Annotated in this window: 56 protein-coding genes (2 of these 56 running past the window's edge); 27 read left to right on the top strand and 29 right to left on the bottom strand. The window is 68.2% G+C overall.

The genetic code is table 11. From position 1 onward, the window contains the following. On the top strand, window positions 1–517 hold the 3' portion of the coding sequence (locus G154_RS17895; protein WP_019510874.1) for an acyl-CoA dehydrogenase family protein. 626 nt of this gene lie to the left of the window's left edge; only the last 517 of its 1,143 coding nucleotides appear in the window; the start codon falls outside the window, past its left edge; the stop codon is at window positions 515–517. Between the two features lie 171 nt (window positions 518–688). On the opposite strand, the gene G154_RS17890 is transcribed toward G154_RS17895, so the two are convergent. After that, window positions 689–1,447 carry a fasciclin domain-containing protein gene (locus G154_RS17890; protein WP_019510873.1) on the bottom strand — a complete coding sequence of 253 codons (759 nt, stop codon included), beginning with the start codon at window positions 1,445–1,447 and terminating at the stop codon, window positions 689–691. Between the two features lie 181 nt (window positions 1,448–1,628). Then, window positions 1,629–2,876: an MFS transporter gene (locus G154_RS17885; RefSeq protein WP_023986149.1), complete on the bottom strand. Its 1,248-nt coding sequence runs from the start codon at window positions 2,874–2,876 to the stop codon at window positions 1,629–1,631. Between the two features lie 82 nt (window positions 2,877–2,958). Between G154_RS17885 and G154_RS17880 the strand changes: the two genes are divergently transcribed. From G154_RS17880 to G154_RS17865, 4 genes are read left to right on the top strand one after another with little or no spacing between them, the layout of a single operon-like run. Continuing rightward, window positions 2,959–3,948 (top strand): GlxA family transcriptional regulator, encoded by a 990-nt coding sequence (locus G154_RS17880; RefSeq protein WP_019510871.1) that lies wholly within the window; start codon window positions 2,959–2,961, stop codon window positions 3,946–3,948. Further along, the gene (locus G154_RS17875) at window positions 3,941–4,453 is read left to right on the top strand and encodes a gamma carbonic anhydrase family protein (RefSeq protein WP_023986148.1); all 513 of its coding nucleotides are present in this window, start codon (window positions 3,941–3,943) and stop codon (window positions 4,451–4,453) included. The genes G154_RS17880 and G154_RS17875 overlap by 8 nt, the downstream gene beginning before the upstream one ends. 40 nt (window positions 4,454–4,493) lie before the next feature. Then, entirely contained in the window at window positions 4,494–5,621 is a 1,128-nt protein-coding gene (locus G154_RS17870; protein ID WP_019510869.1) for an NAD(P)H-binding protein, read from the top strand. A 7-nt stretch (window positions 5,622–5,628) separates the two neighbouring features. Next, window positions 5,629–6,339: a CPBP family intramembrane glutamic endopeptidase gene (locus G154_RS17865; protein ID WP_023986147.1), complete on the top strand. Its 711-nt coding sequence runs from the start codon at window positions 5,629–5,631 to the stop codon at window positions 6,337–6,339. 2 nt (window positions 6,340–6,341) lie between these two features. Here the strand turns inward: G154_RS17865 and tet(V) are convergent, their stop codons facing one another. Next, window positions 6,342–7,604: a tetracycline efflux MFS transporter Tet(V) gene (gene tet(V) / locus G154_RS17860; RefSeq protein ID WP_031601647.1), complete on the bottom strand. Its 1,263-nt coding sequence runs from the start codon at window positions 7,602–7,604 to the stop codon at window positions 6,342–6,344. Window positions 7,605–7,645: 41 nt separating this feature from the next. Next, a complete protein-coding gene (locus G154_RS17855) occupies window positions 7,646–8,440 on the bottom strand; it encodes an enoyl-CoA hydratase (RefSeq protein WP_019510866.1) in 795 nt (264 codons plus the stop codon). 114 nt (window positions 8,441–8,554) lie between these two features. Between G154_RS17855 and G154_RS17850 the strand changes: the two genes are divergently transcribed. The 3 genes from G154_RS17850 to G154_RS17840 are packed head-to-tail and all read left to right on the top strand — an operon-like array spanning window position 8,555 to window position 11,454. Then, the gene (locus tag G154_RS17850; protein ID WP_019510865.1) at window positions 8,555–9,637 is read left to right on the top strand and encodes a CaiB/BaiF CoA-transferase family protein; all 1,083 of its coding nucleotides are present in this window, start codon (window positions 8,555–8,557) and stop codon (window positions 9,635–9,637) included. Window positions 9,638–9,695: 58 nt separating this feature from the next. Further along, complete coding sequence (locus tag G154_RS17845) at window positions 9,696–10,451, top strand: 3-hydroxyacyl-CoA dehydrogenase (RefSeq protein WP_019510864.1); 756 nt, start codon at window positions 9,696–9,698, stop codon at window positions 10,449–10,451. Window positions 10,452–10,464: 13 nt separating this feature from the next. Next, window positions 10,465–11,454: a nitronate monooxygenase family protein gene (locus tag G154_RS17840; RefSeq protein WP_019510863.1), complete on the top strand. Its 990-nt coding sequence runs from the start codon at window positions 10,465–10,467 to the stop codon at window positions 11,452–11,454. A 256-nt stretch (window positions 11,455–11,710) separates the two neighbouring features. Here G154_RS17840 and G154_RS27315 read toward each other — a convergent pair whose 3' ends face one another. Further along, window positions 11,711–11,833, bottom strand: coding sequence for a hypothetical protein (locus G154_RS27315; RefSeq protein ID WP_019510862.1), 123 nt, complete (start codon window positions 11,831–11,833; stop codon window positions 11,711–11,713). A 421-nt stretch (window positions 11,834–12,254) separates the two neighbouring features. On the opposite strand from G154_RS27315, the gene G154_RS17835 reads away from it, so the two are divergent. The 3 genes from G154_RS17835 to G154_RS17825 are packed head-to-tail and all read left to right on the top strand — an operon-like array spanning window position 12,255 to window position 15,815. Then, window positions 12,255–14,507, top strand: coding sequence for an MMPL family transporter (locus tag G154_RS17835; RefSeq protein WP_019510861.1), 2,253 nt, complete (start codon window positions 12,255–12,257; stop codon window positions 14,505–14,507). A 1-nt stretch (window position 14,508) separates the two neighbouring features. After that, the gene (locus G154_RS17830) at window positions 14,509–15,189 is read left to right on the top strand and encodes a TetR/AcrR family transcriptional regulator (protein WP_019510860.1); all 681 of its coding nucleotides are present in this window, start codon (window positions 14,509–14,511) and stop codon (window positions 15,187–15,189) included. After that, entirely contained in the window at window positions 15,186–15,815 is a 630-nt protein-coding gene (locus G154_RS17825) for a bifunctional 2-polyprenyl-6-hydroxyphenol methylase/3-demethylubiquinol 3-O-methyltransferase UbiG (protein ID WP_019510859.1), read from the top strand. Before G154_RS17830 ends, G154_RS17825 begins: the two co-directional genes overlap by 4 nt. A gap of 8 nt (window positions 15,816–15,823) precedes the next feature. Here G154_RS17825 and G154_RS17820 read toward each other — a convergent pair whose 3' ends face one another. Beyond that, the gene (locus tag G154_RS17820) at window positions 15,824–16,534 is read right to left on the bottom strand and encodes an NAD-dependent deacylase (protein ID WP_023986145.1); all 711 of its coding nucleotides are present in this window, start codon (window positions 16,532–16,534) and stop codon (window positions 15,824–15,826) included. Between the two features lie 36 nt (window positions 16,535–16,570). Between G154_RS17820 and G154_RS17815 the strand changes: the two genes are divergently transcribed. Then, window positions 16,571–16,936 carry a GntR family transcriptional regulator gene (locus tag G154_RS17815; RefSeq protein ID WP_019510857.1) on the top strand — a complete coding sequence of 122 codons (366 nt, stop codon included), beginning with the start codon at window positions 16,571–16,573 and terminating at the stop codon, window positions 16,934–16,936. Here the strand turns inward: G154_RS17815 and G154_RS17810 are convergent. Further along, window positions 16,912–18,126 (bottom strand): CdaR family transcriptional regulator, encoded by a 1,215-nt coding sequence (locus G154_RS17810; protein WP_023986144.1) that lies wholly within the window; start codon window positions 18,124–18,126, stop codon window positions 16,912–16,914. The genes G154_RS17815 and G154_RS17810 overlap by 25 nt on opposite strands. A gap of 102 nt (window positions 18,127–18,228) precedes the next feature. Between G154_RS17810 and G154_RS17805 the strand changes: the two genes are divergently transcribed. Beyond that, window positions 18,229–19,743, top strand: a complete 1,515-nt coding sequence (locus G154_RS17805) for an NAD(P)/FAD-dependent oxidoreductase (protein ID WP_019510855.1) — start codon at window positions 18,229–18,231, stop codon at window positions 19,741–19,743. On the opposite strand, the gene G154_RS17800 is transcribed toward G154_RS17805, so the two are convergent. Beyond that, window positions 19,661–20,494, bottom strand: a complete 834-nt coding sequence (locus G154_RS17800) for a class I SAM-dependent methyltransferase (protein ID WP_019510854.1) — start codon at window positions 20,492–20,494, stop codon at window positions 19,661–19,663. The genes G154_RS17805 and G154_RS17800 overlap by 83 nt on opposite strands. Before the next feature lie 14 nt (window positions 20,495–20,508). Next, window positions 20,509–21,336: a class I SAM-dependent methyltransferase gene (locus G154_RS17795; protein ID WP_019510853.1), complete on the bottom strand. Its 828-nt coding sequence runs from the start codon at window positions 21,334–21,336 to the stop codon at window positions 20,509–20,511. A gap of 31 nt (window positions 21,337–21,367) precedes the next feature. Here G154_RS17795 and G154_RS17790 point away from each other — a divergent pair, with 31 nt between their 5' ends. Further along, entirely contained in the window at window positions 21,368–21,811 is a 444-nt protein-coding gene (locus G154_RS17790; RefSeq protein WP_019510852.1) for a PPOX class F420-dependent oxidoreductase, read from the top strand. Between the two features lie 35 nt (window positions 21,812–21,846). Further along, on the top strand, window positions 21,847–22,017 hold the full coding sequence (locus tag G154_RS26535) for a DUF5302 domain-containing protein (protein WP_019510851.1): 171 nt from the start codon (window positions 21,847–21,849) through the stop codon (window positions 22,015–22,017). Here the strand turns inward: G154_RS26535 and G154_RS17785 are convergent. The 10 genes from G154_RS17785 to G154_RS17740 form a co-directional block, all read right to left on the bottom strand. After that, window positions 22,014–23,279, bottom strand: coding sequence for an acyltransferase (locus G154_RS17785; RefSeq protein WP_019510850.1), 1,266 nt, complete (start codon window positions 23,277–23,279; stop codon window positions 22,014–22,016). The genes G154_RS26535 and G154_RS17785 overlap by 4 nt on opposite strands. Before the next feature lie 28 nt (window positions 23,280–23,307). Next, the gene (locus G154_RS17780) at window positions 23,308–24,504 is read right to left on the bottom strand and encodes an MFS transporter (RefSeq protein WP_019510849.1); all 1,197 of its coding nucleotides are present in this window, start codon (window positions 24,502–24,504) and stop codon (window positions 23,308–23,310) included. Between the two features lie 59 nt (window positions 24,505–24,563). Further along, entirely contained in the window at window positions 24,564–26,144 is a 1,581-nt protein-coding gene (locus tag G154_RS17775) for a cation acetate symporter (RefSeq protein ID WP_045546545.1), read from the bottom strand. 62 nt (window positions 26,145–26,206) lie between these two features. Further along, window positions 26,207–26,497, bottom strand: coding sequence for a DUF485 domain-containing protein (locus G154_RS17770; protein ID WP_081650051.1), 291 nt, complete (start codon window positions 26,495–26,497; stop codon window positions 26,207–26,209). Window positions 26,498–26,714: 217 nt separating this feature from the next. Next, on the bottom strand, window positions 26,715–28,445 hold the full coding sequence (locus G154_RS17765; RefSeq protein ID WP_019510846.1) for a cation acetate symporter: 1,731 nt from the start codon (window positions 28,443–28,445) through the stop codon (window positions 26,715–26,717). Beyond that, window positions 28,442–28,825: a hypothetical protein gene (locus G154_RS17760; RefSeq protein ID WP_045546536.1), complete on the bottom strand. Its 384-nt coding sequence runs from the start codon at window positions 28,823–28,825 to the stop codon at window positions 28,442–28,444. Before G154_RS17760 ends, G154_RS17765 begins: the two co-directional genes overlap by 4 nt. Further along, window positions 28,818–29,597, bottom strand: coding sequence for a LytTR family DNA-binding domain-containing protein (locus G154_RS17755; protein WP_019510844.1), 780 nt, complete (start codon window positions 29,595–29,597; stop codon window positions 28,818–28,820). Before G154_RS17755 ends, G154_RS17760 begins: the two co-directional genes overlap by 8 nt. Continuing rightward, window positions 29,594–30,808 carry a sensor histidine kinase gene (locus G154_RS17750; RefSeq protein ID WP_019510843.1) on the bottom strand — a complete coding sequence of 405 codons (1,215 nt, stop codon included), beginning with the start codon at window positions 30,806–30,808 and terminating at the stop codon, window positions 29,594–29,596. Before G154_RS17750 ends, G154_RS17755 begins: the two co-directional genes overlap by 4 nt. Window positions 30,809–30,835: 27 nt before the next feature. After that, window positions 30,836–31,150 (bottom strand): hypothetical protein, encoded by a 315-nt coding sequence (locus G154_RS17745; RefSeq protein ID WP_019510842.1) that lies wholly within the window; start codon window positions 31,148–31,150, stop codon window positions 30,836–30,838. A 109-nt stretch (window positions 31,151–31,259) separates the two neighbouring features. After that, on the bottom strand, window positions 31,260–32,498 hold the full coding sequence (locus G154_RS17740; RefSeq protein ID WP_019510841.1) for an amidohydrolase: 1,239 nt from the start codon (window positions 32,496–32,498) through the stop codon (window positions 31,260–31,262). Between the two features lie 72 nt (window positions 32,499–32,570). On the opposite strand from G154_RS17740, the gene G154_RS17735 reads away from it, so the two are divergent. Next, window positions 32,571–33,155, top strand: a complete 585-nt coding sequence (locus G154_RS17735) for an HhH-GPD-type base excision DNA repair protein (RefSeq protein ID WP_019510840.1) — start codon at window positions 32,571–32,573, stop codon at window positions 33,153–33,155. A gap of 61 nt (window positions 33,156–33,216) precedes the next feature. On the opposite strand, the gene G154_RS17730 is transcribed toward G154_RS17735, so the two are convergent. After that, window positions 33,217–33,873, bottom strand: coding sequence for a nitroreductase family protein (locus G154_RS17730; RefSeq protein ID WP_023986141.1), 657 nt, complete (start codon window positions 33,871–33,873; stop codon window positions 33,217–33,219). A gap of 35 nt (window positions 33,874–33,908) precedes the next feature. On the opposite strand from G154_RS17730, the gene G154_RS26065 reads away from it, so the two are divergent. Then, a complete protein-coding gene (locus G154_RS26065) occupies window positions 33,909–34,058 on the top strand; it encodes a hypothetical protein (protein ID WP_019510838.1) in 150 nt (49 codons plus the stop codon). A gap of 10 nt (window positions 34,059–34,068) precedes the next feature. Here G154_RS26065 and G154_RS17725 read toward each other — a convergent pair whose 3' ends face one another. Beyond that, window positions 34,069–35,040 carry a hypothetical protein gene (locus G154_RS17725; RefSeq protein ID WP_019510837.1) on the bottom strand — a complete coding sequence of 324 codons (972 nt, stop codon included), beginning with the start codon at window positions 35,038–35,040 and terminating at the stop codon, window positions 34,069–34,071. Window positions 35,041–35,084: 44 nt separating this feature from the next. Continuing rightward, the gene (locus G154_RS17720) at window positions 35,085–35,660 is read right to left on the bottom strand and encodes a hypothetical protein (protein ID WP_023986140.1); all 576 of its coding nucleotides are present in this window, start codon (window positions 35,658–35,660) and stop codon (window positions 35,085–35,087) included. 297 nt (window positions 35,661–35,957) lie between these two features. Between G154_RS17720 and G154_RS17715 the strand changes: the two genes are divergently transcribed. After that, window positions 35,958–37,133 carry a mannosyltransferase gene (locus G154_RS17715; protein WP_045546537.1) on the top strand — a complete coding sequence of 392 codons (1,176 nt, stop codon included), beginning with the start codon at window positions 35,958–35,960 and terminating at the stop codon, window positions 37,131–37,133. Here G154_RS17715 and G154_RS17710 read toward each other — a convergent pair. Continuing rightward, window positions 37,078–37,362 (bottom strand): 4a-hydroxytetrahydrobiopterin dehydratase, encoded by a 285-nt coding sequence (locus G154_RS17710; protein ID WP_023986139.1) that lies wholly within the window; start codon window positions 37,360–37,362, stop codon window positions 37,078–37,080. The genes G154_RS17715 and G154_RS17710 overlap by 56 nt on opposite strands. Window positions 37,363–37,389: 27 nt before the next feature. On the opposite strand from G154_RS17710, the gene G154_RS17705 reads away from it, so the two are divergent. Beyond that, complete coding sequence (locus G154_RS17705) at window positions 37,390–37,776, top strand: (deoxy)nucleoside triphosphate pyrophosphohydrolase (RefSeq protein ID WP_023986138.1); 387 nt, start codon at window positions 37,390–37,392, stop codon at window positions 37,774–37,776. A 22-nt stretch (window positions 37,777–37,798) separates the two neighbouring features. Here G154_RS17705 and G154_RS17700 read toward each other — a convergent pair whose 3' ends face one another. Continuing rightward, window positions 37,799–38,173, bottom strand: coding sequence for a hypothetical protein (locus G154_RS17700; protein WP_019512742.1), 375 nt, complete (start codon window positions 38,171–38,173; stop codon window positions 37,799–37,801). 542 nt (window positions 38,174–38,715) lie between these two features. Next, window positions 38,716–38,877, bottom strand: a complete 162-nt coding sequence (locus G154_RS26530) for a hypothetical protein (protein WP_019512741.1) — start codon at window positions 38,875–38,877, stop codon at window positions 38,716–38,718. Window positions 38,878–38,941: 64 nt separating this feature from the next. Here G154_RS26530 and typA point away from each other — a divergent pair, with 64 nt between their 5' ends. The 3 genes from typA to G154_RS17680 all read left to right on the top strand — a co-directional run bounded on the left by typA (window position 38,942) and on the right by G154_RS17680 (window position 45,836). Then, entirely contained in the window at window positions 38,942–40,846 is a 1,905-nt protein-coding gene (gene typA, locus G154_RS17695; RefSeq protein WP_023986137.1) for a translational GTPase TypA, read from the top strand. A gap of 258 nt (window positions 40,847–41,104) precedes the next feature. Next, a complete protein-coding gene (locus G154_RS17685; protein ID WP_019512739.1) occupies window positions 41,105–43,885 on the top strand; it encodes an Ig-like domain-containing protein in 2,781 nt (926 codons plus the stop codon). 46 nt (window positions 43,886–43,931) lie between these two features. After that, a complete protein-coding gene (locus G154_RS17680) occupies window positions 43,932–45,836 on the top strand; it encodes an ABC transporter family substrate-binding protein (protein ID WP_019512738.1) in 1,905 nt (634 codons plus the stop codon). Window positions 45,837–45,850: 14 nt separating this feature from the next. On the opposite strand, the gene G154_RS17675 is transcribed toward G154_RS17680, so the two are convergent. Further along, a complete protein-coding gene (locus G154_RS17675; protein ID WP_023986136.1) occupies window positions 45,851–47,518 on the bottom strand; it encodes a dihydroxyacetone kinase subunit DhaK in 1,668 nt (555 codons plus the stop codon). Window positions 47,519–47,563: 45 nt separating this feature from the next. Next, on the bottom strand, window positions 47,564–48,802 hold the full coding sequence (locus G154_RS17670; RefSeq protein ID WP_019510521.1) for a chloride channel protein: 1,239 nt from the start codon (window positions 48,800–48,802) through the stop codon (window positions 47,564–47,566). A 17-nt stretch (window positions 48,803–48,819) separates the two neighbouring features. Between G154_RS17670 and mshB the strand changes: the two genes are divergently transcribed. Both mshB and G154_RS17660 read left to right on the top strand, forming a co-directional pair. Next, entirely contained in the window at window positions 48,820–49,671 is an 852-nt protein-coding gene (gene mshB / locus G154_RS17665) for an N-acetyl-1-D-myo-inositol-2-amino-2-deoxy-alpha-D-glucopyranoside deacetylase (protein WP_019510520.1), read from the top strand. Window positions 49,672–49,858: 187 nt separating this feature from the next. Beyond that, entirely contained in the window at window positions 49,859–50,185 is a 327-nt protein-coding gene (locus tag G154_RS17660; RefSeq protein ID WP_019510518.1) for a hypothetical protein, read from the top strand. Window positions 50,186–50,192: 7 nt separating this feature from the next. On the opposite strand, the gene G154_RS25610 is transcribed toward G154_RS17660, so the two are convergent. Then, window positions 50,193–51,320, bottom strand: a complete 1,128-nt coding sequence (locus tag G154_RS25610; RefSeq protein WP_131701319.1) for a hypothetical protein — start codon at window positions 51,318–51,320, stop codon at window positions 50,193–50,195. Window positions 51,321–51,506: 186 nt separating this feature from the next. On the opposite strand from G154_RS25610, the gene G154_RS17650 reads away from it, so the two are divergent. After that, complete coding sequence (locus G154_RS17650) at window positions 51,507–54,077, top strand: bifunctional FO biosynthesis protein CofGH (RefSeq protein WP_019510516.1); 2,571 nt, start codon at window positions 51,507–51,509, stop codon at window positions 54,075–54,077. Between the two features lie 132 nt (window positions 54,078–54,209). Beyond that, the gene (locus G154_RS17645) at window positions 54,210–54,674 is read left to right on the top strand and encodes a DUF2231 domain-containing protein (RefSeq protein WP_019510515.1); all 465 of its coding nucleotides are present in this window, start codon (window positions 54,210–54,212) and stop codon (window positions 54,672–54,674) included. 25 nt (window positions 54,675–54,699) lie between these two features. Here the strand turns inward: G154_RS17645 and G154_RS17640 are convergent, their stop codons facing one another. Beyond that, window positions 54,700–55,611, bottom strand: coding sequence for an MBL fold metallo-hydrolase (locus G154_RS17640; protein WP_023986132.1), 912 nt, complete (start codon window positions 55,609–55,611; stop codon window positions 54,700–54,702). A gap of 117 nt (window positions 55,612–55,728) precedes the next feature. Between G154_RS17640 and G154_RS17635 the strand changes: the two genes are divergently transcribed. Then, on the top strand, window positions 55,729–56,791 hold the start of the coding sequence (locus G154_RS17635) for an AAA family ATPase (RefSeq protein WP_019510513.1). Its footprint extends 1,700 nt past the window's final position; the window shows 1,063 of its 2,763 coding nt (coding positions 1–1,063); it begins with the start codon at window positions 55,729–55,731; its stop codon lies beyond the right edge, outside the window.

The following is a 56,791-nucleotide window of genomic DNA, read 5'->3' as shown; positions in this document are numbered from 1 at the left end:
CACCTCCGAGCTGAACTTCGAGGACGTCCGCGTCCCCGCGGCGAACCTGCTCGGCAAGGAGGGCAGGGGCTTCTACCACCTGATGGAGAACCTGCCGTCCGAGCGGCTGTCGATCGCCATCGCCGGTGTCGCCGGAGCGCGCGCCACCTTCGACGAGACCCTGCAGTACGTCAAGGACCGCAAGGCCTTCGGGCAGCCGATCGGCAGCTTCCAGAACAGCCGCTTCGTGATGGCCGAGCTGGAGACCGAACTCGACATCGCCGAGCAATATGTGGATCGTTGCTTGCAGGCCGTCGTCGACGGTGAGCTGACCGCGGTCGAGGCCGCCAAGGCCAAGTGGTGGTGCACCGAGCTGGGCAAGAAGGTCGTCGACCAGTGCCTGCAGCTGCACGGTGGCTACGGTTACATGAACGAGTACCGGGTGGCCAAGGATTACGTCGATGTGCGGATCCAGACGATCTACGGTGGCACCACCGAGATCATGAAGGAGATCATCGGCCGCGACCTGGGTCTGTAAAGATCCGACAACGAGAGCGGCGCCCGACTCCCTGGGGGAGCGGGCGCCGTTTTCGTGTCTACGACCACCTGGTTTCAGCCGGCGGACCGTCCGAGCCCGTGAGACCGAGCGCACGCAGAAACGGCGCCCGACTCGTGGGAGTGGGCGCCGTTTCGACGGAAAGTGGAAGACCTATCCGGCTGCGGTTTCGGTGACGGTGACGGTCGCCGGGGTCTCGGCGGCACCGGAGGTCGGCGTCGCCGACGTGGTGGTCTCGTCTGCCGAGGTGCTCGTCGTGGCGGACGTGCTGCTCGAGGTGGTGGTGGGCGTGACGCTCGCGGGTGCGGTGTTCGGATCCAGCACGGTGTCGATGATGTAGACCCGCATGTGGTCGGCGCCGATCCCGCCGCAGGTGACCTTCGCCTGCTCGTTGACGGTCAGGTTGTTCTCGTCGCCCTTGACGGTCACCGGCTTGCCCTGCTGGGTGTAGATGATGCCCTCGATGTCGTTGGGGGTCAGGATGCCCAGCGCCATGTGGTAGTAGACGGTGGCGGTCGCGGCGACCGGGTCGGTCTTGAGCGTCTCGAGCTGCTCGGGCGTGAGCTTGGCGAAGGCCTCATTGCTGGGCGCGAACACGATGTAGGGGCCGTTGTCGAGCACGGCGGCCACGTTCACGGCCGGGTTCAACTGCCCGGACACCAGCTCGCTGAAGGTCGAGATCTCCGGGATGCTGGCCAGCGCGGCCGAGGACTGCGCCTTGGACAACACGGCCAGCGATCCGGGGCCGGATGCCACGGACTTGATGGCCTCGCAGCCCGGTCCCTTGGGCTCCGGGATCACCATGTTCGGGGTCGTGGGTTCTTCGGCCTGCGCCGTGACCGCGGTTCCCGCGAAGACGATGGCCGCCGATGCGACGGCGACGCCGAAGAGCTTTCCGGTGCGAGCGTGCACGTATTTTCCTCCGCTCAAGACAGGGTGTCTGTGTCCCTGGGTTGGTCGGCGCGCAGCAGCGGAAACTCTGAGATCTCCAGCGTTGCCCACCGTCAGCTAACTGATGTTGACGAGCCATGGCGTCCCCGCAGCGCCGGTTGAATCGTATGCGGCGGCCCCGGTGAGGCCAAATGCAGAGCCGTCAACGTGCCGGGCGGCGCACTGCCGCGCACAGCAGTGCCGCGATCAGACACAGCCCGGCGGCCAGGTAAAACGCCAGGTCATACTGGCCCTGGAGATCACGGATCCAGCCGGCACCGGCCGCGGCGGCGGCGGCCCCGAGCTGATGCGCGGCGAACACCCAGCCGAACACGATCGGCGCGCGGGAGCCGAAGAACTCCCGGCACAGCACGATCGTCGGGGGCACAGTCGCCACCCAGTCCAGCCCGTAGAAGATGACGAAAACCCATGTGCTCGGCTCGGCCTGGGGAGACAGCAGCGACGGCAGCAGCACCAGCGACAAGCCCCGACCCGCGTAATAGACACACAACAGGATGCGCGGGTCGATGCGGTCGGTCAGCCACCCCGAGAAGATGGTCCCGACCACGTCGAGCACCCCGATGGTCGCCAGCAATCCCGCGGCAAGCGTCGTCGGCATCCCGTGGTCGTGCGCGGCCGGGATGAAGTGTGTGCCGATCAGCCCGTTGGTGGTCATCCCGCAGATGGCGAAGCTGCCTGCCAGCAGCCAGAACGCCCGTGAACGCAGGCCGATGCGCAAGCCCTCGAACGCGGCGCCGAACGATCCGCCTGCCACCGCCGCGGGCTCGTCGGAGATCGCGCCGTACGCGGTCAGCCCGACGTCCTGCGGACGGTTGCGCATGAACACCGCCACCAGCGGGACCACCGCCAACGCCGCTCCCGCGACGATCAGTGCCGCCCAGCGCCAGCCGTGCGTTGTGGTCACCTGCGCCACCACCGGCAGGAAGATCAGCTGCCCGGTGGCGCTCGCGGCGGTCAGCACTCCGGTGACCAGACCGCGGCGGGCCTCGAACCACCGGGTGGCGACGGTGGCCACGAAGCCCATGGAGATGGCGCCGGTGCCGATTCCGACCAGTACGCCCCACAGCAGCACCAGTTGCCAGCCGGTGGTCATCACGACGCTCAGCGCCGATCCGGCCGCGATCAGGGCCAGCGCGCCCGCCAGCACCGGGCGGACCCCGAGACGGTCCATCAGCGCGGCGGCGAACGGCGCGGTGACGCCGAACAGCGTCATGTTGACCGACATCGCCAGCCCGATGGTGCCGTGGCTCCAGCCGAACTCCCCGTGCAGCGGCACCATGAACACCCCGGGGACCGACCGGAACGCCGCGGCGCCCAGCAGCGCGACGAAGCTGACGCCGGCGATCACCCAGGCCCAGTGGACCCGGCCCGGGGCACGCACAACTGTCATGCCATGACTGTCTCCGACGGCAGTGCCGTCCACCAGTGGCATAAATGACAGCACCCATCAAAAACGTGCCAAACTGGATCGCATGCACCGCGTCGCCGTACTGCTGTTGCCGCCGGTGGTGGGCTTCGACGCCACCATCGCCCCGACGCTGTTCGGCAGCGCCGCCGACACCACCGGCGATCCGCTGTACGAGGTGATCACCTGTGCCGTCGAGCCGGGTCCGGTGCCCTCGACCAACGGGTTCGCCCTGTTGCCGACGGCCGGACCCGACGCGCTGGCCGACGCCGACACCGTCGTGATCCCCGGAACCCGCTACGCGCCGGCCCGGCTCGACGGCACCCTGGAACCCGCGGTTCGCGCGGCCCTTGCCGGAATCCGCCCGGGCACCAGGCTGGTCTCGATCTGCACCGGTGCGTTCGTGCTGGCTGCCGCAGGCGTGCTGGATGGGCGGCCGGCCACCACGCACTGGCGGTACGCCGACGCGCTGCGTGCGCTGCACCCGGCGGTGTGTGTTGACGAGAACGTGTTGTTCGTCGACGACGGTGACGTGCTCACCTCGGCCGGGCTGGCCGCCGGAATAGACCTGTGCCTGCACATCATTCGGTCCGATCACGGTGTCCAGGTGGCCAACGATGTGGCGCGTCATTGCGTGGTGCCGCCGTGGCGCGAGGGTGGCCAGGCGCAGTTCATCGATCGGCAGGTACCGGTGCCCGATCGCGCCTCGACGGCGGCGACCCGGCAATGGGCGCTCGATCACCTGGACGAGGAGCTGACCGTGCAGCAACTGGCACGGCACGCGCATATGAGCCCGCGCACGTTCAATCGCCGCTTCCGCGCGGAAACCGGTGAGGCACCGGCGAGTTGGGTCCGCAACCGGCGCCTGGACCATGCCAGAGAACTGCTCGAATCACAGGACCTGGCCATCGACGAGGTGGCTCGCCGAGCGGGGTTGGGCACGGGCGGAAATCTGCGTCACCATCTACGCCGTGGCGTGGGGATGTCGCCGTCGAGTTACCGCAAGGTGTATCAGGGGAGCCGGTCGCGGCCCGTTTACCATGACGGCCATGGCTGAACCGCTGATCATCCCCATCCAGGGCCGCGCCCCGCAGTTGCACGCCGAATCCTGGGTGGCCCCCAATGCCACCGTGATCGGGCAGGTCACCCTGGCCGCGAAGGCCAGCGTCTGGTACTCGGCCACCCTGCGGGCCGAGTTCGAACCCATCGAGATCGGTTTCGGGTCCAACCTCCAGGACGGCGTCACCGTGCATGTCGACCCGGGCTTCCCGGTGCGGGTGGGCTCCGGGGTGAGCGTCGGCCACAACGCGGTGCTGCACGGCTGCACCGTCGAGGATGATTGCCTGATCGGGATGGGGGCGATCGTGCTGAACGGAGCCGTCATCGGCGCCGGTTCGCTCGTCGGGGCCGGTGCGGTGGTACCCCAGGGAACGGTCGTGCCACCGGGATCCTTGGTTGCCGGTGTCCCCGGCAAGGTACGCCGCGAACTCAGCGATGAGGAAAAGGCCGGTAATCAACTGAATGCGCAGGTCTATCAAGGCCTGATCGAGCTGCATCGCTAGCGGCGCTTAAGTTCGGCGCGGCCTGGGTACGTTGGGGCGTATGCGGATCTTGATGACCGGTGCGACCGGATACATCGGCTCCCGCCTGGTCGGCGAACTGCTCGACGCGGGCCATCAGGTGGTGGTGACCAGCCGGAAACCCGAACGCCTGCGCGCGTACGGCTGGTTCGACGGGGTTTCCGTCGTGCAGTTGGACGCGCGCGAGAAGGATTCGACGACAAAGGCATTCGATGATGCCGGGCAGATCGACACGGTGTTCTACCTGGTGCACGGTATCGGTGACCCCGGATTCCGGGAGGTCGACAACCGTGCCGCGGCCAACGTGGCGAAGGCGGCCAAGGCCGCCGGTGTGGGCCGCATCGTGTACCTGGGCGGGTTCGTGCCCGGTGACGAGGAGCTCTCCGACCACCTGGCCGGCCGGGCCGAGGTCGCCGAGGCGCTGACCGAACCCGGGGGAGCGGAGCTGGTGTGGCTCGGCGCGGCATTGATCTTCGGCGCCGGGTCGACCTCGTTCGAGATCCTGCGCTATGTCGGCGACCGTTTCCCGGTCCTTCCGATACCGAGCTGGATGCACAACCCGATCGATCCGATCTCCATCCGGGATGTCCTGCACTATCTGGTGGCCGCGGCCGATCCGGAGCGCGTCCCGGCCGGCTCGTATGACATCTACGGTCCCGAGCGAACGACCTATCGCGATCTGCTCGCCGGCTATGCCAGGTTGGCAGGCAACATCAGGGTCGAGATCCCGGTGGGCCCGGTGCCGACCGTGCTCGCCTCCAAGGTGTCCGCGCTGGCACTGCCGGTGCCGGGCAGCCTGACCGCGGACCTCACCGCCTCCCTCGACTATCCGATGGTGGCCACCGACGCGGGCCTGCGTGACCTGGTTGCCGACCCCGACGGTGGTCTGCTCGGCATCGATGAGTCGATCCGCCGTTCGCTGGCCAGGCACCGTCGCCGCCCGGTCAACGATCTGGCCGACCCGCATCATCTTGCCGACACCGACCCGGATTGGGCGGGCGGAGATTCCGCCCGCATCCGAGAACTGACACCGGCGATCGTGCGACCGGCGCTGGGCGTCCTGGCGCCGTTGCCCGGGCCTGCGCGGGCGACCGTCCGCGCGGGTCTGGACGTCCTCGCCGAGATCGCGGCCAAGGTGGATCCGAGGTGAGCCCGTGGTGACGAACCGGACGAAGTGGACCGGTGAGCTCCGTCGGATCGCAGGCCGCAAGGCACCGCCCTCGGACGAGCCGGCCGCGGTGGTCGGCCGCCGCAAGTTCGTGGTCGGTGCGGTGCTGCTGGTGGGAGCCGCGCTGCTCGGCTACTCGCTGAGCAGGCCTCCCGGCGACGATACGTTCATCTGGCTCACGCTCGCGCTGGCGGGCGTGTGGGCCATCGGCGCGTATCTCTCCGGACCATTGCACATGGGCCGGGTCGACTTCCGTGGGCGGATGCGCCGTCCCGTCATCACCGGGACGGCGATCGGGCTCGGGCTGGCTGCGGTGTTCGTTGTCGGTGGGTTGGTGGCGCGCGAGATCCCCGGCGTCGACGACTACATCCGCGACGTGTTGGAGTACTCGAAATCGGGGCCGCTGTACCTGATCGTGTTCATCACGGTGATCAACGGACTCGCCGAGGAGATGTTCTTCCGCGGGTCGCTGTACACGGCGCTGTTGCGGCACCGTCCCGTACTCACCTCGACGGTGCTGTACGTGATCGCCACCGCGGCCACCACCGGCAATCCGATGCTCGGTTTTGCCGCGATCATTCTGGGCACCGTCTGCGCGTTTTTGCGTCGGGCCACCGGCGGGGTGCTGGCCCCCATGCTGGTGCACTTCTTCTGGGGACTGGTGATGGTGCTGGCCCTGCCGCCGATCTTCGGGGTCTGATCTCAGCCGTCGAGCGGGTGCTCGATCTCGTCGCGCGACATCCGGGCCATCAGGTACGCCGCACCACCCAGCAGCACCGGGCCCACCCCGGCCGCCAGGAAGATGGTCTCGACGGCGATCACCTTGGACAGCGGGCCCACCAGCGCCATCGATACCGGCATGAACACCAGTGATACGAAGAAGTCCAGGCTGGATACCCTGCCCAGCATCGCCGGTGGCACCCGGCGCTGCAAGAGCGTGCCCCAAATGACCATTGCCGCACCGCTTGTCGCTCCGACGACGAAGGACGCCACCGCCATCCAGGCAAACGATGTCGTGTAACCGATGACGATGATCGGGACGTTGCCCACCGTCCATGACACCATCATCACCGTCAGGTAGCGGCGGGGCAGCATCCGCGAGGACACCGCGAGTGCACCGATTGCGCTGCCGAGTCCGAACGCGGCCAGCACGAATCCGAAGATGCGCTCGCCGTGCTCGAAACGCGCGTTGGTGATGAACGGCAGCAGGACCTCGATCGGTCCCATGATCAACAGGATGAACCCGCTGGCGAACAACAGGGTCGCCAGCAGCCACGGTGTGCGCACCATGAAGCGGAATCCCTCGCGCAGATCGGCGAGGGCGTGTGTCTTCGCCCGGGTGACCTCGCCGGGTTGCGCGACCGGACGGGTGGCGATCAGCAGGCACAGGCCGAGACCGAAGAGCACCGCGCAGACGACGGCACCGACCGTGGGGAAGGTGGCGCCGATCAGCACACCGGCGACCGCCGGGCCGATCGCCTGTTGCAGTGTCGGGCGCATGACGCCCTCGATCCCGTTGGCGGCCAGCAATTGTTCGGCAGGCAACAGCCGCGGCAGGATGGCGCTGTAGGCGGGGAAGAAGAATGCCGCCCCGATGCCGAGTGCCGCCGCCGCGACGGCCATGTGCCATAGGGCGAGCTCGCCGAGAAGACCGAGTGCGGCCACGGCCGTCACCGCGGCGGTGTTCACCGTCTCGACCGCGATGATGATGGCGCGCTGCGGGAATCGGTCGGCAGCGATACCGCCGACCAAGACAAACGCCACCAGGCCGATGGCCAGGCAGCTCGCCACCAGGGACAGCGCCGCGGGGTCGTTGCTGATCGCGATGACCTGGAGCGCCATCACGACGGTCCACATGCCGGTGGCGAAGATCGAGCATGCCACGGCGGCGATCAGCAGCCGGTAATCGCGGATCCTGAAGGGTGCGAGTACGCGCCAACCGCCGGCTTCCACATGCGCACTCACGTGGTCGATGGTCGCGCAGTGCCGACGCTCAGTCCACTGATTTAACTATCGCGGAAGGCGGGTTTCCTACCTTGCTGGAAGGCCTTGGCGCCCTCCACGAAGTCCTTGGCGGCGAGCAGGGTCAACTGACCCTCCCGCTCGCGCTCGATCGCCGCCTCCAGTTCGGTGAGCGTCGCCTCGTTGATGGCCTGCTTGGTCTTACGCAGCGCCACCGCGGGCCCGCCGGAAAGTGTTGCGATCACGGTGTTCACCGCGTCGTCGAGATCCTCGGGCGCGTGCACCGAGGTCACCAGGCCCCAGTCGTAGGCCTGTGCGGCGGTGATGCGCTCGGCGAGCAGCGCCATCCGTTGCGCACGGATCCGCCCGACGGCCGCGGCCACCAACGCCGAGGCGCCGCCGTCGGGCATCAGGCCGATCTTGGTGAAGGCCAACATGAAGAATGCCTTCTCCGAGGCTAGGACGATGTCACAGGCGATGGCCAGCGACACCCCGACGCCCGCAACGGGTCCCTGCACCACCGAGACCACCGGTTTGGGCAGTGCGACGATGGCCCGCACCGCGCGGTTGGCGCCGTCGAGGGCGCGGCGGGGACCGTCGGTGTCGGTCTCGGAGACGTCATCGGCGCCGATGCTGGCGCCCGAGCTGAAACCGCGGCCCGCGCCGGACAACTTCACGACGCGGACGTCCACGTCGGTGGCGGCCTGTTCGAGCGTGTCGGCGATGCCGTTGAGCATGTCCTCCGTCAACGAGTTCAGCGTGTCGGGGCGATTCAAGGTCACCGACAGCACGCCGTCGGCGAGCTGTACGGGGAGCTGATCGATGCTGCGGTAGGTCATCTGTTGCCTTCACGTTCGGCGGGCGGGTGGCCCGAAGCCGGTCGACTTGGTTATACAAGTAAGCTATGTCGGCGGTCAACTAATCAGGATTTGAAACTGCGGAGGACGGTAGCCATGGCAGGACCATTACAGGGTTTGCGAGTCGTCGAGCTGGCCGGTATCGGCCCAGGTCCGCACGCGGCGATGATTCTCGGCGATCTGGGCGCCGAGGTGGTCCGCGTGGACCGCCCCTCGTCGAAGAACAGTCCGGGCAAGGACGCCATGCTGCGCAACCGGCGTTCGGTCACCGCAGACCTGAAATCCGATGAGGGACGGCAATTCGTCCTCGATCTGGTCGCCAAGGCCGATGTGCTGATCGAGGGCTTCCGCCCCGGTGTCACCGAGCGCCTCGGTCTGGGTCCGCAGGACTGCGCCAAGGTCAACGAGAAGCTGGTCTACGCCCGGATGACGGGATGGGGCCAGGAGGGCCCGCGGGCACTGCAGGCCGGTCACGACATCAACTACATCTCGCTCAACGGTGTGCTGCACGCGATCGGCCGCAAGGGCGAGCGCCCGGTCCCGCCGCTGAACCTCGCCGGCGATTTCGGCGGCGGCTCGCTGTTCCTGCTGCTCGGCATCCTCTCGGCACTGTTCGAGCGCCAGACCTCGGGCAAGGGCCAGACCGTCGACGCCGCCATGATCGACGGCTCCTCGGTGCTGATCCAGATGATGTGGGCGTTCCGCGCGCAGGGCATGTGGAGCGACGAGCGCGGCACCAACATGCTCGACACCGGCGCTCCGTACTACGACACCTACGAGACCGCCGACGGCAAGTACTTCTCGATCGGTGCCATCGAACCGCAGTTCTATGCCGAACTGCTCACCGGTCTCGGCCTGGACGCCGCCGAGCTGCCGGGGCAGAACGACATGAGCCGCTGGGACGAGCTGCGCTCGGTGTTCACCGCAACGTTCAAGACCAAGACCCGCGACGAATGGGCCGCCGTCTTCGCCGGTACCGACGCCTGCGCGACCCCGGTGCTGAGCTTCGGCGAGGTCCTCGACGAGGCACACGTGACGGCTCGCTCCACCTTCTACGAAACCGCCGACGGGCTGCAGCCGATGCCGGCCCCCCGGTTCTCGCGCACGGCGCCGGATGTGCCGAGTGCGCCGCCGGTGATCGGTGCCGATAACGACACCATCCTCAAGGACTGGGCCTGACGGCTCTCTCCATCGCTGGTCATCTCGAAAATCACCATCCAGAAAGGACATTCAGCACGTGGAAATCAAGGATTCGGTAGCGGTCGTCACCGGAGGGGCCTCGGGCCTGGGACTGGCCACCACCAAGCGGCTGCTCGACGCCGGTGCTTCGGTCGTCGTCATCGATCTCAAGGGGGAGGAGGCCGTCGCCGAGCTCGGTGAGCGCGCGAAGTTCGTCGCCGCCAACGTCACCGACGAGGACGCCGTCAGCAAGGCACTCGATGTGGCCGAGTCGATGGGGCCGGTGCGCATCAACGTCAACTGCGCCGGGATCGGCAACGCCATCAAGACCCTCGGCAAGGAGGGGCCGTTCCCGCTGGACGGTTTCCGCAAGGTCGTGGAGGTCAACCTGATCGGCACGTTCAACGTGCTGCGCCTGACCGCCGAGCGGATCGCCAAGCAAGAGCCGCTCAAGAACGAGGAGCGCGGCGTCATCATCAACACCGCCTCGGTCGCCGCGTTCGACGGCCAGATCGGCCAGGCCGCCTACTCGGCCTCCAAGGGTGGCGTCGTCGGCATGACCCTGCCGATCGCACGTGATCTGTCGCGCAGCCTGATCCGCGTCAACACCATCGCGCCGGGCCTGTTCAAGACCCCGCTGCTGGGTTCGCTGCCCGAAGAGGCGCAAAAGTCGCTCGGCCAGCAGGTGCCGCACCCCGCCCGCCTCGGCGATCCCGACGAGTACGGCGCCCTCGCCGTGCACATCGTGGAAAATCCGATGCTCAACGGTGAGGTCATCCGCCTCGACGGTGCCATCCGTATGGCTCCCCGGTAAGTAAGGAACCGATATGTCTTTGGTTACCAAGTTCACCGAGGCTTTCGGTGTCGAACATCCGATCGCCCAGGGCGGTATGCAGTGGGTCGGTCGCGCGGAACTGGTTGCGGCCGTGGCCAACGCGGGCGGCCTGGGTTTCATCACCGCGCTGACCCAGCCGACTCCGGCCGATCTGGCCAATGAGATCGCCCGCACCCGGGACCTGACCGACAAGCCGTTCGGGGTGAACCTGACGATCCTGCCGTCGATCAACCCGCCGCCGTATGACGAGTACCGACAGGTGATCGTCGACTCCGGCGTCAAGATCGTCGAGACAGCGGGGTCCAATCCCGGTCCGCACCTGCCGATGTTCCATGACAACGGCATCAAGGTGCTGCACAAGTGCACCTCGGTGCGGCACGCGGTCAAGGCGCAGACCCTGGGTGTCGACGGCATCAGCATCGACGGTTTCGAATGTGCCGGCCACCCGGGTGAGGACGATGTACCGGGTCTGGTGCTGATTCCGGCCGCAGCCAAGGAGATCGAGATCCCGATGATCGCCTCGGGCGGATTCGCGGATGCGCGCGGCCTGGTGGCCGCCCTTGCGCTGGGCGCGGACGGAATCAACATGGGCACCCGCTTCATGTGCACGGTCGAGTCCTGCATCCACCAGAACGTCAAGGATGCGATCGTGGCCGGCAACGAGCGCGGCACCGAGTTGATCTTCCGCAGCCTGCACAACACCGCGCGGGTGGCGTCCAACGCGGTCTCACGCGAGGTGGTGCAGATCCTGGCCGATGGTGGTCAGTTCGAGGACGTCAAGGATCTGGTGGCCGGGGTGCGTGGCCGCAAGGTGTTCGACGACGGCGATATCGATGCCGGAATCTGGACGGTCGGCACCGTGATGGGTCTGATCGACGACATCCCGACCTGTGCGGAGCTCATCAGCCGCATCGTCGACGAGGCCGAGGACATCATCACCGGTCGGCTCGGCGATATGGTCAAGCTGGACGACCCCGCGTAGGCGTCGGCCCGCTCCAGACGAAGACCGCCCGGTCGGCACCGCAGCGTCGCGGTGATCGACCGGGCGGTCTTTCTTCGTCGACAGGTGGCACCACGCCAAGGCGTCGACTCCAGAGACAGAACACCGCCCGGCCGGACCCGCTAGGGGCCGATCGGGCGGTGCTGTGCGTCGCAGAGGCGTGAGCGCATACAGAACTGAGGAGAGCCTGACGTCTCCGGGTGGGCCGCGTCAGGGCCTCGCTGTCGAGCAGCTGGCGTCAGACAGCTTCAGCGAGATCTGGGAACTGCTCGGAGGTGTCACCCTCGACCAGGACGTCCCCGTGATAGAGGGCGTCGAAATCAACCTTGATGACATCGGCACTGGTGTCGTCGATCCACATGACACTGAGCGTATGACCGCTCATTAAGGGTTCTTTGAGGCTGCGCTCGCAATTTCGTGGCAATTCTTACCGGCGGGTAGGTTACCGCTGCTGGCGTGTTTCAAACATGCATTTTCCGCACTCCTGAAAGTATGCCTGAGCTGCTTCTTAGCGGTGTTTTGCCGGGCCAAACCCCGGATTCCGAAGTTTGCCGGGACCATCGGTTTCGAGGGGTGTCTCAGCAAATCCTTACTCACGAGTAGGGCGACGGCCCTGTGAGCGTGTGACAGAAGTGATTTTTGGGGCTGATGTGACTGAAGTGACTTGAGTGTTCCGGTAAGCCGGAGTCGGAGCGGGTCGGGTGGATGGACGCGTCGCGGGTATTGCCACACCTGACTTATCGCTGTTAACTTAACGTCGATATGTCAATTGAGGGGGGACCATGTTGAACCGAGTCGCGCAGCTCTCGATGGCCGCATCACGCCGCGTGCTGGCCCTCGCGGGACTTCTGCTGGCCGCCGCCGCCATCTTCGGCGTCCCTGTCGCATCGACACTGTCCGCAGGCGGCTTCGGTGACCCGACGTCGGAATCGTCGCAGGCGGCCGCACTGCTCGCGGACAAGTTCGATCAGAGCGATATGCAGTTGCTCGTCACCGTCGCCTCACCGCAGGGCGCACTCGCCCCGGACGCCACCGCTGCCGCCACCGAGATCACCGACCGCCTGAGCCGGTCGCCACACGTCGCACAGGTGACCTCGGCGTGGACGGCTCCGCCGGGCGCCGCCGCCGAACTCCTCAGCAAGGACGGAACCGCGGGATTGATCATCGCGGGCATCACCGGCGGTGAGAACGACGCGCAAAAGTACGCTGCGGCGCTGTCCGACGATATCGACCACGACCGGCCCGGTGTCACCGTGCGTACCGGCGGCAGCGCGATGGTCTACGCGCAGATCAACGCCCAGACCGAACGTGATCTGCTGCGCATGGAGTCCATTGCCATCCCGCTCAGCTTCCTGGTGCTGGTGTGGGTGTTCGGCGGCCTGGTCGCCGCCGCGCTGCCCATGCTGGTCGGACTGTTCGCGATCGTCGGGTCGATGTCGGTACTGCGTCTCATCACCTTTGCCACCGACGTGTCCATCTTCGCGCTCAACCTGTCCATCGCGATGGGTCTGGCATTGGCCATCGACTACACGCTGCTGATCATCAGCCGGTACCGCGACGAACGCGCAGAAGGCTTTTCCCGCGACCGCGCGCTGACCCGCACCATGGCCACCGCCGGGCGCACCGTGCTGTTCTCGGCCACGACGGTCGCGTTGTCCATGGCCGCGATGCTGCTGTTCCCGATGTACTTCCTCACGTCCTTCGCCTACGCCGGGGTGGCCACCGTCGGTTTCGCCGCCCTCGCGGCCATCGTGGTGACGCCTGCCGCGATCTGGTTGCTCGGCGACCGGTTGGATGCCCTGAACGTCTTCCGCCGCAGCGCCACTCCCAAACCGGTCCAGACCCAGTTCTGGTACCGGTGGACGCACGGCGTGATGCGTCGCGCGCTGCCGCTCGGACTCGCGCTGGTGATCCTGCTGCTGATGCTCGGAGCGCCGTTCCTCGGGGTGAAATGGGGTTTCCCGGACGACCGGGTGTTACCGGCATCGGCATCGGCACATCAGGTCGGCGACCAGCTGCGCACCGACTTCGCCGACAACTCCGCAACCGCCGTCACCGTCGTGATCCCCGACTCCGACGGTCTCGGTCCCGCCGATATCGAGCAGTACGCCGGCGCGTTGTCCGTCGTGCCCGACGTGGCCGCCGTCTCGAGCCCGACGGGCACCTTCGTCGACGGCCGCAAATCCGGTCCACCGGTGGCGGCCACCGGCATGGCCGACGGCAGCGCCTTCCTGACCGTGGCCAGTACCGCGCCGCTGTTCTCCGACGCCTCCGAGCGGCAATTGGACGCGCTGCATGCCGTTCCCGGACCGGGGGAGCGTCCCGTACAGTTCACCGGCACCGCGCAGGTCAATCGTGACAGTGTCGACGCCATCACCGACCGGTTGCCATGGGTGCTCGGTCTGATCGCGGTGATCACCTTCGGGTTGCTGTTCCTGATGACGGGCAGTGTGGTGCTACCGGTCAAAGCGATTGTGCTGAACGTGCTTTCGTTGACGGCCGCATTCGGCGCCCTGGTCTGGATCTTCCAGGACGGCCATCTGTCGGCCCTCGGGACAACTCCGACGGGCACGCTGGTGGCGAATATGCCGGTGTTGCTGTTCTGTATCGCCTTCGGCTTGTCCATGGATTACGAGGTGTTCCTCCTTGCCCGCATCCGGGAGAACTGGCTGGCCCTTGGTGCCGGCGGCGGTGCTGCGCGGGTACGCAACGACGAGGCGGTGGCGCTCGGTCTGGCCCGCACCGGGCGGGTCATCACCGCGGCGGCACTGGTCATGTCTATCTCGTTCGCGGCGCTGATCGCCGCGGAGGTCTCGTTCATGCGGATGTTCGGGTTGGGGCTCACGTTGGCGGTACTGGTGGACGCGACCCTGGTGCGCATGGTGTTGGTGCCCGCCTTCATGCACGTCCTCGGTGGCTGGAACTGGTGGGCGCCGCGACCGCTGGTATGGCTGCATCAGCGGATCGGGATCAGCGAATCCGGCGCGCCCGAGCCTGCCCGGACGACGTCGGCGCCGGTGGCGGACACTGGATAACGTGTCCGCCCCACGACTGAGACGACGCCGCGCCGCACGCGGGTCCGGCGATCAGCTGCGCGACGAGATCCTCGACGCCGCCACCGAGTTGCTGTTGGAGACCGGGCACGCCAAAGCGGTGTCCATCCGCGCCGTCGCCCAGCGGGTCGGGGTCACCCCGCCGTCGATCTACCTGCATTTCGCCGACAAGGACGCCCTGCTGGACGCCGTCTGCGCCCGCTACTACGAGAAACTCGACGAGGAGATGCAGCGCGTAGCGGCCGACCAGACCTCGACCATCGAGGTGCTGCGGGCCCAGGGGCTGGCCTATGTGCGATTCGCCAGGCAGACCCCCGAGCTGTATCGCATCGCCACTATGGGCGAGGGCAATCCGAACAGTGATGTCGACGTGACACTGGCCAGCTCGGCGTTTCTGCACATGCGCGCCTCCGTCGAGGCATTGATTGCCGAAGGTATCTACCCGCAGGGGGATTCGACCGCCGCAGCACTGGAGCTGTGGGCGGCGGTGCACGGGGTCGCCGCCCTGCTGATCGCCAAGCCGTACCTGCCGTGGGGCGACGCCGAGGAGTTCGCCGACCGGGTCCTCAGCGCGGTCTGCTGCGGCCGGATCGTCTACGGCATCGTCGGCGCCGATTCGACGCCGGAAGAGACCATCGCCAAGCTCGGTACGCTGAGGACATGACTGCCGCGGTCGACAATCCGTTCTTCGCCCGATTGTGGCTCGTGACCAGTGGACATGAACCGGAATCGGTGCGGCGGCTGCGCGTGGAGAACCTGGCCGGCCTGCGTGGCCGCGTGCTGGAGGTCGGCGCGGGAACCGGCACCAACTTCGTGCACTACCCGGGCGCGGTCAGCGAGGTCGTCGCGCTCGAACCGGAGCGGAAGCTGGCCGAGGTGGCCAGGGAGGCGGCCGCCACCGCGCCGGTTCCGGTATCGGTCAGCACCGCCACCATCGAGGAATTCGAGGCAGGCGAGCCGTTCGACGCCGTGGTCTGCTCGTTGGTGCTCTGCTCGGTCGATGACCCGGATGGTGTTCTGCGCCAGCTGTTCTCGATGCTGAAGCCCGGCGGTGAACTGCGTTATCTGGAACATGTCGCCGGCACCGGATGGCGTGCCACGCTGCAGCGGGTCGCCGATGCCACGATCTGGCCGCGACTGCTCGGTAACTGTCACACCCACCGCAACACCGAGACCGCGATCGCCGACGCCGGGTTCACGGTGGCCGGGTCGCGGCGCGAACAGAGCGTGCCGGCCTGGGTGCCGGTACCGGTGTCGGAGTTGGCGATCGGGCGCGCCGTGCGCGGATAGCCTGCGGCTCAGAGGAGCTGGGGCAGGCGCTGCAGCAGGGTGGGTAGCGCGGTCGCCGAGGTCTCCCGCACCACCGCGGTGCAGGCGGCCGAGAGCGGAGTCGGCTGCGGATTGACCTCGATGACCGGGATTCCGTTGGCCACCGCGGCCTCCGGGAGACCCGCGGCCGGGTAGACCACCGACGATGTGCCGACCACGATCACCACATCGGCCTTGGCGACCGCCTCCACCGAGCTGTCCCACGCATCATCGGGCAGCCCCTCGCCGAACCACACCACGTTCGGTCGGATCAGGCCGCCGCACGCGCACCGCGGCGGTTGCACGACCTCCACCGGTGCGGGCATCACGGGCAGCTCACCGGTGAACGGTGTCCCGCACCGATCGCAGCGGAACTCGAACAGGCTGCCGTGCACATGGTGGACCCTTGTGCTGCCCGCGCGCTCGTGCAGATTGTCGACGTTCTGGGTCACCACGTGAACTTCGGCGTAGTCCTCCCAGGCGGCGACCGCCAGGTGGCCGGCGTTCGGCTCGACGGCACTCATCATGTAGTGCCGCCACAGATACCACGCCCACACCCGTTCCGGGTGGCGCTGCCAGCCGTCGCTGCTGGAAATCTCGTAGGGATCCACGTTGGCCCACAGACCGGTCTCGACATCGCGAAACGTCGGCACACCGCTCTCGGCGGACATGCCGGCCCCGCTCAGCAACGTCACTCGCACCTCACCAAACTAGCGCGTGTGCGTGATACTGGACTCGTGGGAGGTCTGGGGGACTGGATACACCTGGAAGCCGATGCGGGCGCGCCGCTGTTCGACCAGTTGCGCACCCAGATCATCGCCGGGGTGCGCGACGGCCGACTGGCCCCGGGTACCCGCTTGCCCACGGTGCGTGATCTGGCGGGACAGCTGGGCCTTGCGGTCAACACCGTGGCCCGCGCCTACCGCGAGCTGGAAGCGGCCGGCGTACTCGAAACCCGCGGCCGCTTCGGCACATTCGTCGCACGGGTGGATCCGGCCGATAATGCGATGGCGGCCGCGGCCCGTGCCTTCGCCGAGGTGGCCCGCGCCCAGGGCCTCAGCAAGGACCGTGCGCTGCGTTATCTGGACGGGCTGCTGGACTGACCCGTCCAGCGCAGGACGTCCAGGGCGACGGCCACCTCCACGCTGCACGCCGACAGCGGGGCGGGCAACAGTTCCTCGGCGCGGGCCAGTCGGCGCAACAGGGTGTTGCGATGGGTGTACAGCTGGGTGGCCGCGCGCGCCGCGTTGCACTGCGCCGCGATGAACACGCCCACCGCGGTGTGCACTTCGGCAGGCGCATGGGCGAAGTCACCGAGGACGCGTTCGACGAACCGTGCCGCGCGGTCGGGATCGGCGGTCACCAGGGCGACCAGTTCGATATCGGTGAACCGCGCAACTTGCTGTCGGGAACGCAGTCGCGCCACCATCTGCTGGGTGGTGATGGCCTCGAAGTGGCTGGTGCGGAAACCCTCGACACCCTCGCCTGCGGTGCCCAAGGCCACCCGGACCGAGCCGATCGAGCCGGTCAGATCATCGACATCCACCTGGCCGGGCACCCAGACCCATCGCGTCGCGCTACTGGGCAGCACGCTCAGCGGCCGCGCCCCGGCCGCTCGGCCGATCGCCTCGGCCGCGTGATCGAGTTCGGTGAGGTTGTGATCGGCCTCGGCAATCCAGAGCACCGCCGCGGTGTGGGTGCCGGTCAAGGCGTAGCCGAGGCGTCCTTCGGCGCGGTCGCGGGGGATGGGAGCGCCCTCCAGCAGCAGAGCAACAGTTTCCCGCCGCTCGGCGTGGGTGCCATGGGTGAGTTCGTGACGCTCCAGCTCGATCTGGGCAGTGATACCGGCCAGGGTGGCCTCGACGAAGGCGCTGATCGAACGCGAGCAGACCTGCAGCAGCTCGCGGAGTTCGGCCGGATCGGAGGTCAGCTCGAAGGCGATGTCCATCAGGCGCCGCCACGCCACTCCCTCGCCGATCCGATAGGCGTCCATCGGCAGTGAGTTGACCCCGCGGCGCACCAATTCGCGGGCGATGCTCAGCGGTTCGGGACCGGTGTTCGGCGGGACGGGCCCACCCGGATCCCGGATGTTGGCGGTCGCCCAGTAGGCCAGATTGGCGCGGTTGCTGCGGCTCACCGCCGCAGCCAGTTCGGGGTCGGCGGCGATGGCGGGGCTGCCGGCAAGGATGGTGGTGTCGAGTTCGTCGAGCCATTCGGGGCGCGCGTTTACCACGATCTGCGCGCACTGGCGGATCAGTTCCCGCACGGCGGGTGATGGTCCCGGCGGGTTCATGACCACACCGTAGGCCAGCGGGTGCAGATGGCACCAGTGTCGGCGCATTGTGGGGGCATTTCGCCCTATCGCCGATGGTGTCGCAGTCGGCACCATCGGTTGATGGACACAGTTGACGTGCTGATCGTCGGAGCGGGCATCTCCGGTATCGGAGCCGCCTACTATCTGCAGCGCGAGCATCCAGGCCGCGACTACACCATCCTTGAGGCGCGCGAGGCCACCGGCGGTACCTGGGATCTGTTCCGGTACCCGGGTATTCGGTCCGATTCCGATCTGCACACCTTCGGTTACGAGTTCAAACCGTGGCGTGACGAGTATGCGATCGCCACCGCGGACAAGATCTTGGCCTACCTGCGCGAGACCGTCGACGAGAACGGGATAGCCCAGCGAATCCGCTTCGGGCACAAGGTGCTTGCTGCGGCCTGGAGCAGCGCCGACGGACGCTGGGTCGTCGACGTCGAACGTGACGGTGAGCTGATCCAGATCGGTGCACGCTGGCTGTTCTGCGCGGGCGGCTATTACCGATACGACCAGGGATACACCCCGGACTTCGCGGGCCGCGACCGGTTCGGCGGCCGGATCATCCATCCGCAACACTGGCCGCAGGACCTGGACTACACAGGCAAGCGCGTCGTGGTGATCGGTAGCGGCGCGACGGCGGTGACGCTGGTGCCTGCCATGGCAGCCCGTGCGGAGCACGTGACCATGTTGCAGCGATCGCCGACCTACGTCATGCCGGTTCCGGCCAAGGACACCTTCGCCAATATCGCGCGCCGAGTGCTCGGTGACGACCGTGGTTACGCACTGGCCCGGCGTAAGAACATTCTCAAACAGCGTGCCGTGTACACGTTCTGCCAGCAGCATCCGGTGCTGGCGCGGCGGCTGATCCGCCGGATCAACGCGAGTAAGCTACCCGGCGGGTATCCGGTCGACCAGCACTTCAACCCGGCCTACGATCCGTGGGACCAGCGGTTGTGTGCGGTACCCGACGGCGACCTGTTCGCCGCCATCAGCGATGGCAGCGCCTCGGTGGTGACCGACCGGATCGCGACGTTCACCGAGACCGGTATCCGGCTGGAATCCGGAGCGGAGCTGGCGGCCGACATCATCGTCACCGCCACGGGACTGAACATTCAGCTGTTCGGCGGGGTGACGCTCACCGTGGACGGAGAGCCGGTCGATCTCGCGGAGACGGTCGCCTACAAGGGCATCATGCTCAGCGGCGTGCCCAACTTCGCCTTCGCCTTCGGCTACACCAACTCGTCATGGACGCTCAAGGTAGGTCTGCTGTGCGAGCACTTCTGCCGGCTCTTGTCGCATATGGATGCCCAGGGCGTCGACCAGGTGCGCCCGGTGTTCACCGACCCGGCCATGCCGACCCTGCCGCTGCTGGACTTTGCGGCGGGTTATGTGCAGCGGGTGATCGACCGCCTACCGCGCCAGGGCACCCGCGGGCCGTGGCAGATGACCATGAACTACACCGTCGACGCCCAGGTGCTGCGCAACGGACCGGTCGTCGATGACTGCTTGCGGTTCAGCCGAACTCCAGCCGGGTCAGCACCGGCCGTACCGGATCCAGCAGTGGCAGCCGGTGCGCGGCCCACAGCAGCGCGTTGAGCACGGTGCCACGTCCGGTGGGCATCGGCACATCGTGGGCGGCGCGTACCCCCGGCACCGTGTTGACCAGGTCGACGGCCTCGGCGACCGACAGGCTGAACGGCATCGGCGGCACCTTGTAGCGCAATGAGGGGCGCAGCAGCCCCTTCCGGGCCCACCACGCGAACCAGGAGGGCGGTAGGTCGAACATCATCTGACCGCCGGGAAAACGCTTGGCGCATTCGGTGATCAAGCCCATCGCCTCGGCCGGCTGCAGGTACATCAGCAAGCCCTCCGCGGTGATGAACACGCCGTCGGTGTCATCGACGGTATCCATCCAGCTGTAGTCCAGCGCCGACTGCGCGCTGACGGTGATGCGCTCCGATGGTGGGAGCAGCTTCTCACGCAATGCGATGATCGGTGGGAGATCGACGGTGTGCCAGCGGAATTCATGCCCGACATCACCGTTGTCGAGCCGGTAGAAGCTGGTCTGCAGGCCCTCGGCCAGCGCCACCACGGTCGCCGATGGATGATCGCGCAGGTACTTGCGGGTCTGTTTGTCGAACGCCAGGGCGCGCAGCGCCATGTCCTGACGGCCGACGAAACCGAACTTGGCGAAGTCGAAATCGATGGCGTCGACCAGATCGACGGCCACCGGATCATCGATGACCCGATCATCTCGGGCGGCCTCGGTGGCGCGCACCTTCAACGTCAACAGTGCGGTCTCGGACACGCCGGTCAGCGACCGCGCATCGGCTCTCGGGGAGGTCACTACATCGAGGGTACTCAGCGCCCGGCGAATTCCAGCAGCGTGATACTCGGCCGGTTTCGCCGGAACGCGCCGATGCGGTCCCAGCGCTCGGGGTTGGCCAGCCGCCAGAACCCGCGCCCCGGCGGATACGGCACATCGCGGGCCGACCGGACGCCGTCGATGGTGCCCGCCAGCGACACCGCCTCGTCGGGAGTGAGCGCGAACGGCATGGCCGGGGTGAGGTAGCGATCGGACAGTCGCATACCTTCGAGCGTCCTGCGGCTGAACCAGTGTGGGATCGAGTCGAACATGAACTGCGCACCGGGAAAACGGGCAGCGCAGTCGGCGATCAGCCCCAGCGCATCCTCGGGCTCCAGGTACATCAGCAACCCCTCGGCGGTGATGAACACGCCATCCTGCGCATCCACCCGGTCCATCCAGCTGCGATCCAGCGCCGACTGGCCCAGTTCGGTGATCCGGTCATCGCGGGGCAGAAGTTGGCGGCGCAGCTGCATCACCGGTTCCAGATCGATCGAATACCAGTGCAATTCGTCGGCGACTCCGGCGCGGGCCAACCGCCAGAAACTGGTTTGCAGACCCTCGGCCAACGCCACCACCGACGCCCTCGGATGAGCTTTCAGGTACGCGGTGGCTGCCGCGTCGAAGGCCAGCGCGCGCAGCGGATGGGACTGGTTGGGCTTACCGAACTTGCGGTAGTCGTAGTCGATCGAATCGAGCAGGCTGACCGCCCACGGGTCGCGGATCACCCCGTCGGAGCGCCTGGCCTCGGTGCCGCGGTTGTGCAGTGTCCACAACGTCGTCGCGGACACTCCTTCCAGACTGGTTCCGTCGATCCGGCTCATGCTCCCGATCGTAGAGTCGTACGCTCGACTCATGGGGCGTCAGGTGTTCGACGACAAGCTGCTGGCATTGATCAAGGGCAACGCGCTGGGGGTGCTGGCCACCATCAAGCGCGACGGTCGGCCACAGCTGTCCAATGTGTCCTACTGGTTCGACGCGCCCAACACCGCGTTGCAGGTGTCCATCACCGAACCGCGTGCCAAGACCCGCAACCTGCGTCGCGACCCGCGCGCCTCGATACATGTGTCCGCCGACGACGGCTGGTCCTATGCGGTGGCCGAGGGTGACGCGGTGTTGACGCCGCCGGCGGCCAACCCGCACGACGACACGGTCGAGGGGCTTATTGCGTTGTATCGCAACATCGCCGGTGAACATCCGGACTGGGCCGACTACCGGCGTGCGATGGTCGACGACCGCCGCGTACTGCTGACGCTGCCGATCGCACACCTGTACGGAATGCCGCCAGGGCTGCGCTGACGGAAATACGTCGCACGTGCGTCTAGGCTGATCGCATGGCCGACGAAACTCCGGAAGACGACACCAAGCGCAAGTTCCGGGAAGCGCTGGAGCGCAAGAAGGCGCAGGCCACCGGGGGCGCCTCGCACGCCGATGGTGGACGCAAGAAGGCCCGCGCGCACGGTGCCGTGGAGAACCGGCGCGAGTTCCGGCGCAAGAGCGGCTAGGTGAGCGCCCGGGCGGCGGCCAGCGCCACCAGCACGGCCGCCACGCAGTAGAGGCCGAGATCCTTCAGGCCCCACACGCACGAGGCCAGCGTCGCAGCCCCCGCGACGCACAGCAGTATCCCCACCGCCACGCTCCGATCGGCGCTTACCACGCCGCCGTCCCAAAAGGGCAGCGGGTTGTTCTCCAGCGGTCGCAGCGCGACGAACAACACCGCCACCAGCGCACCCATGATCAGCACCTGGGCGATGCTCAGTGCCAGGAAATGCGGCTGACCCGGATACCGGGGAAACCCGGCGATGTCGAACGCCAGATGCACGGCCAGCAGTGCCGGAATGTGCCAGAGATACAGCGTCATCGCACCGCTGTTGCCGATCGCGGTCAGCCACCAGACCCGCGGCCGGCGGGCCCACCGGCCGATCGCAGGTGCGGCGGCAATTGCGAAGGCGCACATCATGATTGCGTGTCCGGCCAGTAACAGCGACGGCGGCATCATGTTCTTGAGCTCTTGGCCTTCGATGCCCACCAGGCTCAGTTCGTACGGACCGAAACGCAGCAGCGTCATGTTCGCCGCCAACATGGCGCACCCCAGCAGCGCGGCCTGTGAGACGGTCAACAACCGGTTGCAGTAGGCCACCCCGAAGATCCCGGGGATCAGCCACACCGCCAGGTTCAGGTAGCCCAGCGTGGCCCAGCCCGGGTCGTTGACCCGGATGGCGTCGATCGTGGCGATCAGCGTGTAGATCACCACGACGCCACCCGTCATCCGGCCCACGGTCGTGATCGCGCGCAGCAGCGGCACCGCGGCGAGAACCAGGACGTAGGCGCCGAGGAACCAGAGCAGCTGAATGGAGATGCCGGCGATCGGTTGGTAGACGTGCGTCGGCAGCACCCGCTGGCCGATGGCGAGGGCGACGGCCCAGAACGCGAGATAGGAGAACACCGGTCGGTAGAGCCTGGTGCAGCGCTTCAGCAACCAGCCGCCCCAGTTGCCGGCATACGACCCGGCGGAGGCGGCGACACCGGCGAAGAAGAACAGCGGCATGATCTGGAAGATCCAGGTCAGCGCCTGGAACATCACCGATGTGGTGAGCAGGTTCTCCCAGACGAAGACGTCGTCGCGGATGATGCTGGTGGCCATCACGGTATGGCCGGCGATCACCCCGAGTAGTGCGGTGATCCGGATGACGTCGAGTGCGCGGTCCCGCCCGGCGGGCGTGGCCGCGGCGACGTCGTCGACGCTCGGGAAGGCGGAAACGGGCATGTCCCGAATGTAGGGTGCCCGATCCCGGTCAGGCCTGAGTAGAACCACTCAATTGACGGGTCCGGCGTTCCTGGACCAGGACCGCGGCCAGGCAGATGAGGGCGAGCACCGCGATCGCGGCGGCGAAACTCTCCCCGGCGGTGCGCAGGCCCCAGGACTGCGCGGCCAGACCCACGCCCACCACCGGCAGCGCGATCGCCACATAGGCCACCACGAAGTAGGTCGAGCTGACCGCCCCGCGCTGCCGGTCGGGGACCTGCTCGACGACGGCCGCCAGCCCGCGGCTGAAGCTGATGCCCTGCCCGATCCCGGCGATGACCGCCGCGGCGATGATGCCAGGCAACGATGAATGTGACAGTGCGACAGCCAGAATGACCATCCCGACGACCAGGATCGCGCAGCCCACCGCCACGGCGAGGGTGGACGGGATGCGACGCCCGAGCAACTGTGCCACGGCCGAGGACAGGAAGATCGAACCGGCCACCGTCCCGCCGACAGCATGGTTGGTCACCCCGATGACCTCGGCGAGGAAGGCCGGCGCGACCGCGGCGAACAGCCCGGTGACCGCGAACCCCGCGAAGGCTGCGGTGGCCGCGGTGAGGAACACGGCGCGGACCTCGGCGGGCACCGCCAGGCGTTGCAACGCGATGTGGCCGGTCCCGCCCGAGGTCTCCGGGGCCAGCAGCACCGCGGGGATGGCGAGTGCCAACAGCGCGATGTGCACCAGGAACGAGAGCAGCAGCGGGTGCGGCGCGTACTGCACCAGCAGACCGGCGAGCAGCGGCCCGCTGCCCAGCCCGCCGATGTTGACCATGGTCGCCACGGTGGCCGCCCGGTCCCGCCGTTCGGCGGGCACCGATTCCACGACGGCTGCCGTCGCCGTTCCGGTGAACAACCCTGCCGACAGTCCGGACAGCAGACGGCCCACCAACAGCAGCGCGATGTTGTCGGCGAACAGGAACACCGCCGAGCTGGCCAGCGCGAAGGCCAGGCCGGCCAGCAGCACCGGGCGGCGGCCGAGGACATCGGACCAGCCGCCGGCGACCAGCAGTGCGGCGAGCACGCCGAGGGCATAGACGGCGAACACCACCGTCGTGGTGAACACCGCGAAGTGCATCCGTTCGCCGTAGAGCGCGTACATCGGGGTCGGCACGGTCGTCCCGAGCATGGTGACGGCGAAGGCGTAGGCCAGGGCGGCGAACGCGAACCGGCGGCGGGTGTCCATGAGTGTGAACAACGCCGCCGCCGGTCTCGGTAGTTCCGGATGTGAACTAGTGCGCCCGGTTAGTGAGTGACTGCCTTCTCGGCGCCCACACCGGTCAGCGAGCGGACCTCCATCTCGGCATTGACCGCCGGATCGCCGGTGTCCTTGGAGGTCAGGGTGCCGATGATGCCGAGTGCGAAGGCCAGCGGGATCGACACGATGCCCGGGTTGGCCAGCGGGAACCAGGCGAAGTCGGCCGCGGGGATCATGGCGGTCTTGCTGCCGGATACGGCGGGGGAGAAGACGATCAGCACGATGCAGGAGATCAGGCCGCCGTACATGCTCCACAGTGCGCCGCGGGTGTTGAACCGCTTCCAGTACAGCGAGTAGACGATGGTGGGCAGGTTCGCCGATGCGGCGACCGCGAAGGCCAGCGCCACCAGGAAGGCGACGTTCTGTCCGTTGGCGAGGATGCCCAGGCCGATGGCCAGGACGCCAAGGACCACCGCGGTGATGCGGGAGACCTTCACCTGTTCCTCCTCGGTCACCTTGTGGGACTTGAGGACCGAGGCATAGATGTCATGGGCGAAGGAGGCCGAGGCCGTGATGGTCAGACCCGCGACCACCGCCAGGATGGTGGCGAAGGCGACCGCGGAGATGACGCCCAGCAGCACCACGCCGCCGAGTTCGAGCGCCAGCAGCGGGGCCGCGGAGTTCACCCCGCCCGCCGCGCCGAGGATGCGATCGGGGCCGACCAGGGCGGCCGCGCCGTAGCCGAGCACCAGGGTGAACAGGTAGAACGCGCCGATCAGCGCGATGGCCCACACGACCGAGCGTCGCGCCTCCTTGGCCGTCGGCACCGTGTAGAAGCGCATCAGCACGTGCGGCAGGCCCGCGGTGCCCAGCACCAGCGCCAGCGCCAGCGAGATGAAGTTGATCTGGCTGGTCAGCGAGCCGCCGTACTGCGCGCCGGGGGCGAGCACGTCACGGCTGGCCACGGCCTCGGTGGCGGACCCGGAGATGGCGGCCTGCGCGGAGGTCAGGATCTCGGAGAAGTTCAGGCCGAACTTCGTCAGCACCATGACGGTCATGAAACCGGCGCCGACGATCAGCAGCACGGCCTTGATGATCTGCACCCAGGTGGTGCCCTTCATGCCGCCGACCAAGACGTAGACGATCATCAGCAGGCCGACGACGGCGATGACAACGGCCTGTCCGCTCTTGCTGTTGATGTTCATCAGCAACGCGACAAGGCCGCCGGCGCCTGCCATCTGGGCCAGCAGGTAGAACAGCGATACCGTCAGCGTGGAGGTGGCCGCGGCGACCCGTACCGGGCGCTGCTTGAGCCGGAAGCTCAGTACATCGGCCATGGTGAATTTGCCTGTGTTGCGCAGCAATTCGGCCACCAGCAGCAGAGCCACCAGCCACGCGACCAGGAAGCCGATCGAGTACAGGAATCCGTCGTAGCCGTACACGGCGATGGCCCCGGCGATACCGAGGAAGCTGGCCGCGGACAGATAGTCACCGGCGATGGCGACACCGTTCTGCGGGCCGGAGAAGCCGCGGCCGCCGGTGAAGAACTCCGCCGCGGTGGCGTTCTTCTTGCTGGCGCGGATCACCACCACCATCGTGACGACGACGAAGAGGCCGAAGATGGCCATGTTGGCGACCGGGTTGCCGACGGACTCGGTGGCGGCCAGATAGGTCGTTGCGGTGTCGATGTTCACTGGGCAGGTCCTTCCAGTTCCTCGCGGATCGCGGCGGCGCGCGGATCCAGCTCGCGGTTGGCGAACCGGACGTACAGGCCGGTGATGACGAAGGTGGTGAGGAACTGACCGAGGCCGATGATCAACCCGATGTTGACGTCACCGAAGACCTTGGTGGCCATGAAGTCGTGGGCGAAGGCGCCGAGCAGGACGTAGATCCCGTACCAGACCAGGAAGAAGGCCGTCATGGGAAAGACGAACCGGCGCAGCCGACTGCGCAACTCCTGGAATTCCGGGCTCGCCTGCATGGCGATGAACTCTTGACCGGTGGGGGCCGGCCGACTTTCGGTGGTGGGCACCGTATTGCTCCTGACTGATCGAGTGTGTTCCGCAGCGTGGTCAGAGCGTATTGAGACTCAGGTCACAATCGAAGCGTCAGCCGAGGTCAACCTGTCGGACGCCGGATGCGCTGCGGTGAACGGCGCGCTGACCACGATGAGCGGTTCGGTGCCCGGCGGGCCGGCGTCATGCGCCGGGAAGGCGCTCGATTCCCATGCCGAGCCGTTCGGGGACGTGCATCCTGGCGAAGATCTGCGCGACGCCCGGGGTGGCCGTGGTGAATCGGCTGACCAGGATCATCGTCGCGAAGGCCACCGGCACGCTGACCGCCGCCGGGTAGCCGATCATCACCGCGGGCCAGCCGCCGAGCGCGTGCTCGTCGACGGCCCCGGTGATGGCCACCAACACCGCGCCGCCGCAGACCATGCCGCCGACGGCCAGTCCGCAGGCGGCCCCGGTCGCGGTCAGGCCGCGCCACCAGATGCCGAGCACCAGCAACGGGCACAGTGTGGAGGCGGCGACGGCGAATGCCAGGCCCACCGTCCGGGACAGTTCGAGGTCGGAGACCAGCAGCGACAACGGAATCGGGATGAGCCCGCCGATCACCGCGGCCACCCGGAAATCGCGGACCCGACCCCGCAGTACATCGGTGGCCAGCGCGCCGGCGATGCTGACCAGCAGTCCCGACGATGTCGCCAGGAACGCGGCGATGGCACCCGCGGCCACCAGCGCCGCCAACAGCTCGCCGAAGATGCCACCGATGGCCGCCCCGGGGGCCAACAGCACTGCGGCGTCGGCGGTTCCGGTGATCAGCAGTTGCGGTACGTAGAGGCGTGAGAAGACGCCGAGCAGGATGGGAAACAGGTAGAACAACGACAGCAGGGCGATCACCGCCAGCGCGGTCCGGCGGGCGGCGCGTCCATCGGGGTTGGTGTAGAAGCGCACCAACACGTGCGGCAGACCCATGGTGCCCAGGAACGTCGCGATGATGATCGACAGCACCTGATACAGCGGGTGTTCGCCACCGAGTCCGGTACCCGAGGCGATCCATTCGCTGCCGGTGCCCGGGGTACCCGCGACCACCGGCGTTGCCGCGCCGGCGGCCAGGGTGAGTCGGGTGTCGGCGCCGAGCGTGTGTTGCCCGGGCGTGCCGAAGCCGCTGTCGCGCACGGTGTTACCGTCCAGCTCGCCGGTGATGGTGATACCGGCCGGGTCGATCACCTGGACCACCACGTCGGTCTCGACCAGCACGGTGGTCTGCTGCTCCACGCTCGGTGGCAACGGTCCGCCGAGTTCGCCGCGGTCGCTGAGGAACAGGCCGAGCAGCGCCAGGGCGGGGATGGCGACCGCAGTCAGTTTGAGCCAGTATTGGAAGGCCTGCACGAAGGTGATCGACCGCATGCCGCCGCCGACCACATTGGTGATGACGATGGCACCGACCAGTATCGGGCCGATCCACACCGGCATGCCGAGCAGCGTCTTGAGCGCCAGCCCGGCGCCCTGGTACTGCGGGGCGAGGTAGAACAGGCAGACCACGACCACCACGAGCATGGCGACCTTGCGCAGACGTGGTGAGCCGAGCCGGAACTCGGCGAAGTCGGGCACGGTGTAGGCGCCGGACCGGCGCAGCGGTGCGGCGACGAACAGCAGCAGGCCGAGGTAACCGGCGGTGAAGCCGACCGGATACCACAGTGCGTCGGCGCCGTATTTCGCGATCAGCCCCGCGACGCCCAGAAAGGATGCGGCGGAGAGGTATTCACCGGAGATCGCGGCGGCGTTCCAGCGCGGTCCGACGCTGCGCGAGGCCACCAAAAAATCGGAGGTGGTGCGCGACAGTCGCACCCCCCAACTGCCGATTGCCACGGTGGCGATCGCCGCGGCCAGCAGCGCGGCGGCCGTCAACGGTGAGCCGGTCACGGTTCGCTGTCGACGACGCGGACGAAATCGCGTTCGGCCTGCTCGGCCAGTCGCACATAGAGGCTGCCGACCGCGTAGAGCATGGGGAACGCCAGGATGGCCAGCAGCAGCCAGTTCAACCGCATTCCCAGCACGGTCAGATCGGGAAGTGTGGAGGTGAGTACCAGGATGCCGCCGACCGCGCACACCACGACCACGCTCAAGCGCAGGGCCAGCCCGAGTTGCGCACGCACCAGCCCACGCACCAGGGCATCACCGACCTGGGTCTGCTCCTGCACCTCGACGCGGGTGCGGACCATGCGGGCGCCGCGCCGGTGCGCCAACACGACACGCTGGCGGGCTCCGGTGGGCCGGGTATGGGGCGCGGGACGCTCATTCATCGGCGCCCGCCGGTTTGAGGTTGCGCATCGGGTCGCGGACCAGCCGATCACGCAACTCGCGGGCCTGGCGCCGGCTCACCGGCAGCTCCACCGCCGGTGAGGACCCGTTGGCGCGCAACCGGACCAGGACCGCACCGTCGGCGGTGCGCAATCCGGTGACCATGCGCAGCGACACCAGATAGGACCGGTGGATGCGCTGGAAGCCGTGATCGCGCCAGCGGGTTTCCAAGGTGCTCAACGGTATTCGCACCAGGTGCGCGCCGGTCGCCGAGTGCAGCCGGGCATAGTCGCCCTCTGCCTCCACCCAGCCGATGCTCTCCCTGGGCACCAGGTGGGTGATGCCACCGAGTTCGGCGGGGATGACATCGGAATCGTGGGCGTCCTCATCGGGCGCGTCGGCGGTCCTGGCGGTGGCCACCCTTCGCACCGCCTCGTCGAGGCGGTTCTGCCGGATCGGCTTGAGCAGATAGTCCAGCGCGCCGACATCGAAGGCCGCGACCGCCTTGTCATCGTGGGCGGTCACGAACACCACGGCGGGGCGATGGGCGAAATTGGTCAGCACCCCGGCCAGTTCGATACCCGAGAGGCCCGGCATGTTGATGTCCAGAAAGACCGCATCGATGGTGTGGGCGTTGAGCTCGCGCAGCGCGGAGGTGGCGTCGGACGCGGTGTAGACGGTGGCGATATCGGCATGTTCGCCCAGCAGATAGGCCAATTCGTCGAGGGCGGGTGCCTCGTCGTCGACGGCGAGCACGGTCAGCTCGGCAGTCACCCGAAACCACCTCCGTCGGCGCGCACACCGGACCGGAACTTCGGTACCCGCATGATGACCTTTGTCCCCGCTCCGATCGCCGTTTCGACCACCAGACCGTAATCGTTGCCGAATGCCGCGCGCAGCCGATGGTCGACATTGGTCAGGCCGACGTGCGCGGACTGATCGTGTCCGGCGGACGGGGTCCGCTCGGCCAGCGCGTCACCGGGCCCGGACCGCAGGCTGTCGGGATCCATTCCGGCACCGTCATCCTCGACGGTGATGACGCAGTCCGAACCGGCGTCGTTGGCGATGATCTCCACCGATCCGCCGCCCCGTCCGGCCAGGCCGTGCCGGACCGCGTTCTCCACCAACGGCTGCAGCGCGAGGAACGGCACCACGACATTGAGCACCTCGGGGGCGACCTGCAAGCGCACCGTCAACGCCGTACCGAACCGTGCGCGCTCCAGCGTCAGGTACCGGTCGATATTGCGCAGTTCCTCGGCCAGGGTGGTGTATTGCCCGGCGGCACGGAACGAGTAGCGGGTGAAATCGGCGAATTCCAGGATGAGTTCCCGGGCGCGGGTGGGGTCGGTGCGCACGAACGAGGCGATGGTGTTGAGCGCGTTGTAGATGAAATGCGGACTGATCTGCGCGCGCAGGGCCAGCACCTCGGCCTTGTCGAGGCGGGCACGGGAGGCGTCCAGCTCGGCCAATTCGATCTGACTGGCGGCGTAGCGGGCCACCTCGCCGATGGCGCCGAGCATGCCGGGTCCCGGTGTGCCGGTGGTGACGACGACCAGCACGCCGAGAACATCGCCGGCCTCGGCCAGCAGGGGTTGGGCCACCACCGTCGTGGTGTCGATATCGTCGAGAACCCGGCGTTCACCGTCGATGGATGCCGCCGCGGCGGTCGCTGCCGTGTCGGCGACGCTGCGGCGCCAGATGAACTTGTCTTCAGGATCGGCGGCGAGCAGCTGTCCGTCGCCGTCGAAAAGGGCTATCCCGTCCGTGCCGGTGAGATCGCGAAGGAAGGGCGCTGCGGTGGCAGCGGATTCGGTGTCCAGGCCCCGGCGCAGGGCGCGTGCGGCGAGCGACGCGGTGTGCAGCGCGGCGTGCACGGCCCGCTCGGTGGGGGTGGCCACCACGCGCCGGGTCCGCACCACGAACACGGCCGCGACGGCTGCCAGCAGCAGCGTCGCGGCCAGCGCGAGTGTGAGCTGACCCGACATGGTGGCGCCAACCCTATGCCGCGGCGGCTACTGAACGGGGCAGGCGTACTTTCTGGCCACGTCGAACACCCGCTCCTGCGCGCCGGGCCCGATCGCGCCCTGGGCGGCGAGTTCCAGTCCGATGTAGCCGGGAAGCCCGCCGACGCAGGCCTGGTGCATGGCGCGCCAGGCGGTGTCGGGGTTGAGGTTGTAGCCGTTGCGCTGCAGACCGGCCATGTACTCGTCGAAGGCCGGGGTGCCCTGGTCAGGGATGGCCTGGGCGGTGCCGGCGAACGTGATCGATGCGGCCGCGGCGATGGCGGCCGCGGTGACCGTCAGCAGCGGTGCGATCCCGCGTCTCATGGGCCGTCTCCTCCGGTTGTGTGCTGGTCAGGGGATCACGGTCGCACACCGCGCCGAGATCGTCTCGGGAATCGCGGTTCTGGAGAACGGACGCCGGCGCCGGCGGGACCTAGGTCGCCAACCAGGCCAGCGCGGCGACCACGAGGGCCTGGGTGCCGGTGTCCAAGGTGGGCTGGATGACGGGCGCGAATGTTGGTGAGTGATTGACCGGGATGTCCTGAGCGACACGGCCGGAGTCGACCGCCTCGCGGTACAGCCGTTCGTCGATGCCGCCGATACCCCAGAAGGTGTACGGCGCGCCGAGCGCACGGGGGAGGTCGCTGAAGTCCTCGCTGGCCGCGCCTGCCCCGATCGGCCCATGCCGTTCGCCGAAGAACCCGGTAAAGGCGTCGCCGACCCGTGCGGTGACGGTTTCATCGTTGACGGTCGGGGGGAACCGGTCGTACAGCTCGAAATCGGGTTCCTTCGCGGAATTCGATGCCTGGCATTCGGCGGTGACGACGCGCCGGATCGCGGCCAGCACCGTCTCGCGGACGCCATCGTCGTAGGTGCGCAGATTGACCTCCAGCACGGCGCGGTCGGAGATCACGTTGCTCTTGCTGCCGGCGTGAATGGCGCCGACGGTCAGGACCACGGTGTCGGTGGCGGCGACCTCCCGGGACACGATGGTCTGAAGGCGCAGCACGATCATCGCCGCGAGCACCACCGGGTCGACCCCGGACTGCGGCATCGAACCGTGTGCACCGCGGCCGTAGACGGTGATCCGGATGCTGTCGGCGGCCGCCAGGATCGGGCCGGGGTGCGTCACGACCCGGCCTGCCGGTATCGGGAAAACGTGTTGGGCCAGTGCGACATCCACCGGCGGGAGGAGATCGGCCAGGCCGTCCTCGACCATGCCACGGGCACCGTCGCCGGTCTCCTCGGCTGGTTGGAAGAGGGCGATCAGGGTCCCCGACCAATCCTTGGTGGCCTCGGCGAGCAAGCTGGCGGCGCCGAGCAGGCAGGTGACATGCACATCGTGGCCGCAGGCGTGCATGACGGGCACGTCGCCGCTGCGCGCGGAGCTTGCATACGGCAGGTCGGTGGCCTCCTGGACGGGTAGCGCGTCCATATCGGCGCGCAGCAGCACCGACCCACCGCTGCCGTTGCGCAGGATGCCGACGACCCCGGTGCCTCCGATCCGCTCGTGCACGTCGTAACCGGTGGCGCGCAACCGGTCGGCGACCAGCCGTGCGGTGCGGTGTTCGTGGTGGGACAGCTCGGGGTGCTGGTGCAGATCGCGGTACAGGTCCTCCTGCCAGGACCTGATCTCGGCGAGCCGGTGCAGCACCGCGGAGGCTGCGCTCATGTTCGCCAGTCTGGCAGGAGTCGCGCTGCCGTCGGCGGTTCTGGCGAAACTGGACGTCGTAGGCTTGCCGGCATGACCGGGAATCTGTGCCTGACCCAAGATCCAGCGGCGGACGCATTACTTGAATCGAACCCGTTCGCGCTGCTGGTCGGGATGATGCTGGACCAGCAGATCCCGATGGAGGTGGCGTTCGCCGGGCCGAAGAAGATCGCCGACCGCATCGGTGACGTGGATGCGCGGGTGATCGCCGACTACAACCCCGACGAGTTCACCGCGCTGTGCTCGGAAACCCCGGCGATCCACCGTTTCCCGGGTTCGATGTCCACTCGGCTGCAGGCGCTGGCCCAGGCCATCGTCGACGAGTACGACGGTGACGTGAGCCGTCTGTGGACCGAGGGAGATCCCGATGGCGCGGAGGTGCTGCGCCGGCTCAAGCGGCTACCGGGCTTCGGTGACCAGAAGGCGCGGATCTTCCTCGCGCTGCTGGGCAAGCAGTATGGCGTGACGCCGAAGGGATGGCGAGCCGCGGCAGGGGATTACGGCAAGGCGGGCACGCACATGTCGGTCGCCGACGTCGTCGACGCCGACTCGCTGCAGGAGGTGCGGGCGTACAAGAAGAAGATGAAGGCCGCCGCGAAGGCTGCGAAGCAGGCCTAACACCAGCTGACTCTGCACTTGCGGCGCGAAAGTGCGAGTAGCGCGCGCCGTCACCGCAGAGTCAACCGAACGCGGGGCCGTCGAAGCGCTCCCGGGTGACGAACTCCGAGACCGGTTTGCGGGTCAGTCTGCGGACCTGTGTGACGGGCTTACCCAGCGGCAGCACCGCGGCCAGCGCGTGGTCATCGGGAATCGCGAGCAGTTGCTTCACCGCCGGTTCCTCGGCGATGGCCATCGTCGTCAAGACACCGCCGAAGCCCTCGTTCCGCGCGGCCAGCAGGATGTTCCACACCAGCGGATACACCGAGGCGCCCGCCACCACGCCGATGCGGTCGAGGTCCTGGTCGAAGGCCGCGACCACGCCGAGGTCGACGCAAATCACCAGCAGCACCTCGGCGTCGAGCAGATGGGTGGCCCGCGGCACCTGCACCGCGGCCAGGTCCTCATCGGTCACACCCATGGGATGCAAGGGATTCCACGGGCTTTCGCCGTGGCGCTTCTGGGCGATATAGCGTCGCGCGCCCGTCACGCTCAGATCGGCCAGCGCCGACTTGGTGGCCTCGTCGCGGATCACGATGACGTGGGTGCCCTGCCTGTTGCCGCCGCTGGGCGCGAACCGGGCGTTGTCCAGGATGCGGGTCAGCGTCTCATCGGGCAGCGGTTCACCGGTGAACTGGCGTACCGCGCCGGTCGTACGCATGACGTCGTAGGTGTCCATGCTCACCATCTTGGCGTGTATGCGATTGTGGACATATGGCCAAGACACATCTGAACTGCCCCTGCGGAGAAGCCATTCAGGGCGCCGATGAGGACGACCTGGTCGCCAAGGCGCAGGCGCATCTGTCCGAATCACATCCCGGGCGTGAGTACGACCGCGAGATGATCCTGTTCATGGCCTACTGAGGCAGCCGATCTAGGGCACCACCGTCGAGCCGATGGTGGGCATGAACTGGCACTGCTTCTCGGTGGTGGTGACCTGACCGAAGATGGTCGACATGATGCTGCCCGAACCGGTGTCGGCGATGGCGGTCAGCGTGGTCGGGCCTGCCGGGTTGATATCGGCCTGCGGTTTGAGCGTCGCGGTGCCGGACTTTCCGGTGCTCAGGTTCACCCAGGTGACATTGAGGGGCAGCTTCTGTTCGGCGGCCGGTCCCGGTGTGCCCATGGCGGTGAAGATGTAGGCGGTCTGGCCGGGTCCCGGGCCGGGCGCGGGAATCTTCGCCGGACCGGCGACCGAGATCGCGGCGGCCAGCACGTTGCCGCCGTCTTTGAGGCACCCGTTGCTGATCGACGGGTACATGAAGTCTTGTGTGGTGGGCGCGTCCGGGCCGAAGTCGGGCATCGCGCCGGGCGCCGGCACCGGTCCTGGCGCGGGAGCGGGTGCGGCCGCCGCGGCCAGCGGTTCGGCCGGGGCCGGGGCCGGGGGCACCGCTTCGGGTGCCGGGACCACGGGCGCGTCGACGGCGGCCTCGGGGGCCGCGGGCATGGCATCGGGGATCGGGCCCACCGAGTAGGCGGGGTTGATCCCGGCGGGCAGGTGCGCTTCGGCGCCCGCGCCGGCCGCAGGGGTGTGTACCTGCGGCGCGGCGGCGAATTGGTTGACCGCGGTGGCCAGGTTCTGCGAATCAGCCGGGGCCGCCGCGTTTCCCGCGAACGCGGCGGCGGCCGCCATCAGCATCGACGCCGCATCGCCCGGGTTGGCGGCGGCCTGCTGGATGGCGGGTCCGAGAGTCTCCATCGCCGGTAATCCCGGTGCCTGCAGATTGTTGATCGGCAGCGGCATGGGCGCGGCCGGATCAGCGTGGGCAGGTATCACCGAGCCCCCGCCCAGCATCACGAGCGCGGTGGCCGTGGCACTGGTCAGCGTGGTCCGGATCGATGGCATGTCTCCCCCTGGCTAGGTGGTGGTTGTGTCGGCGGCGTTGCTGATCAGGGCAGGCCCGACAGCGGAACGAACATCGGCACCAGCGACTGGGCGGCATCCGAGGGGTTGGGCAGGCCCGCCGCCGGTGCGGCGGGTGCACCCGGTGCTGCCGGTGCCGCGGCGGGAGCGACGCCGGTCGCGGGGAGCAGACCCGCCAGCGGGGTGCCGGCAGGCATCAGGCCGGCGAGTCCGGGCACCAGGTTCTGCATTCCGGCCATCGCGGCGGCGGGAGCGGCAGCGGCGGCGGGGCCCGCGGCGGCAGGCACGGCGCCGGGCAGGGTGGCCGCGGCCTGGGTCAGCGGAGCACCGGCCGGGGTGATCGGATCGACCGGCAGGGTGCTGGGGGCCTGGTTACCGCCGGTGAGCACCGAGGCGAAACCCTGGATGATCTGCGGGGCGACGGTCTGGATGCTGGCCAGTTGCGGTGCGAACGGCACGTTCGGTGCGCCGGGGATCGCCGGCGGGTTGGGCACCGGGGGAGCCGGTTCGGCCACCGCGGCCGGGCTCAGGGTCAACGCGGCCACGGCCGCGCCGGCACCGGCAATCATGCTGGTGGCAAACAGTTTTCTGAAAGATGACACGGTTCTCCCCGTTTCGTTGGCGGCACGTCTGAAACCGAAGGTAGCGAGTTACTGGTGTTACTCAAGTGACAGGAGTGTGGTTTATTCAACCGTTACGGAGGCGTGCGCCGATGGTGATCGGAACCGCGTTCCGGGCGTCGAGCGCGAGTCCTCGCCGGGATCTGATGTCCCCGGGCGTCGGGGATTCACCTACGGCGGGAGCGCAGCGGCACCGTCTGCGTCTCGGTCGATAGAGTCGGGCCGGTAAACACCGACCGTGACACCTCCCCGACCGCGCAGCTCCATCGCTGGGCGCCGCTGCTGTTGGTGTTGAGCATCCTGGCCCGGCTGGCGTGGACCTACCTGGTGCCCAACGGGGCGAACTTCGTGGATCTGCACGTCTACGTGGGCGGCGCCGACACGCTGGAAACCCCGGGCGCGCTGTATGACTACGTCTACGCCGAGCAGACCCCGGACTTCCCGCTGCCGTTCACCTACCCGCCGTTCGCCGCCGTGGTCTTCTACCCGCTGAGCCTGTTGCCCTTTGCCCTGGTGGCGTTCATCTGGCAACTCGGCATCTTCGCCGCCCTCTACGGTGTGGTGCGCATCAGTCTGAACCTGCTGGGCTGCACCGATACCCGGCCGGCCATGGCCTGGACCGCCGTCGGGATCTGGACCGAACCTCTGCGCAGCACCTTCGACTACGGCCAGATCAACGTGGTGCTGGTGCTGGCCGTGCTGTGGGCGGTGCAGAGCAGCAGATGGTGGTTGTCGGGTCTGCTGGTCGGCCTGGCCGCCGGTGTCAAACTGACCCCCGCGGTAGCGGGTCTGTACTTCGTGGGGGTGCGGCGCTGGGGTGTCGCGGTGTTCTCGGCCGTGGTGTTCGCGGCCACCATCGGCGTGTCGGCTCTGGTGGTCGGGGAGCAGGCCCGCTACTACTTCACCGATCTGCTCGGCGACGCAAGCCGGGTCGGGCCCATCGGCACCTCGTTCAACCAGTCATGGCGCGGCGCCATCTCGCGCATCGTGGGCCATGACGCCGGGTACGGGCCTGCCGTGCTGGTGGCCCTTGCGCTCACCGCCGTACTCGCCGTCCTCGCATGGCGCGCGGTCGGCACCGGTGATCGCCTCGGCGGCATCCTCATCGTGCAGCTGTTCGGGCTGTTGTTGTCGCCGATCTCGTGGACGCATCACTGGGTGTGGTTGATCCCGTTGATGATCTGGATGGTGCACGGACCGTTGCGCGACAGCCTGGGTGCCCGGGTGCTCGGCTGGGGTTGGTTGGTGCTGACGCTGATCGGCGTGCCCTGGTTGCTGAGCTTCGCCCAGCCGACCATCTGGGAGATCGGCAGGCCGTGGCAGCTGGCCTGGGCGGGTCTGGTCTACCCGGTGGCCACCGTGCTCACCCTCGGGTGGTTGGCCGCCCGCAGCCGCCCGTTCAGTCGACGAGCAGCTGATCGATCGCCTTCGCCAGCTCCACATCCTTGTCCGTGATCCCGCCTTCGGAATGCGTGACCAGCGCCAGTTTTACTGTGCGCCAACGAATATCGATGTCGGGATGGTGGTCTTTTCGTTCGGCGAGCTCGGCGATGCGGCTGACCGCGCCGATACCGTCCAGAAACGTCGGGAACTCCACCGATCTGCGCAACGCGCCCTCGGACCGCTCCCAGCCGTTCAGCTCGCCCAGCACCGCGTCGACGCGGTCGTCGGTCAATACAGCCATGGATCCGACGGTATACCGTCGGACCCGATGACCGAGCAGATCGTCGTTGCGGGTGCGCTGATTTCCGGCGGCGCGCTGCTGGTGGCCCAGCGGCTACGTCCCGTCGAACTGCGCGGGCTGTGGGAGTTGCCCGGCGGCAAGGTGGCGCCCGGAGAGAGCGAAGCCGACGCGCTGACCCGTGAATTGCGCGAAGAACTCGGTGTCGAGGTCAGCGTCGGCGACCCGCTGGCCGCGCAGGTGGTGCTGAGCCCGACGATGACGATGCGCGCCCATCTGGTGACCCTGCGGTCGGGAAGTCCGCATCCCCATGACCACCAGGCATTGCGCTGGGTGCGTGCCGCCGACCTCGACGGGCTGGCCTGGGTGCCTGCCGACCGTGCCTGGATACCCGAGCTGACGGCCGCGTTGAGCTGAGGGTTCTTTTTGACGGTGTTTGCTACCAGCTGCCCAGCGGTGCGCCGCGCCGGAACTGACCGTTGGGGCGCACGCCGAAGGGGTTGGAGGTGGTGCCGGGCACGGCGATGACGCCGTCGCGGACCTCGCCCTGGGTTTGGATGCCGCCGCCGTCGGCGCGACGGTTGTCGGCCAGCGCGCCACGCGCGACACCGTGACCCGAGCGACGCAACGCGTTCTTGTCGAACTCCGAAGCCTGCCGACTGGTCACGTTGGGCCGCGGGGTGATCTCTTTGACGTCCGCGGCGGCGGTGGCCGCGCCGACGGTGGCGAACGCGGCGGCGACGGCAGCGGTGCCCAGGCCCATGGCGGTCATCTTGGTGGCGAGGCGCCACACGCTTCTGGTGTTCTCCGGCATCGGCTCGAACCCTTCGTCACATCGGACCAATATGGTCGCTCTACTCGTCGCTCAGGAACGGCGAACGTTACCATCAGGGGCCTCGCCGATTGGCGCCTTCGGGTCGCGTGTACGGCTTTGCTGCCCGAGATGTATTGACGAGCAGGGTAATTGGGAATCTGAGAAGTTCTCAGTAGCAGGGCGTGTGCGAATGCCCGTCAATCGACGGTCCATTGGCCGCCGTCAGGTTTGCTCAGCGGCGCGCTCTCCTCCGCCGATGTGCACCGGCGGGCGCGGTGTCGGGTTGCCGGCAACACCGCTGCGGGTGCCGTCGGAGACTCTCGGTCGCGAGCCCGCCGGTAGTGACATGCGGCACATTCCGAGCGGTGCGCGGGGCCGCCTGGAGGATCGTCGCGACCGGTGTGCGGCCGGCGATGTGGCCGGCTCGCACGGGCGTGGCCGGGGCCACCGTGGGCGGTGTCCACACCGCCGCCCGGATACCGTCGACAGGGCCGTCGCGATGCGGGGGTGCTCCCGGGTGAAACCCGCATCACCGCAGCTCACTAGGCCTTTCTGGCGAGCTTGTACACCTTCTCCAGATCCTTGCCCCGTATCCCGTTGTGCGCCGCCTTCTGTACCTTGTGCAGGACCAGCGGGCACTTCTTGCACCGGGGCTTGCTACGGCAGCACTTTTTCTTCGGCTTGGCCAAGAGCAGCTTCTTCACGCACGCCTTCCGCTGAATCCCGTCGTTTTCGTGATCGGGTACTCACACTGCGACAATCACTGACGTGGATTCTCGCCCTAACTTTCGCAACGTAGCCATCGTCGCGCACGTTGACCACGGTAAGACAACGCTGGTCGACGCCATGCTGCGGCAGTCCGGTGCGTTGTCGCACCGTGGCGATGATGCCGTTGAACGCCTGATGGACTCCGGTGACCTGGAGAAAGAAAAAGGCATCACCATCCTGGCCAAGAACACCGCGGTGCACCGGCAGAACCCGGACGGCACCATGACGGTGATCAACGTCATCGACACCCCCGGCCACGCCGACTTCGGTGGCGAGGTGGAGCGCGGCCTGTCCATGGTCGACGGTGTCGTGCTGCTGGTCGACGCCTCCGAGGGCCCGCTGCCCCAGACCCGCTTCGTGCTACGCAAGGCGCTGGCCGCACACCTGCCGGTGATTGTGGTGGTCAACAAGACCGACCGCCCGGACGCCCGGATCGCCGAGGTGGTCTCGGAGAGCCACGACCTGCTGCTCGATGTGGCCTCCGACCTCGACGACGAGGCGCAGACAGCCGCCGAGTTCGCTCTCGGTCTGCCGGTGCTCTACGCATCCGGTCGCGCAGGCATCGCCAGCACCACCGAACCGGCCAACGGGCAGAACCCCGACGGGGAGAACCTCGACCCACTGTTCGACGTGCTGATGGAGCACATCCCGCCGCCGCAGGGCGATCCGGACGCCCCGCTGCAGGCCCTGGTCACCAACCTCGACGCCTCGGCGTTCCTCGGTCGTCTGGCGCTGGTCCGCATCTACAAGGGCAGGCTGAAGAAGGGCCAGCAGGTCGCCTGGATGCGTGAGGTCGACGGGCATCCCGTCATCACCAACGCCAAGATCACCGAACTGCTCGTCACCGTCGGTGTCGAGCGCACCCCGACCGACGAAGCGATCGCCGGCGATATCGTCGCCGTCGCCGGTATGCCGGAAATCATGATCGGCGACACCCTTGCCGATACCGAGCACGCGCATGCGCTGCCCCGCATCACGGTCGACGAGCCCGCCATCTCGGTCACCATCGGCACCAACACCTCGCCGCTGGCGGGCAAGGTGTCCGGGCACAAGCTGACCGCGCGGATGGTCAAGAGCCGGTTGGACGCCGAGCTGGTCGGCAACGTGTCGATCAAGGTCGTCGACATCGGCCGGCCGGACGCCTGGGAGGTCCAGGGACGTGGTGAGCTCGCGCTGGCCATCCTTGTCGAGCAGATGCGCCGCGAAGGCTTCGAACTGACCGTCGGCAAGCCGCAGGTGGTCACCCAGACCATCGACGGCAAGCTGCACGAGCCGTTCGAGGCGATGACGATCGATACTCCCGAGGAGTTCGTCGGCGCCATCACCCAGTTGATGGCCGCCCGCAAGGGCCGCATGGAAGACATGACCAACCATGCCGCCGGGTGGGTTCGGATGGACTTCATCGTGCCCAGCCGCGGACTGATCGGGTTCCGCACCGACTTCCTGACGATCACCCGCGGCACCGGTATCGCCAACGCCGTGTTCGACGGCTACCGGCCGTGGGCCGGCGAGATCCGGGCCCGCCACACCGGGTCGCTGGTGTCGGACCGTTCCGGCAAGATCACCCCGTTCGCGATGACCCAGTTGGCCGACCGCGGCCAGTTCTTCGTCGAGCCGGGCCAGGACACCTACGAGGGCCAGGTCGTCGGGATCAACCCGCGCGCCGAGGACCTCGACATCAACGCCACCAAGGAGAAGAAGCTCACCAACATGCGGTCGTCGACGGCCGATGTGTTCGAGACGCTGGCCCGGCCGCTGGAACTCGGTCTGGAGCAGGCCATGGAGTTCTGCGCCGAGGACGAGTGCGTGGAGGTGACTCCGGAGATCGTGCGGGTGCGCAAGGTGGAGCTGACGGCGAGCCTGCGGGCGCGCGCGAAGTCGCGAGCCAAACAGCAGAACTCCTGACCTGCGGCGCGGATCGACCGGCAGATCTTTGCGATCGGCAAATCTTCGACGGATGCCGATGGTCGGAGGTCGCTGGATCGAGGTCCGTTGAAAACGCTGTCGCGCGAACGGATTTGCTCGCTCGATCGGCCACGCGGTGTCAGCCGTTACGGTGCTGCATCGGGCTGAGCAAACGCTCGATATCGTCGAAAGGGCCGTTCGTGCGGCGCTGATCGCGTTACGCTTCGCAACGTCCGGGCGGGGCGGAGGGGGCATCCGATGGCACAGCGATCTGATATCGGGCGGCATCGCAAGGAACCGGCGGCACCGTTGCGCCGGCCCATCGGCCGGGCGGGCGCACTCGCCGTGGCGCTCGGGGTGGGGGTGGCGCTCTCCAGTGGGCTGAGCGCTGCGGTGGCGCACGCCGAGGACGCCCCGAACACCGCCGACTCCGCGAACGCCGGCGGCGTCGACACGGCCACACCGGATCCCGGTCAGACATCGGGAATCGGTGGTGAGGACGACTCCGAGCGACCATCAGCCGACCCCGTCGCCGAGTCCACCGGCGAGGGCGAGGCCGCCGACGAGTCCGCCGAGGAGCTCGAGCCGCCCGACGATGCCGAGCCGAACCGTCAGCGCGAGCGGTCGCAGGAGCGGGCACCGATCACCGGCGACGCGCACGAGGATGATCACGGCCAGGACCCGGTCGAGGGGGCGACCACCGAACTGTCCGTCACCGAACCAGCACCCCTCGAACCCTTTCTCGAGCTCGAATCGACGTCAGCGCAGCCGCCCCTAGAGGTGGCGCCGGTGCCGCTGCACGAGCTGGGCGCCGCGGCGACGCTGCAGGCCAAGCTGATCCCCGAATCTGCTGCGGTGCAAGATAATTCCCTGGCCGTCATCGCCACCTCCGGTGCGCCCGCCGCATCGAATGATCCATGGGGTCAGGTCGGGGCACCGTTGCTCTGGGCGGCCCTGTCCTTCGCCCGCCGTGAGGTCGCCGCCGACAGCGAATCAGCGACCGGCGCCGGGTCGCCGGTCGCCGCGCGCACGGTGTCACCGACGGCCACCGCACCCGTCGGCGCCGCCACATCGGCGGCCGGCGCCGCGCCGAACCTGTTCGAGGTCATCGGTACGACGGTCGGCCGCATCATCAACGGTATCGGGACCTTCATCAGCACGGCCCTGTCCAATCTGGTGGCCGGGCTGCAGAACATCATCGCCCGGTTGTTCAACGCACCGCCGGTGGCGCGCGCGGACGGTTACAGCACCATGCAAGACGCCGCACTCACCGTGGCGACGGGCGACGGTGTGCTGGCCAATGACACTGATGCCAACGGCAATCCGGTCACGGCCCGGTTGGTGACGGGCCCGTCCCACGGGACGCTGACGCTGAACTCCGACGGGTCGTTCACCTACACCCCGACCGCCGGCTTCGGCGGCGCCGATTCGTTCAGCTACCGCGCCGATGACGGGTTCGCCGCGAGCGGGCCCGCCACCGTGACACTGACGGTGACGCCGGTGGCGCAGCCCAATCAGCCCCCGGTCGCAGTCGACGACTCCTACACCACGGCCGAAGCCACCACCCTGGTGGTGCCGGTGGGTTCCGGGATTCTGGCCAATGACACCGATGACGGCACCACACCTCTTGCGGCGCAGCTGGTTACGGGGCCGAGCCACGGTGATGTGACGCTGGCGGCGGACGGATCGTTCACCTACACCCCGGACGACAATTTCAGCGGTACCGACTTCTTCACCTACAGCGCAGATGACGGTGCCGTGACCGGTAACAGCGCCACGGTCAGCATCGTGGTCACCGTGCCGGGCGGTGTGCCGCCGGTGACCACGGTGGGTGAACCAGACCAGGCCAGCGGGCTGGTCACCGGCCGGGTCACCGTGGTCTCGCGCACCGGTAACCCGGTCGCGTATTCGCTTGCCGCACCTATCGATCCGACACTCGGGACGGTCACCGTCGATCCTGCCACCGGGCAATGGACCTTCACGCCCAACCCGCAGGCCCGGCTCGACGCCAACCCCGCCCCTGCGGCAGCGGTCTTCACGCGCGCGGCCGCGGCCACCCAGCAGACCGTCACCTTCGTCATCGTGGCCACCGACGGGGTCAACGTGGTGGCGGTGCCGGTCGCGGCACCCATCGACCCGACCACCGCGGCAACGACCGCGACCATCGAGCTGGGCGCCGCACCGACCGACGCGGCGGTGATCGGAGACCGGTTGTATGTGGCTGCCGGTGGTCGTGTGCTGGTGTTCGACACCGCGACCAACGCGAAGATGGGGGAGTTCCAGGCCGGCACCAACCCGACCACCCTGACCGCCGTCGGCAACAAGCTCTACATCAGCGAATCGCCCCCGGCCGGTGGCAACGGAACGGTACGAGCCTATGACACCGTCACCGACACCGTGGTTGCCGTCATCCCGGTGGGGGAGAGCCCATCGGACATGCAACTCGTCGGGTCGCTGCTCTACGTCGCCAACGTCGACAACGCGGGATCGCCCGCCACCGTCATCGATACGCTGACCGACACCGTCGTGGGCACCGCGCCGGTCGGTATCGCCCCCTTCGGACTGGCCGCGACCGACACCCGGCTGTTCGCGGCGAACTACGTGTTCGGCACCGTCACGGTCGTCGACACCATCGACAACACCCAGATCGACGTCGACCCGTCGACGCCGGCGATCGATCCGATCGTGTTGACGGCTCCCTTCACCAACCCGCTGGTGGCGCTGGCGATCAGCGGTGATCAGCTCTACGTCGCCAACGTCGGGGGCAACACCGTCCTCGTCATCGACACCACGACCTACGCCAAGATCGGCGAGATCGACGTCGGGGCGACGTCGCTGGGCGTGACCGCGGCGGGTGACCGCGTGTATGTGGGCCTGAGCGACGGCACCGTCGCGGTGATCGACACCTCGTCCAACACCGTCGTCGACCCGGTCGCGGTGGGCGCCGGCCCCAATCGATTCGCGGTCGGTGACGGCCGGATCTACGTCGTGAATGCCCAGGCCACGACGGTATCGGTGATCACCGATACCGGCCTGTAGACCGTCTGGGCGAGGTCCGGCGGTACCGCCGGATACCCTGAACGGCGTGCCGACAGCCCGACGACTCACCACCACTGTCGCCGTCCTGTCGGCGTTGCTGCTGGTGGGCTGCACGGTCAGCCCGCCGCCGGCCCCGCAGAGCACCGAGACGACGCAGACCCCGCCACCACCGCCGGCGAAGGCCATGCAGATCATCATGGCCATCGACGCGATCGGCGCCGGGTTCAACCCGCATCTGCTCTCGGACCAGTCCTCGGTGAACGCCGCCGTCGCCGCGTTGGTGCTGCCCAGTTCGTTCCGGCCGATCCCGGACGCGAACACGCCCACCGGGTCCCGCTGGGAGATGGACCCCACCCTGCTGATCTCGGCGGAGGTCACCAACGAGGAACCATTCACGGTCACCTACAAGATCCGCCCCGAAGCGGCCTGGACCGACAACGCGCCCATCGGTGCCGACGACTTCTGGTACCTGTGGCGCCAGATGGTCAGCGTTCCCGGGGTCGTCGACCCGGCGGGTTATGACCTGATCACCGGGGTCCAGTCGGTCGAGGGCGGGAAGACCGCCGTGGTGACGTTCGCCCAGCCCTATCCCGCCTGGCGCGAGCTGTTCAACAACATCCTGCCCGCGCACATCGTCAAGGACATGCCCGGCAGCTTCGGTGCCGGGCTGGTGCGCGCCCTGCCGGTCACCGGTGGCCAGTTCCGGGTGGAGAGCATCGACCCGCAGCGCGACGAGATCATGCTCGCCCGCAACGACCGATACTGGGGTCAGCCCGCCGCCCCCGACCAGATCCTGTTCCGGCGGGGCGGATCACCTGCCGCCCTGGCCGATTCGATTCGAAACGGCGACACCCAGGTAGCCCAGGTGCACGGTGGGCAGGCCGCGTTCGCCCAGCTGTCGGCGATCCCGGATGTGCGCACCGCCCGGATCGTCACGCCGCGCGTGATGCAACTGACCCTGCGCGCCCAACAGCCGGAGCTCACCGATCTGCGGGTGCGCAAGGCGCTGCTGGGCCTGCTCGACGTCGACCTGCTGGCCGCCGTCGGCGCCGGCTCGGACAACACCGTGACGCTGGCGCAATCGCAGGTGCGTTCCCCGTCGGATCCGGGTTATGTGCCCACCGCCCCGCAGGCGATGAGCCAGCAGGATGCGCTGGCCCTACTTGCCGACTCGGGGTACCAGATCACCCCGGTATCTCCCACCGCGACGGCGACGCCGGGAACACCGGCGCCCGATGAAGCGCGCGGTCAGCTCATGCGCGACGGCGAACCGCTGACATTGGTGCTCGGTGTGGCCGCCAACGACCCCACCTCGATCGCCGTCGCCAACACCGCCGCCGACCAGTTGCGCAGTGTCGGCATCACGGCCTCGGTGTCCGCGCTGGACCCGGTGAAGCTCTATGGCGATGCGCTGGTCGACAATTCGGTCGACGCGATCGTCGGTTGGCATCATGCCGGCGGCGATCTGGCCACCGCACTGGCCTCGCGCTATGGCTGCCCGGCGCTGGAGGCCACCGCCGTCTCGACCGTCACGCCCACCCCCAGCGTCACGGTGACCACCACGACGCCCACCTCCGGCACCCCTGCCAGCCCGGCGCCGCCGCCCAAACCGCCGACGACCACGGCACCGACAACGCCGACGACGACCGTTACGACCGCGCCCCAAACGCCCAGTGGTCCAGGAGAGTTGGTGCAGGCGCCCAGTAACCTGACCGGGATCTGCGACCGCGGCATCCAACCGAGGATCGATGCCGCGCTGCGCGGCACCGAGGAGATCGGGAAGGTGATCGACGCCGTCGAACCGCGGCTGTGGGAGATGGCCACGGTGCTGCCCATCCTGCAGGACACCACCATCGTGGCCGCCGGCCCGCATGTCGCCGGGGTGAGCCTGAGCGGAGCGGTGCCGGTCGGTATCGTCGGCGACGCGGGCAAGTGGGTCAAACAGCCCTGACGCTCAGCCGTCGATCAATTCGGCGAGCTTGGCGCGCACCGCACATCCCGGCGCCGGCCGTCGATGCGCTCGACGATGGCGGTGAGCACCACGACGACGGCCAGTGCGCCGGGATCGGTGGTGCCGATCGCCTTGTCGCCGACATAGCTGGACCGCCCGCGCTTGCCGACCATCGAACTGGTCGCGGCCGCACCGTCGAGGGCGGCGGTCAGCGCGTCGTCGTCGAGCGCGCCCCGTGGCGACTTGCCGTCCCAGCCCGCCGGATGCAGCGCGTCGACCATGGTGCGATCACCGACGCGCGCGCCCCCGGCGCGGGTGATCGCCGCCACCCCGTCGCGCAACCCCTCGGCCGCGCCCGCTGAGCCTTTCGCGTGGACACTGGCCGCGACCCTACCGAGGACCAGGCCGAACAGCGGCCCGCTGGAGCCGCCGACGTCCTCGGCGAAAGCCGTTGCCAGAGAATGCAGATCGGCGGTGAGGTCGGCGTCGGCGCCTGTCCCGCGACGGACCGCCGCCTGCAAGGCGTTGTCGAGATTGGTGCCGATATCCCCGTCGCCGGCCCGCCGGTCGAGATCGTTGAGTGGCTCGCGGATCCGGGCCACGTCGTCGGCGAGCTGACCGAGCCATGGCGACGGTTCACCCGCCGGCTGCCTCGCCTGGTCCCCGGTGATGATCATGTCGGCGGGCACCGGCGACGGCAGAGCGGCGGTGCGATGCGGTGCACACCAGTCCTGGAGCCATTGCTCGTCGCCCACCGCGGTCACGGTGATCGAGAACCCGGCCATGTCCAGTGCGGAGACGAACGTGCCCGCCACCGCACTGCGCAGCGGCACCCCGCGATCGGCCAATGCCCGCGCGACCTCGGCCAGCACATGCCACAGCTCCAGATCCCCGGTGCCGCCGAGGCCGTTGACCAGGACGAGAACCCCGGCGTCGGTGATGTCGAGATCATCGAGCAGCTCACCGACCATCCGCGTCACCAGCGCGTCCAACTCGGGGCGGACGATCGACTCACGGGCCGCCTCACCGTGGATACCGACGCCGTATTCCAGGGTCCCTGGTGCCACATCGAAGGCGGGCCGGTCCGCGCCGGGCGGGGTGCAGGCGCGCTGAGCCACCGCCAGCGAGCGCGATGATGCGACGACCGCCTGACCCAGCTCGACAAGCTCGGGTAGCGAGAGACCGCGATCGGCGGCGGCGCCGAGGATCTTCTCCACCACCACCGTCGCGCCGGTGCCCCGCCTGCCGACATCCTGGCCCTGCGAACCGAGATCGTCATCGACGAGCACGCGATCGACCTCGATACCGTCCGCGCGCAATCGTTCGGCGGCGATCGCGAAGTTCAGCACGTCGCCGGTGTAGTTCTTGACGATGTGCAGTACGCCACCGTCGCCGGCGACTTTCGCACTCGCCGCGTGGATCTGGCGATTGTGCGGTGAGGTGAACACCTCACCGGGACAGACCGCATCGAGCCCGCCGCGACCGAGGAAACCGGCGTGCATGGGTTCGTGGCCCGCCCCGCCACCGCTGACCAGCCCGACCCGGCGCGCCGGATCGGGGTCCCTGGCCCAGGTGTAGATCGGGTCGAGGTGCACCCCGACCCGGGTGCCACCGGTCGCGGCCAGTGCGGACAATGCGTGCCCGGATGCCGATGGCACCGCCGAGTAGAAGTTCGTTCCCATCAGGTAGTCCTTCCGGTGGGTGGCCGATGCCCTCGACCGTACCGATCACGCACGATCGGCGGTGCGGTGCCACACCTGGGTGGCCGTGAAGGCCGCAAGGGCGAACACCGCGAGCAACCAGATCGGTGGGTGTGCCAACTCCCAGACGAACACCGCGGCGAAGACCGGTGAGCGTTGGGTGATCGCCAGCACCCCGGCCGCGCACGTCAACGCCAGCGCCGCGGTGTTGACGTGGACTCCCGTCATCGGCGTGAGCTCGTTGATCAGCAGTGCCACAAGGCATCCCGCGGCAGCGCCGGTGGCCAGCGCCGGTGTGAGCAGACCGCCGACGGCACCCGCGCGCAGGAACAGTGCCGTCAGAACGGGTTTGAGTAACAGGATCGCCAGCGCGGAGGGGATGCTCAGCTGGGTGTCGATGCTGACCACCAGGATGCTGTGCCCGTTACCGGGCAGCTGCGGCCACCACAGTGAGCAGATGCCGGTCAGCAGACCCGCACCGGCGATGGCAGGCACCAGCCACCGCCCTGCAGGCGGTGCGCCGCGGGTTGCGGTGACACGGAGGAACATTGCCGCGACACCGGCGGACAACGGTGCGATCAGGATGGCCAGGGCGACGAACAGGTAGGACAGGCCTGCGTCGGGCCAGCGCAGTGAGTGCTCCAGGTGGGTGACCGGGGCGGCGACGGCCACCGCGAGGCTCGAGGTGATCAATGCGGTGCCCACCACCCGCGGGTGCCAGCTGCGCGCCAGGATGCTGATGGTGAACAGGGCACCGCCCAACGGCACGCTGTACACCGCGCCCAGCCCGGCACCGGCGGCGCAGAACAGCAGGATCTCCTTGTCCCGCGCAGTCAGATCCAGCCGCGCGGTGGCGGCGTCGGCCAGTACCGCGGCCAACTGGCGCGGTGCACCTTCGCGGCCCAGCGATGCCCCGGACCCGACCACCAGCACCTGCAGTCCGGCGTCGACGGCCATCGGGCCGCGGGCCAGCGGCCGGTGCGAGGCAATCGAGGCGGACAGCCCGGGCACCGCGGTGCGCCGCCGCAGCCACCACCAGCCCAGCCCGGCGAGCACACCGCCGACCGCAGGCCCGAGGACGCGCCGCAGCGGATCGCTGGCGCTCACACCCTCGAGTAGGCTGCCGAACCGGTAGTGATAGGTCAGGTGCTCGATTCCGTGCAGCGCCACGGTGGTCGCCGCCCCCGCCACGCCGGCGAGCAGGCCGGTCGCCAGGATCGCGCAACCGAACTGCAGACCTCGGCGTCTCGCATCGGGTGGCGGCACACGGTAAACCTAGGGGAGTGGAAACGCCGCGGCTTCTCTTTGTCCATGCCCACCCCGATGACGAATCGCTGACCACCGGAGCGACGATCGCCAAGTATGCCGCCGCCGGTGCCGACGTGCGGGTGGTCACCTGCACGATGGGCGAGGAGGGCGAGGTCATCGGCGAGCAGTGGGGCGGACTGGCCGTCGACCACGCCGATCAGCTCGGCGGCTACCGGGTCGGCGAGCTGACCGCGGCGCTGGCCGCCCTCGGCGTCGGGGCCCCGCACTATCTCGGCGGAGCGGGCCGCTGGCGGGACTCCGGTATGCCCGGCACGCCGGCCCGGCACCGGCAGAGCTTCGTGGCGGCGCCGTTGGCCGATCCAGTGGCCGAGTTGGTCGCCGTCATCACCGATTTCCGTCCGCATGTCGTGGTCGGCTACGACCCCAACGGCGGGTACGGCCATCCCGACCACATCCGGGTGCACGAGGTCAGCACCGCCGCCGTGGCCGCGGCCGCCGAGGCCGGGTGGGCGGTGCCGAAGTTCTACTGGACGGTCATGGCGGTGTCCGGGTTCGTCGAGGGGTTCCGCAACATCGGTACCCCGCCCGAGGATTGGGTGGTCATCAAGGCCGAGGACTTCACCTTCGGATTCCCCGACGATCAGGTCGACGCCGTCATCGACGCGACCGACCACCTGCCTGCCAAGGCCGCGGCCCTGCGTGCCCACGCCACCCAGGTGATGGTCGCCCCGGACGGGCGCTCCCTGGCGCTGTCGAACAAGATCGCGCTGCCGCTGTGGGGCATCGAGCATTACGTCCTGGTCGCGGGCGACCGGGGGGCCGACGGTGTCGAATCCGATCTGTTGGCTGGGCTGAATCTGCAATAGCCGGGCGCGGACGCGGTATGGTCACCGTCATGGACCCGGACTTGGATCCCAACCTGCAGCATCAGCAGGATCGCGCCGACAACTTCCAGTGGGTCGTCGGCTCGTTGGTCGCACTGCTCGACAGCATCCCGACCTGAGGGCCGATCATGCGGACGGGCCGGCCTGGCTGCCGCCCGTCGTCCTCGGTGTGCTCGCCCTCGACGGTGTGCTGACAGCGCTCGTTTCGGCGTTCTTTCTCCCGCTGCGCATCGGCGCGGTGCCCTTCCCGATCACCGTGGTGGTCAGTGGCGCGGTCAACGCGGCGCTGGTGTGGGTGGCCTTGCAGTGGACATCCTCGCCCCGACTCGCGGCCGTGCCGATGTGGGCCTGGCTGGCCACCGTGCTGGGGCTGGCGCTCGGCGGCCCGGGCGGGGACGTGGTGTTCGACGGCGCAGGTGTGATGGCTTACGCGGTGCTCCTGCTGATCGTCGGCGGGCTACTGCCGCCGGCGGCAGTGCTGCGTCGCCACCTCTGACCGCAGGTCAGCTTTCGGAACCCCCGGTGTCCGACGTGCCGTTCCCGGCGGCGCGGTCGGTGGGCTTGGTGTCATCGCCGGGGCTCGTGCGGTCACCGGTCGAGTTCTCCACGCTGCCGCCGGCCTTCTCGTCCGCACCGGCGGAGGTGCCGATATCGTCCGTGTCGAGGCCACCCGCCTGCGGGGCGGCCTGCTCGCGCAGTTCTTCGCGCAGCGTCTCCCGGAGGTCGTCCTGTTGCTCGTCGGCCTCATCAGAGACGTCTTCGTCATCGATCTGGCCGGATGTCTCGGGGGCGATATCGGGTTCCGGGCCGGTCTCGACGGGGGACTGCGGACTCGGGGTGCCGGCCTCCGGCTCCGGGGTGCCGTCCTCCGGGGTGGCCGAATCCGGCGTCGGGGTCGATGCCTCGGGCTCGTCCGGCGCGCTCTGCTGCTCGTCCGAAGACTCCGGTGCGGATTCGGGGGTGGCGGGGATCTGCACCGCCGTGCGCGCCCCCTCGACGGCCATCACGGCCTGAGACGCCGCGGCCAGGGGAAAGAACGGTGGCAGCGGCGGGAACAAGCTCAGGAACCAGTTGATCTCGGTGTTGACGAAGTTGCCGGCCGCAGCCACCGACTCGTTGAAGAAGTTCGTCAACCCCTGGCTGAAGTCGAGGGCGCCGCCGACCCAGTAGGCGAAGTTGAACACGCCGCTGGTGATGATCGGCCGGATCAGTGAGTAGTAGAAGATGTCGATCTGCGGGGTCAACAGGTTGACCAGCGGAATCCACTCGGTGGCGTACACCGCCAGGTTCACGCCCCAGTCCACCCAGGGCATCACCGTGTAATAGGCGTCGATGATGGCGTTGCCCAGTCCCGGTAGCGCAAGCGCGCTCGCCTGGGCGGCCGGTGCGGTGTCCAGTGCTTCGGCCAGCAGCTTCGGCAGCTCGGTCGGCCCGGCGTCGGGTGTGTTCGGGCGGACGGCAACCAGGGCGGCCGGCAGTGTGTCGAAGGTGCGCGTCTGGGCGGTCAACGCGACGCTGTCGTGGCGGACGGTCGGCGCGCTGGCCGGCGTCACCGAGGACGGTAGCGAGATACTTCCGGCGGCTACCACCGCGACGCCTGCCATCAGATATGGACGAACGCGTAACCGCATGACAGCTCCTGTGATCAGTCCCGACGTCGGATAACTTACGCGCTAGTCAGCGAGCTGGGAGGTATTCGGCGGACGGGTCGCGTCGCGGTGTCTCGTCGGAGGCTATCGTGACCTCTATGCCAGTGGCAGCTGTTTCAGATAGTGAGACGCGCGGATGATCCGCGCCGACAGCGGGGTTACACCGGAGTGGCTCTGAACCCCCAGCACGGCTCCGATCTGCCCAGCCCGGTGGTCCCGCCGAAGTCGAATCCGTCCGCGCTGCGGCGTGTGCTGCGCCGCGCCCGCGACGGGGTGACGCTCAACGTGGACGAGGCGGCCATCGCGATGACCGCCCGCGGTGCCGACCTTGCCGACCTGTGTGCCAGCGCGGCCCGGGTCCGTGACGCCGGTCTGGAATCGGCCGGCCGGCGTGGCGGGACCGGACAGTTGCCGGTCAGCTATTCGCGCAAGGTCTTCATCCCCGTGACCCACCTGTGCCGCGACAAATGCCACTACTGCACCTTTGTCACCGTCCCCGGCAAATTGCGTGCCGAGGGCAAGGGCATGTTCATGGAGCCCGACGAGATCCTCGACGTAGCGCGCCGCGGCGCCGAGCTGGGTTGCAAGGAAGCGCTTTTCACTCTCGGTGACCGCCCGGAGGCGCGCTGGGACGAGGCCGCGCAGTGGCTCGACGAGCGCGGTTATGACTCCACCCTGGACTACGTCCGGGCGATGGCCATCCGGGTGCTCGAGGAGACGGGCCTGCTGCCGCACCTCAATCCGGGTGTCATGAGCTGGACCGAACTCTCCCGGCTCAAGCCCGTCGCGCCGTCGATGGGCATGATGCTGGAGACCACCTCGCGACGGCTTTTCGAGACCAAGGGACTGGCCCACTACGGCAGCCCGGACAAGGACCCCGCGGTTCGGTTGCGGACCCTCGATGATGCCGGCAGGCTCTCCATCCCCTTCACCACCGGCCTGCTGGTGGGTATCGGCGAGACGCTCACCGAGCGGGCCGAGACGATGCATGCGATCCGTAAGTCGCACAAGGAATTCGGTCACGTCCAGGAAGTGATCGTGCAGAACTTCCGGGCCAAGGACCACACGGCCATGGCCGGTGTACCCGATGCGGGTATCGACGATTTCGTGGCGACCATCGCGGTGACGCGACTGGTGCTGGGGCCCAAGATGCGCATCCAGGCGCCGCCGAACCTGGTGTCGCCGGCGGAGTGCCTGGCCTTGATCGGTGCCGGTGTCGACGACTGGGGCGGGGTGTCCCCGCTGACGCCGGACCACGTGAACCCGGAGCGACCGTGGCCCAATCTCGACGATCTGGCCGCCGTGACCGCCGAGGCCGGTTACGACCTGGTGCAGCGACTGACCGCGCAACCGCAGTATGTGCAGGCGGGCGCGGCCTGGATCGACCCGCGGGTGCGTGGGCATGTCGACGCGCTGGCCGATCCGCAGACCGGTCTGGCCCGCGATGTGAACCCGGTGGGGCGACCCTGGCAGGAACCCGACGAGGCCTCGGAATCGTTGGGCCGCACGGATTTGCACACGGCCATCGATTCGGAGGGTCGGCGCACCGACACCCGCAGTGATCTCGACAGCGCGTTCGGGGACTGGGAGTCCATCCGGGAGAAGGTGTCCGAGCTCGCCGCTCGCGCGCCCGAACGTATCGACACCGATGTGTTGGCGGCGTTGCGTTCGGCCGAACGCAACCCGGGCGGTTGTACCGACGACGAGTACCTGGCGCTGGCCACCGCAGACGGCCCGGCGTTGGACGCGGTTGCCGCGCTGGCGGATTCGCTGCGCCATGAGGTGGTGGGCGATGACGTCACCTTCGTGATCAACCGCAATATCAACTTCACCAATATCTGCTACACCGGTTGCCGGTTCTGCGCGTTCGCCCAGCGCAAGGGTGACGCCGATGCGTTCTCGCTGTCCACCGACGAGGTCGCCGACCGCGCCTGGGAGGCGCACGTCGCCGGGGCCACCGAGGTGTGCATGCAGGGCGGTATCGATCCCGAGCTCCCGGTCACCGGGTATGCCGATCTGGTGCGGGCCGTCAAGGCCAGGGTTCCCTCGATGCACGTGCATGCGTTCTCGCCGATGGAGATCGCCAACGGCGTCACCCGCAGCGGGTTGTCGGTGCGCGAATGGTTGACCGAATTGCGCGCGGCGGGCCTCGGCTCCATTCCGGGTACGGCCGCGGAGATCCTCGACGACGAGATCCGCTGGGTGCTGACCAAGGGCAAGTTGCCTGCCTCGGAGTGGATCGACGTGGTCACCACCGCGCACGAGGTGGGGCTGCGGTCGAGTTCGACGATGATGTACGGGCATGTCGACACCCCCAAGCACTGGGTGGGTCACCTGAACGTGCTGCGCGATATCCAGGATCGCACCGGCGGTTTCACCGAGTTCGTTCCGTTGCCCTTCGTGCACCAGTCCTCGCCGCTGTATCTGGCCGGTGGTGCGCGGCCGGGGCCGACGCACCGCGACAACCGCGCCGTGCATGCGTTGGCGCGAATCATGTTGCACGGCAGGATTCCCAGCATTCAGACCAGCTGGGTCAAGCTGGGTGTCGAGCGAACCCAGGTGATGCTCAACGGCGGGGCGAACGATCTCGGCGGCACGCTGATGGAAGAGACCATCTCGCGGATGGCCGGATCGGAGAACGGGTCGGCCAAGACCGTCGCCGAACTCGTCGCCATCGCCGAGGGCATCGGCAGGCCTGCCCGGCAGCGCACCACCGACTACACCCCGCTGGCGGCCTGATCACCGACCCGGGCGGGCGGGGTGAGCGTAGCCTTGCCTGTGTCGGATCATGTTGCCGGAAAGGGTGTTTGGTGCGACGCTCGGCGGTCTGAGGGGGTATCTTCTGGATGCGCATATCCGAGGAGCGACGCCATGACCACTATTGCCGGAATCCCCGCTCATGCCCTGCTGGTGCATGGTGTCGTGGTGCTGGCGCCATTGACGGCCGCGTTGCTCATCCTCTGTGCGTTCTGGCGGGCCGCACGCACTCGTCTGGTGTGGCTGGTGCTGGCCCTGGCTGCCGGCGTCATGGTGCTCACACCGCTGACGACGTCGGCGGGTGAGTGGCTGTACAACCGCGAAGGTGAGCACAGCGCGATCCTCGAGCTGCATGAGGAGCGCGGTGAGTGGATGATCTACTTCGCGATCGGGTTGTTGCTCGTGGCGATCCTGCAGGCGGTTCAGCATGTGCGGGAGTCGCGCGCGGAGCGACCGAGTCGCGGGCTCGCGGTCGGAGTGGCGATCCTCGCCGTGGTGGTCGGTGTGTCCTCGACGGTCGGCGTGGTGCTGATCGGGCACTCGGGAGCCGAGGCGAAGTGGGGTGTCATCACCGAGTAGCCCGCCCGGGTGCGGGCTCAGCCCGTCAGTAGTCCCAGGTCGACGGGACGAAGCGGAAGGTCCCGCCGTGGGCGGCCACATGACATACCGACGGGAACGGAAGGTGCGTGGCCACCAACTGTTCGCCGCTGGCCGCCAGATCGGTCAACAGCGCAATCCGGACCCGGGTCGCCTCCTCGGGATCGTGTTCGAACCCGTTCTGCCACTCGGGGTTGTCGAACCCCGGCTGGAACACCGCATCACCGGCGAATGTCAGCGCCTCGCCTCCCGACTCGATACGCACGACGCTGTGCCCGGGGGTGTGTCCACCGGTGCGCCGCAACACAACTCCCGGTGCCACCTCGTAGACGTCCTCGAATGTGCGCAGTCGGCCGCGGTAGAGGTCGAGGAACTGGCTGGCGGTCCGTCGCAGCACGGGCGGTATCGAAGCCGGCATGACGGTGCGGGAGAAGTCCGGGGATTGCCAGAACTCGGCCTCGGCGGCGGCGACGTGCACCCGCAGATCGGGGCGCAGCTTGTTGCGCAACCCGTCGACCAGCAGACCGCCGATATGGTCCATGTGCAGGTGGGTCAGCACCACGTCGGTGACCGAGGACGGCTCCACCCCGGCCGCGGACAGTCGCATGCCCAGTTGACCGGCCCGCGGGAAGTCCGGGAACTCGGTGCCGAGACCGGAATCGATCAGGATGGTCCGGCCCGCGCTGCGCACCACGGCGACGTTGAGCGGCCAGTCCAGGATCTCCGGCGGCAGGAACATGTCCTTCAGCCATGCCGAGTACGCGGTCGGTTCGGCGTTGGTGGCCATCGTCGATGCCGTGATCGGCAGTACGCCGTCGCTGATGATCAACACGTCGATATCGCCGACGCGCAGGGCATATCGCGATGGCACCAATTCGTCGAGGCCGTTGTCGCCGCGGGTGAGGTTGTCCAGGCTCATGGTTTCTCCGATGCTCACGAAGGTGCGGGCTGCACACTCCTGGTCGGTCGAACGCCCGCGTGGCGCGGGAGTCATCCCCGAGTCGCCGGCGGTCGGTAGTCGTTACCATCGACGGCTATGTCGGTGAGGCTGCGCGGCCGCGAGCGTGACTGCGCGGTCCTCGACGCCCTTACCGACGATGTGCGGTCGGGCCGCAGCAGGGTCCTGGTGCTGCGCGGTGAGGCGGGCGTCGGGAAAACCGCGCTACTCGATCACCTGGCCTGTGGTGCAAAAGGATTCACGTTATTTCGGTTGGCCGGTGTCGAGTCCGATATGGAACTTGCCTTCGCCGGGCTCCAACAGCTGTGCGCGCCGATGTTCGCCGATATCGCAGCGCTACCGCCACCGCAGCGCGCCGCCCTGGAGGTCGCGTTCGGATATGGCACCGGACCCACGCCCGACCGGTTCCTGGTGGGATTGGCAGTACTGAGCCTGCTGGCGGGCGCCTCGGCCGCACAGCCCGTGCTGGTCCTCATCGACGACGCACAATGGCTCGACCAGGTGTCGGTGCAGGTTCTGGCGTTCGTCGCGCGGCGGCTGCTGGCAGAGCCGGTCGCCATGGTGTTCGCCGTCCGCGACGGCTATCCCGATGTGCTCACCGGGTTGCCCGGACACACGGTGGCGGGACTGAGCGACGCCGCGGCGCGTGACCTGCTGGACTCGGTCATGATCGGCGGTATCGACCCGCTGGTGCGTGATCGTATCGTCGCCGAAACCCGCGGTGTGCCACTGGCCCTGATCGATGTGCCACGCAGTGTGTCGGCCGCCGAATTGGCCGGTGGTTTCTGGATCTCCGGCCGGCGTTCCTCGACGGCCGCCCTCGAAGACGGCTACATCGCCCGCATCCGGACGCTGCCCGCGCCCACCCGGCAGCTGCTGCTGCTCGCCGCTGCCGAGCCGGTGGGTGACGCGGCGTTGTTCCTGCGTGCCGCAGCGATTTTGGGGGTCGCCATCGATGCTCTGGGGCCGGCCGAGGCGGCGGGCATGATCGAACTCGGCGCGCAAATACGGTTCACCCACCCGCTGATGCGATCGGCGGCCTACCGGGCCGCCGATCTCGGTGAGCGTCGCGACGTCCATCGCGCATTGGCTCGGGCGACGGACCCGCACGCCGACCCTGACCGGCGGGCCTGGCACGCCG

It is taken from the genome of Mycobacterium sp. VKM Ac-1816D (genome assembly GCF_000416385.1).
Classification (GTDB): Bacteria; Actinomycetota; Actinomycetes; order Mycobacteriales; family Mycobacteriaceae; genus Mycobacterium; species Mycobacterium neoaurum_A.
This window is presented reverse-complemented; position numbering and strand designations above follow the sequence as displayed.

Bases quoted from the DNA above. Each gene is read 5' to 3' on its own strand.
- G154_RS17640 (WP_023986132.1), bottom strand. From the start codon at position 55,611: ATGAGCCTGGACAACCTCACCCGCGGCGACAACGGCCTCGACGAATTG.
- G154_RS17850 (WP_019510865.1), top strand. From the start codon at position 8,555: ATGGCAGGACCATTACAGGGTTTGCGAGTCGTCGAGCTGGCCGGTATC.
- G154_RS17825 (WP_019510859.1), top strand. From the start codon at position 15,186: ATGACTGCCGCGGTCGACAATCCGTTCTTCGCCCGATTGTGGCTCGTG.
- G154_RS26535 (WP_019510851.1), top strand. From the start codon at position 21,847: ATGGCCGACGAAACTCCGGAAGACGACACCAAGCGCAAGTTCCGGGAA.
- G154_RS27315 (WP_019510862.1), bottom strand. From the start codon at position 11,833: ATGTGGATCGACGACACCAGTGCCGATGTCATCAAGGTTGATTTCGAC.
- G154_RS17855 (WP_019510866.1), bottom strand. From the start codon at position 8,440: ATGACCTACCGCAGCATCGATCAGCTCCCCGTACAGCTCGCCGACGGC.
- G154_RS17885 (WP_023986149.1), bottom strand. From the start codon at position 2,876: ATGACAGTTGTGCGTGCCCCGGGCCGGGTCCACTGGGCCTGGGTGATC.
- G154_RS17740 (WP_019510841.1), bottom strand. From the start codon at position 32,498: ATGAGCGCAGCCTCCGCGGTGCTGCACCGGCTCGCCGAGATCAGGTCC.
- G154_RS17840 (WP_019510863.1), top strand. From the start codon at position 10,465: ATGTCTTTGGTTACCAAGTTCACCGAGGCTTTCGGTGTCGAACATCCG.
- G154_RS17785 (WP_019510850.1), bottom strand. From the start codon at position 23,279: ATGCCCGTTTCCGCCTTCCCGAGCGTCGACGACGTCGCCGCGGCCACG.
- G154_RS25610 (WP_131701319.1), bottom strand. From the start codon at position 51,320: ATGCGGTTACGCGTTCGTCCATATCTGATGGCAGGCGTCGCGGTGGTA.
- G154_RS17790 (WP_019510852.1), top strand. From the start codon at position 21,368: ATGGGGCGTCAGGTGTTCGACGACAAGCTGCTGGCATTGATCAAGGGC.
- G154_RS17745 (WP_019510842.1), bottom strand. From the start codon at position 31,150: ATGAGACGCGGGATCGCACCGCTGCTGACGGTCACCGCGGCCGCCATC.
- G154_RS17675 (WP_023986136.1), bottom strand. From the start codon at position 47,518: ATGGGAACGAACTTCTACTCGGCGGTGCCATCGGCATCCGGGCACGCA.
- G154_RS26065 (WP_019510838.1), top strand. From the start codon at position 33,909: ATGGCCAAGACACATCTGAACTGCCCCTGCGGAGAAGCCATTCAGGGC.
- G154_RS17705 (WP_023986138.1), top strand. From the start codon at position 37,390: ATGACCGAGCAGATCGTCGTTGCGGGTGCGCTGATTTCCGGCGGCGCG.
- G154_RS17725 (WP_019510837.1), bottom strand. From the start codon at position 35,040: ATGCCATCGATCCGGACCACGCTGACCAGTGCCACGGCCACCGCGCTC.
- G154_RS17760 (WP_045546536.1), bottom strand. From the start codon at position 28,825: ATGAATGAGCGTCCCGCGCCCCATACCCGGCCCACCGGAGCCCGCCAG.
- G154_RS17795 (WP_019510853.1), bottom strand. From the start codon at position 21,336: ATGAGCCGGATCGACGGAACCAGTCTGGAAGGAGTGTCCGCGACGACG.
- G154_RS17870 (WP_019510869.1), top strand. From the start codon at position 4,494: ATGCGGATCTTGATGACCGGTGCGACCGGATACATCGGCTCCCGCCTG.
- G154_RS17880 (WP_019510871.1), top strand. From the start codon at position 2,959: ATGCACCGCGTCGCCGTACTGCTGTTGCCGCCGGTGGTGGGCTTCGAC.
- G154_RS17730 (WP_023986141.1), bottom strand. From the start codon at position 33,873: ATGGACACCTACGACGTCATGCGTACGACCGGCGCGGTACGCCAGTTC.
- G154_RS17710 (WP_023986139.1), bottom strand. From the start codon at position 37,362: ATGGCTGTATTGACCGACGACCGCGTCGACGCGGTGCTGGGCGAGCTG.
- G154_RS17750 (WP_019510843.1), bottom strand. From the start codon at position 30,808: ATGTCGGGTCAGCTCACACTCGCGCTGGCCGCGACGCTGCTGCTGGCA.
- G154_RS17780 (WP_019510849.1), bottom strand. From the start codon at position 24,504: ATGGACACCCGCCGCCGGTTCGCGTTCGCCGCCCTGGCCTACGCCTTC.
- G154_RS17645 (WP_019510515.1), top strand. From the start codon at position 54,210: ATGACCACTATTGCCGGAATCCCCGCTCATGCCCTGCTGGTGCATGGT.
- G154_RS17810 (WP_023986144.1), bottom strand. From the start codon at position 18,126: ATGAACCCGCCGGGACCATCACCCGCCGTGCGGGAACTGATCCGCCAG.
- G154_RS17735 (WP_019510840.1), top strand. From the start codon at position 32,571: ATGACCGGGAATCTGTGCCTGACCCAAGATCCAGCGGCGGACGCATTA.
- G154_RS17875 (WP_023986148.1), top strand. From the start codon at position 3,941: ATGGCTGAACCGCTGATCATCCCCATCCAGGGCCGCGCCCCGCAGTTG.
- G154_RS17835 (WP_019510861.1), top strand. From the start codon at position 12,255: ATGTTGAACCGAGTCGCGCAGCTCTCGATGGCCGCATCACGCCGCGTG.
- G154_RS17770 (WP_081650051.1), bottom strand. From the start codon at position 26,497: ATGCAGGCGAGCCCGGAATTCCAGGAGTTGCGCAGTCGGCTGCGCCGG.
- G154_RS17685 (WP_019512739.1), top strand. From the start codon at position 41,105: ATGGCACAGCGATCTGATATCGGGCGGCATCGCAAGGAACCGGCGGCA.
- G154_RS17805 (WP_019510855.1), top strand. From the start codon at position 18,229: ATGGACACAGTTGACGTGCTGATCGTCGGAGCGGGCATCTCCGGTATC.
- G154_RS17775 (WP_045546545.1), bottom strand. From the start codon at position 26,144: ATGGCCATCTTCGGCCTCTTCGTCGTCGTCACGATGGTGGTGGTGATC.
- G154_RS17700 (WP_019512742.1), bottom strand. From the start codon at position 38,173: ATGCCGGAGAACACCAGAAGCGTGTGGCGCCTCGCCACCAAGATGACC.